Annotated in this window: 52 protein-coding genes and 1 pseudogene (2 of these 53 cut by a window edge); 23 read left to right on the top strand and 30 right to left on the bottom strand. The window is 67.0% G+C overall.

Going from position 1 to position 56,704, the window contains the following annotated elements; genetic code table 11:
• From ACFWU5_RS04595 to ACFWU5_RS04580, 4 genes are all read right to left on the bottom strand, one after another.
• On the bottom strand, positions 1-905 hold the 5' portion of the coding sequence (locus ACFWU5_RS04595) for an AMP-dependent synthetase/ligase (protein ID WP_379240079.1). It extends 892 nt beyond the left edge of the window; 905 of the gene's 1,797 nt are visible here — the first part of the coding sequence; its start codon is at positions 903-905; its stop codon lies beyond the left edge, outside the window.
• Between the two features lie 92 nt (positions 906-997).
• The gene (locus tag ACFWU5_RS04590) at positions 998-1,951 is read right to left on the bottom strand and encodes an alpha/beta hydrolase (protein WP_379266150.1); all 954 of its coding nucleotides are present in this window, start codon (positions 1,949-1,951) and stop codon (positions 998-1,000) included.
• Positions 1,952-1,967: 16 nt separating this feature from the next.
• Positions 1,968-2,801, bottom strand: a complete 834-nt coding sequence (locus ACFWU5_RS04585; protein WP_379266149.1) for an SDR family NAD(P)-dependent oxidoreductase — start codon at positions 2,799-2,801, stop codon at positions 1,968-1,970.
• Positions 2,798-4,342, bottom strand: coding sequence for a flavin-containing monooxygenase (locus ACFWU5_RS04580; RefSeq protein WP_379266148.1), 1,545 nt, complete (start codon positions 4,340-4,342; stop codon positions 2,798-2,800). The genes ACFWU5_RS04585 and ACFWU5_RS04580 overlap by 4 nt, the downstream gene beginning before the upstream one ends.
• Before the next feature lie 68 nt (positions 4,343-4,410).
• On the opposite strand from ACFWU5_RS04580, the gene ACFWU5_RS04575 reads away from it, so the two are divergent.
• The gene (locus ACFWU5_RS04575) at positions 4,411-5,037 is read left to right on the top strand and encodes a TetR/AcrR family transcriptional regulator (protein WP_379266147.1); all 627 of its coding nucleotides are present in this window, start codon (positions 4,411-4,413) and stop codon (positions 5,035-5,037) included.
• 3 nt (positions 5,038-5,040) lie between these two features.
• Here ACFWU5_RS04575 and ACFWU5_RS04570 read toward each other — a convergent pair whose 3' ends face one another.
• Positions 5,041-5,622, bottom strand: coding sequence for a helix-turn-helix domain-containing protein (locus ACFWU5_RS04570; protein WP_379266146.1), 582 nt, complete (start codon positions 5,620-5,622; stop codon positions 5,041-5,043).
• A gap of 82 nt (positions 5,623-5,704) precedes the next feature.
• Between ACFWU5_RS04570 and ACFWU5_RS04565 the strand changes: the two genes are divergently transcribed.
• Positions 5,705-6,802 (top strand): NAD(P)/FAD-dependent oxidoreductase, encoded by a 1,098-nt coding sequence (locus tag ACFWU5_RS04565; protein ID WP_379266145.1) that lies wholly within the window; start codon positions 5,705-5,707, stop codon positions 6,800-6,802.
• Between the two features lie 86 nt (positions 6,803-6,888).
• Here the strand turns inward: ACFWU5_RS04565 and ACFWU5_RS04560 are convergent, their stop codons facing one another.
• Positions 6,889-7,257 (bottom strand): ADP-ribosylation/crystallin J1, encoded by a 369-nt coding sequence (locus tag ACFWU5_RS04560; protein ID WP_379240087.1) that lies wholly within the window; start codon positions 7,255-7,257, stop codon positions 6,889-6,891.
• 200 nt (positions 7,258-7,457) lie between these two features.
• Here ACFWU5_RS04560 and ACFWU5_RS04555 point away from each other — a divergent pair, with 200 nt between their 5' ends.
• On the top strand, positions 7,458-7,835 hold the full coding sequence (locus ACFWU5_RS04555) for a hypothetical protein (protein ID WP_379266144.1): 378 nt from the start codon (positions 7,458-7,460) through the stop codon (positions 7,833-7,835).
• A gap of 7 nt (positions 7,836-7,842) precedes the next feature.
• Here ACFWU5_RS04555 and ACFWU5_RS04550 read toward each other — a convergent pair whose 3' ends face one another.
• The 8 genes from ACFWU5_RS04550 to ACFWU5_RS04515 form a co-directional block, all read right to left on the bottom strand.
• Positions 7,843-8,991 (bottom strand): hypothetical protein, encoded by a 1,149-nt coding sequence (locus ACFWU5_RS04550; RefSeq protein ID WP_379266143.1) that lies wholly within the window; start codon positions 8,989-8,991, stop codon positions 7,843-7,845.
• A 74-nt stretch (positions 8,992-9,065) separates the two neighbouring features.
• On the bottom strand, positions 9,066-9,329 hold the full coding sequence (locus tag ACFWU5_RS04545; protein WP_379240090.1) for a type II toxin-antitoxin system RelE/ParE family toxin: 264 nt from the start codon (positions 9,327-9,329) through the stop codon (positions 9,066-9,068).
• Positions 9,326-9,604, bottom strand: a complete 279-nt coding sequence (locus ACFWU5_RS04540) for a type II toxin-antitoxin system Phd/YefM family antitoxin (protein WP_379240091.1) — start codon at positions 9,602-9,604, stop codon at positions 9,326-9,328. The genes ACFWU5_RS04545 and ACFWU5_RS04540 overlap by 4 nt, the downstream gene beginning before the upstream one ends.
• A 113-nt stretch (positions 9,605-9,717) precedes the next feature.
• A complete protein-coding gene (locus ACFWU5_RS04535) occupies positions 9,718-13,488 on the bottom strand; it encodes a multifunctional oxoglutarate decarboxylase/oxoglutarate dehydrogenase thiamine pyrophosphate-binding subunit/dihydrolipoyllysine-residue succinyltransferase subunit (protein WP_379266142.1) in 3,771 nt (1,256 codons plus the stop codon).
• A gap of 104 nt (positions 13,489-13,592) precedes the next feature.
• The gene (locus ACFWU5_RS04530; RefSeq protein WP_379266141.1) at positions 13,593-17,198 is read right to left on the bottom strand and encodes an ABC transporter ATP-binding protein; all 3,606 of its coding nucleotides are present in this window, start codon (positions 17,196-17,198) and stop codon (positions 13,593-13,595) included.
• Positions 17,198-17,986, bottom strand: a complete 789-nt coding sequence (locus tag ACFWU5_RS04525; protein WP_379266140.1) for an ABC transporter permease — start codon at positions 17,984-17,986, stop codon at positions 17,198-17,200. The genes ACFWU5_RS04530 and ACFWU5_RS04525 overlap by 1 nt, the downstream gene beginning before the upstream one ends.
• Positions 17,983-18,930: an ATP-binding cassette domain-containing protein gene (locus tag ACFWU5_RS04520; RefSeq protein WP_379266139.1), complete on the bottom strand. Its 948-nt coding sequence runs from the start codon at positions 18,928-18,930 to the stop codon at positions 17,983-17,985. Before ACFWU5_RS04520 ends, ACFWU5_RS04525 begins: the two co-directional genes overlap by 4 nt.
• Positions 18,927-19,646: a hypothetical protein gene (locus ACFWU5_RS04515; protein WP_379266138.1), complete on the bottom strand. Its 720-nt coding sequence runs from the start codon at positions 19,644-19,646 to the stop codon at positions 18,927-18,929. The genes ACFWU5_RS04520 and ACFWU5_RS04515 overlap by 4 nt, the downstream gene beginning before the upstream one ends.
• Before the next feature lie 119 nt (positions 19,647-19,765).
• Here ACFWU5_RS04515 and ACFWU5_RS04510 point away from each other — a divergent pair, with 119 nt between their 5' ends.
• Both ACFWU5_RS04510 and ACFWU5_RS04505 read left to right on the top strand, forming a co-directional pair.
• The gene (locus tag ACFWU5_RS04510) at positions 19,766-20,560 is read left to right on the top strand and encodes an enoyl-CoA hydratase/isomerase family protein (protein WP_379266137.1); all 795 of its coding nucleotides are present in this window, start codon (positions 19,766-19,768) and stop codon (positions 20,558-20,560) included.
• A gap of 78 nt (positions 20,561-20,638) precedes the next feature.
• Positions 20,639-21,859, top strand: a complete 1,221-nt coding sequence (locus ACFWU5_RS04505; RefSeq protein ID WP_379266136.1) for a class I adenylate-forming enzyme family protein — start codon at positions 20,639-20,641, stop codon at positions 21,857-21,859.
• Between the two features lie 22 nt (positions 21,860-21,881).
• Here ACFWU5_RS04505 and ACFWU5_RS04500 read toward each other — a convergent pair whose 3' ends face one another.
• The gene (locus ACFWU5_RS04500) at positions 21,882-22,625 is read right to left on the bottom strand and encodes a tyrosine-protein phosphatase (RefSeq protein ID WP_379266135.1); all 744 of its coding nucleotides are present in this window, start codon (positions 22,623-22,625) and stop codon (positions 21,882-21,884) included.
• A gap of 315 nt (positions 22,626-22,940) precedes the next feature.
• Between ACFWU5_RS04500 and ACFWU5_RS04495 the strand changes: the two genes are divergently transcribed.
• Positions 22,941-23,477: a TetR family transcriptional regulator gene (locus ACFWU5_RS04495; RefSeq protein WP_379240101.1), complete on the top strand. Its 537-nt coding sequence runs from the start codon at positions 22,941-22,943 to the stop codon at positions 23,475-23,477.
• A 54-nt stretch (positions 23,478-23,531) separates the two neighbouring features.
• Positions 23,532-24,701 (top strand): amino acid deaminase/aldolase, encoded by a 1,170-nt coding sequence (locus ACFWU5_RS04490; RefSeq protein WP_379240946.1) that lies wholly within the window; start codon positions 23,532-23,534, stop codon positions 24,699-24,701.
• Between the two features lie 46 nt (positions 24,702-24,747).
• Here ACFWU5_RS04490 and ACFWU5_RS04485 read toward each other — a convergent pair whose 3' ends face one another.
• Both ACFWU5_RS04485 and ACFWU5_RS04480 read right to left on the bottom strand, forming a co-directional pair.
• Positions 24,748-25,368 carry a phosphoribosyltransferase gene (locus ACFWU5_RS04485; RefSeq protein WP_379240102.1) on the bottom strand — a complete coding sequence of 207 codons (621 nt, stop codon included), beginning with the start codon at positions 25,366-25,368 and terminating at the stop codon, positions 24,748-24,750.
• A gap of 11 nt (positions 25,369-25,379) precedes the next feature.
• Entirely contained in the window at positions 25,380-26,237 is an 858-nt protein-coding gene (locus ACFWU5_RS04480; protein ID WP_379240103.1) for a carbon-nitrogen hydrolase family protein, read from the bottom strand.
• 62 nt (positions 26,238-26,299) lie between these two features.
• On the opposite strand from ACFWU5_RS04480, the gene ACFWU5_RS04475 reads away from it, so the two are divergent.
• Both ACFWU5_RS04475 and ACFWU5_RS04470 read left to right on the top strand, forming a co-directional pair.
• Positions 26,300-28,102 carry a DEAD/DEAH box helicase gene (locus ACFWU5_RS04475; RefSeq protein WP_379240104.1) on the top strand — a complete coding sequence of 601 codons (1,803 nt, stop codon included), beginning with the start codon at positions 26,300-26,302 and terminating at the stop codon, positions 28,100-28,102.
• Between the two features lie 97 nt (positions 28,103-28,199).
• Positions 28,200-32,162, top strand: coding sequence for an AAA domain-containing protein (locus ACFWU5_RS04470; protein WP_379266134.1), 3,963 nt, complete (start codon positions 28,200-28,202; stop codon positions 32,160-32,162).
• A 444-nt stretch (positions 32,163-32,606) separates the two neighbouring features.
• On the opposite strand, the gene ACFWU5_RS04465 is transcribed toward ACFWU5_RS04470, so the two are convergent.
• The 4 genes from ACFWU5_RS04465 to ACFWU5_RS04450 are packed head-to-tail and all read right to left on the bottom strand — an operon-like array spanning position 32,607 to position 35,798.
• Positions 32,607-33,311, bottom strand: a complete 705-nt coding sequence (locus ACFWU5_RS04465) for an ESX secretion-associated protein EspG (RefSeq protein ID WP_379266133.1) — start codon at positions 33,309-33,311, stop codon at positions 32,607-32,609.
• Positions 33,308-34,789, bottom strand: a complete 1,482-nt coding sequence (locus tag ACFWU5_RS04460; protein WP_379266132.1) for a WXG100 family type VII secretion target — start codon at positions 34,787-34,789, stop codon at positions 33,308-33,310. Before ACFWU5_RS04460 ends, ACFWU5_RS04465 begins: the two co-directional genes overlap by 4 nt.
• A complete protein-coding gene (locus tag ACFWU5_RS04455; RefSeq protein ID WP_379266131.1) occupies positions 34,776-35,174 on the bottom strand; it encodes a hypothetical protein in 399 nt (132 codons plus the stop codon). Before ACFWU5_RS04455 ends, ACFWU5_RS04460 begins: the two co-directional genes overlap by 14 nt.
• 21 nt (positions 35,175-35,195) lie before the next feature.
• Positions 35,196-35,798 (bottom strand): alpha/beta hydrolase, encoded by a 603-nt coding sequence (locus ACFWU5_RS04450; protein ID WP_379266130.1) that lies wholly within the window; start codon positions 35,796-35,798, stop codon positions 35,196-35,198.
• 215 nt (positions 35,799-36,013) lie between these two features.
• Here ACFWU5_RS04450 and ACFWU5_RS04445 point away from each other — a divergent pair, with 215 nt between their 5' ends.
• A complete protein-coding gene (locus tag ACFWU5_RS04445) occupies positions 36,014-36,928 on the top strand; it encodes an SMP-30/gluconolactonase/LRE family protein (RefSeq protein WP_379266129.1) in 915 nt (304 codons plus the stop codon).
• A 168-nt stretch (positions 36,929-37,096) separates the two neighbouring features.
• Here ACFWU5_RS04445 and ACFWU5_RS04440 read toward each other — a convergent pair whose 3' ends face one another.
• Entirely contained in the window at positions 37,097-37,864 is a 768-nt protein-coding gene (locus ACFWU5_RS04440) for a hypothetical protein (RefSeq protein WP_379266128.1), read from the bottom strand.
• A 174-nt stretch (positions 37,865-38,038) separates the two neighbouring features.
• Here ACFWU5_RS04440 and ACFWU5_RS04435 point away from each other — a divergent pair, with 174 nt between their 5' ends.
• Both ACFWU5_RS04435 and ACFWU5_RS04430 read left to right on the top strand, forming a co-directional pair.
• Entirely contained in the window at positions 38,039-39,211 is a 1,173-nt protein-coding gene (locus tag ACFWU5_RS04435; RefSeq protein WP_379266127.1) for an acyl-CoA dehydrogenase family protein, read from the top strand.
• Between the two features lie 9 nt (positions 39,212-39,220).
• Positions 39,221-40,348, top strand: a complete 1,128-nt coding sequence (locus ACFWU5_RS04430) for an acyl-CoA dehydrogenase family protein (RefSeq protein ID WP_379266126.1) — start codon at positions 39,221-39,223, stop codon at positions 40,346-40,348.
• A gap of 48 nt (positions 40,349-40,396) precedes the next feature.
• Here ACFWU5_RS04430 and ACFWU5_RS04425 read toward each other — a convergent pair whose 3' ends face one another.
• On the bottom strand, positions 40,397-40,987 hold the full coding sequence (locus ACFWU5_RS04425) for a hypothetical protein (protein ID WP_379266125.1): 591 nt from the start codon (positions 40,985-40,987) through the stop codon (positions 40,397-40,399).
• A gap of 257 nt (positions 40,988-41,244) precedes the next feature.
• Here ACFWU5_RS04425 and ACFWU5_RS04420 point away from each other — a divergent pair, with 257 nt between their 5' ends.
• Positions 41,245-41,499 carry a hypothetical protein gene (locus tag ACFWU5_RS04420; protein ID WP_379240115.1) on the top strand — a complete coding sequence of 85 codons (255 nt, stop codon included), beginning with the start codon at positions 41,245-41,247 and terminating at the stop codon, positions 41,497-41,499.
• Between the two features lie 53 nt (positions 41,500-41,552).
• Positions 41,553-42,389, top strand: a complete 837-nt coding sequence (locus ACFWU5_RS04415; RefSeq protein WP_379266124.1) for a GNAT family N-acetyltransferase — start codon at positions 41,553-41,555, stop codon at positions 42,387-42,389.
• Positions 42,390-42,402: 13 nt separating this feature from the next.
• Here ACFWU5_RS04415 and ACFWU5_RS04410 read toward each other — a convergent pair whose 3' ends face one another.
• Both ACFWU5_RS04410 and ACFWU5_RS04405 read right to left on the bottom strand, forming a co-directional pair.
• Entirely contained in the window at positions 42,403-44,235 is a 1,833-nt protein-coding gene (locus ACFWU5_RS04410; RefSeq protein WP_379266123.1) for a protein kinase, read from the bottom strand.
• 121 nt (positions 44,236-44,356) lie between these two features.
• A complete protein-coding gene (locus ACFWU5_RS04405) occupies positions 44,357-45,532 on the bottom strand; it encodes a serine/threonine-protein kinase (protein WP_379240119.1) in 1,176 nt (391 codons plus the stop codon).
• Positions 45,533-45,649: 117 nt separating this feature from the next.
• Between ACFWU5_RS04405 and ACFWU5_RS04400 the strand changes: the two genes are divergently transcribed.
• The 5 genes from ACFWU5_RS04400 (at position 45,650) to ACFWU5_RS04380 (ending at position 49,802) form a co-directional block, all read left to right on the top strand.
• Positions 45,650-46,420 (top strand): deoxyribonuclease IV, encoded by a 771-nt coding sequence (locus ACFWU5_RS04400; RefSeq protein WP_379240120.1) that lies wholly within the window; start codon positions 45,650-45,652, stop codon positions 46,418-46,420.
• Between the two features lie 102 nt (positions 46,421-46,522).
• On the top strand, positions 46,523-47,452 hold the full coding sequence (locus ACFWU5_RS04395) for a TauD/TfdA dioxygenase family protein (RefSeq protein ID WP_379266121.1): 930 nt from the start codon (positions 46,523-46,525) through the stop codon (positions 47,450-47,452).
• Between the two features lie 51 nt (positions 47,453-47,503).
• Positions 47,504-48,724, top strand: a complete 1,221-nt coding sequence (locus tag ACFWU5_RS04390) for a CaiB/BaiF CoA transferase family protein (protein WP_379266120.1) — start codon at positions 47,504-47,506, stop codon at positions 48,722-48,724.
• Positions 48,721-48,891, top strand: coding sequence for a hypothetical protein (locus tag ACFWU5_RS04385; protein WP_378609018.1), 171 nt, complete (start codon positions 48,721-48,723; stop codon positions 48,889-48,891). The genes ACFWU5_RS04390 and ACFWU5_RS04385 overlap by 4 nt, the downstream gene beginning before the upstream one ends.
• Positions 48,888-49,802 (top strand): hydroxymethylglutaryl-CoA lyase, encoded by a 915-nt coding sequence (locus ACFWU5_RS04380; protein WP_379266119.1) that lies wholly within the window; start codon positions 48,888-48,890, stop codon positions 49,800-49,802. Before ACFWU5_RS04385 ends, ACFWU5_RS04380 begins: the two co-directional genes overlap by 4 nt.
• 5 nt (positions 49,803-49,807) lie before the next feature.
• On the opposite strand, the gene ACFWU5_RS04375 is transcribed toward ACFWU5_RS04380, so the two are convergent.
• Both ACFWU5_RS04375 and ACFWU5_RS04370 read right to left on the bottom strand, forming a co-directional pair.
• Positions 49,808-50,242, bottom strand: coding sequence for a PIN domain-containing protein (locus ACFWU5_RS04375; RefSeq protein WP_379266118.1), 435 nt, complete (start codon positions 50,240-50,242; stop codon positions 49,808-49,810).
• On the bottom strand, positions 50,239-50,475 hold the full coding sequence (locus tag ACFWU5_RS04370; protein ID WP_379266117.1) for a hypothetical protein: 237 nt from the start codon (positions 50,473-50,475) through the stop codon (positions 50,239-50,241). The genes ACFWU5_RS04375 and ACFWU5_RS04370 overlap by 4 nt, the downstream gene beginning before the upstream one ends.
• 166 nt (positions 50,476-50,641) lie before the next feature.
• Here ACFWU5_RS04370 and ACFWU5_RS04365 point away from each other — a divergent pair.
• Positions 50,642-51,014: pseudogene (locus tag ACFWU5_RS04365) on the top strand (hydroxymethylglutaryl-CoA lyase); the annotation flags it as partial.
• Here the strand turns inward: ACFWU5_RS04365 and fmdA are convergent.
• Together fmdA and ACFWU5_RS04355 are read right to left on the bottom strand one after the other, a co-directional pair.
• Positions 51,004-52,257, bottom strand: a complete 1,254-nt coding sequence (fmdA, locus tag ACFWU5_RS04360) for a formamidase (RefSeq protein ID WP_379266116.1) — start codon at positions 52,255-52,257, stop codon at positions 51,004-51,006. The pseudogene ACFWU5_RS04365 and the gene fmdA overlap by 11 nt on opposite strands.
• A gap of 18 nt (positions 52,258-52,275) precedes the next feature.
• Positions 52,276-52,554, bottom strand: coding sequence for an FmdB family zinc ribbon protein (locus ACFWU5_RS04355; protein WP_379266115.1), 279 nt, complete (start codon positions 52,552-52,554; stop codon positions 52,276-52,278).
• Positions 52,555-52,788: 234 nt separating this feature from the next.
• Here ACFWU5_RS04355 and ACFWU5_RS04350 point away from each other — a divergent pair, with 234 nt between their 5' ends.
• Positions 52,789-54,504: a purine-cytosine permease family protein gene (locus ACFWU5_RS04350; RefSeq protein WP_379266114.1), complete on the top strand. Its 1,716-nt coding sequence runs from the start codon at positions 52,789-52,791 to the stop codon at positions 54,502-54,504.
• Positions 54,505-54,554: 50 nt separating this feature from the next.
• On the opposite strand, the gene ACFWU5_RS04345 is transcribed toward ACFWU5_RS04350, so the two are convergent.
• Positions 54,555-55,634, bottom strand: a complete 1,080-nt coding sequence (locus tag ACFWU5_RS04345; protein ID WP_379266113.1) for a substrate-binding domain-containing protein — start codon at positions 55,632-55,634, stop codon at positions 54,555-54,557.
• A gap of 52 nt (positions 55,635-55,686) precedes the next feature.
• Between ACFWU5_RS04345 and ACFWU5_RS04340 the strand changes: the two genes are divergently transcribed.
• Together ACFWU5_RS04340 and ACFWU5_RS04335 are read left to right on the top strand one after the other, a co-directional pair.
• Complete coding sequence (locus ACFWU5_RS04340) at positions 55,687-56,139, top strand: MarR family winged helix-turn-helix transcriptional regulator (protein ID WP_379266112.1); 453 nt, start codon at positions 55,687-55,689, stop codon at positions 56,137-56,139.
• A 74-nt stretch (positions 56,140-56,213) separates the two neighbouring features.
• On the top strand, positions 56,214-56,704 hold the 5' portion of the coding sequence (locus ACFWU5_RS04335) for an ABC transporter ATP-binding protein (protein ID WP_379240124.1). Its footprint extends 286 nt past the window's final position; the window shows 491 of its 777 coding nt (coding positions 1-491); its start codon is at positions 56,214-56,216; its stop codon lies beyond the right edge, outside the window.

The raw sequence follows: 56,704 nt of genomic DNA, 5'->3' as shown, positions 1-56,704 counted from the left end.
GCGGCGTCGAAGATCTTGCCCTTGCCCGCGTCGTGCGCCTTCTGCTTGGCGGAGTTGAACACCTTCTCGAACACGCGCGGCACCGACAGGATGAAGTCGGGCTTGAAGTCGCCGAACTGCTCCACCAGGGTGGTCCAGTCCGAGCTGTGGCGGATGGTCACCTTGGAATCGAAGGCGATCAGCGCGACCGCGCGGGCGAACACGTGCGCCAGCGGCAGGAACAGCAGGGTCTTCTGACCCTCGGACACGAACGAGCTGAGTTCGATGCCACCCGAACGCGATTCGGCGTACAGGTTGGCGTGGGTCAGCTGCACGCCCTTGGGCTTGCCGGTGGTGCCCGAGGTGTAGATCAGGGTGGCGGGGGAGTTCGCGCCGACCTGCTTGCGACGCTCGTGCACGACGGAATCGTCGAGGTCCGCGCCACGCTCGGTCAGGGTGTCGATCGCACCCTTGTCGATCTGCAGGGTCTCGCCCAGCTTGGGCAGCGAGCCCGCGTCGATCTCGTCGATCGTGGCGCGGTGCTTGTCGTTCTCGACGACCAGGATCTTGGTCTCGGAATCCTGCAGGATCCACTTGGCCTGCTCGGCGGCCGAGGAATCGTAGATCGCGACAGTGACGCCACCGGCGGCCCAGATCGCGAAGTCCAGCAGCGTCCACTCGTAGCGAGTGGCCGCCATGATCGCGACCCGGTCGCCCAGCTCGACGCCCGAGGCGATCAGGCCCTTGGCGACGCCGGTCACCGCGGTCTCGAACTGCTTCGCCGTGACGTCGTTCCAGCCGCCGCTGCCGTTCGGGACGTTGAACAACACCGTGTTCGGCGTCTCCTGCCCGAAGCGGAAGACGTTGTCGGAATTGTTCGCGTCCTCCGGGATGGTGTAGGAAGCCGGAACTTCGAACTCTCGCATCTGTGCCCTTCCAGTGGGTTCTACTCGCCAGTAATCTACGACACGTTTGGCCGGGTCGCGATATCGCCGTCCAAAATGCCCGTCACCAGGCTTTATCGTAAATCGTCGATCGATACTGGCTGAATTGCTTCTCGCAGGAATTCTGCGAGTTCGCTCAGAGCCGTCGCAGCCTCGGTGACCAGCGCGGCCTGTAGTTGCGCGACGTGCCAGAGGCCGCGGGTTTCGGTGAAACGGACGTGCACGCCCGCGCCACGCAGGCTGGAGACCAAGGTCGAACACTGGTTGTGCAGCAGTTCGCTGACATCGACTTGCACATAGGTGGGCGGCAGGCCGATGAGGTTTCCCCGCAGCGGGGCATAGCCCGCTTCGGTGGTGGCGGCGTCGCCGAGGTAGTGAGCGGCGCACGCCTGCGACCACGTCCGGTTGATCACCAGATCGCGGTCCCTACTGGGTATTTCGGTGGGGTCGGACCAGGGTGCGATCAGGCCCAGAGCGGCGGGGGTGAGCTGGTGCCGTTCGATCAGTCGCTGCGCCAACGCCAGGGCCAGACCGCCGCCCGCGGAGTCGCCCGCGATGCAGATCTGCTCGGGCCGGTAGCCGACATTGCCGACCAGGTCCAAGAACGCGGCCTCGGCGTCGTCGAGACCGGCCGGGAACGGATGTTCCGGTGCCAGCCGGTAGTCCAGCGAGTACACCGCGCACGAGGTCTCCTGCGCGAGTCGAGCCACCATCGAACGGTGCGTGGCGATCGAACAGACCACGTAACCACCGCCGTGCAGGTACAAGATCGCGCCCGCTGCCCGCTCCGGCGGCACCGCGCGGGTACGCGAACCCGGAATAGCGGTGTCGGCAATGACGCGTTCAGCGGGGCGACCGCCCAGCTGCAGGTGCTGCACGACGGTGCCGTCGGGCAGCAGCTGCAGCCGGGAGAACGCATCGAGCAGCGCACGCTGCACCACGATCGGCACGCGCACGTTCAGCGTCACCCGATACAGCGGGTCGAGCACGGCACGGACGATCGGCAGCGGAATCTTGAACTCGCGCATGGTTTTTCCTGGTGTGTCAGTGGGGCATGAAGCGGCCGTTGATCACGGCCGAGATGCGGTTGTAGCCCGAGGCCAGGAAACGCACGCTCACGTCGAGTACCTTGGCCTCCCAGCCGATCAGCACGCGGGCGTGGCCCTTGCGCACACCCTCGGTGATGGTCTGCGCAGCCATCTCGGGGGAGTGAATGGCCAGGTACTTGTCGAACAGGGTGGCGGCGTTGGCGCCGTCCATGCCCTCGGCGTAGGTGGCGTTGCGGGCGACGGCGGTCTTGATGCCGCCGGGGTGCACGCAGGTGACCTTGACCGGCGCCTTGGCGACCTTCATCTCCTGGAACAGCGCCTCGGTGAAGCCGCGCACGGCGAACTTGGCCGAGTTGTAGGCCGCCTGGCCGGGCACGGTGACCAGGCCGAACAGGCTGGACACGTTGACCACGTGACCGTCGCCGGACTCGATCAGCATCGGCAGGAACGCCTTGGTGCCGTTGACGACACCCCAGAAGTCCACATCCATGATGCGTTCGATGTCTTTGAACTCGGTCTTGATCACGTCGCCGTGGTAGGCGATGCCCGCGTTGTTGTAGATCTGGTGCACGACACCGAAGTGCGCCTTCACCTGATCCGCGTACAGCAGAAACGCTTCGCGCTCAGCGACATTGAGCCGATCGGACTTGACCTGCGCGCCCAGCTTCTCGCACGAGGCCACGGTCTGGGCCAGGCCCTCGGCGTCGATATCGGACAGCGCGAGCTTGGCGCCACGGGCGGCCAGGTTCTCCGCCAGTGCCCGACCGATGCCGGAACCGGCTCCGGTGATCACGCAAACTTTGTTCGTGAAGTAAGCATCTTTGCTCACTGTGCTGCCACCACTTTCAGATCGGCGCCTGCGGCGTCCACGGTTGTCGTAGTGTAGGCCGCGGCATCGAAATGCCGTGTGAGCCTACGGAATTCGAAGGTGAAGTCCGGCCACAACGTGGTGTTGTTGCCGTGCTTGTCCAGGTACCAGCTAGCGCAGCCGCCGGTGTTCCAGACTGTCTTGCCCAGCTTTTCCTGCAGGTCGGCGTTGTAGGCCTGCTGCACGTCTTCACGCACCTCGACGGTGCGCAAACCCTTGGCGTCGATGGTGGCCAACGCATCGCTGACGTAGTTGATCTGCGATTCGATCATGTACACCATCGAGGTGTGGCCCAAACCGACGTTCGGGCCGACCAGGAAGAACATATTGGGGAAGTTCGCGATCGCCGCGCCCTTGTAGGCCTGCTGGCCGATCTGGTCGAACACCTCGGCCAGCGTGCGCCCGTCGCGCCCGACCATGGCGTTGTAGGTCGGGGAATCGGTCACGTGGAAGCCGGTGGCCACGATCAGCGCGTCGATCTCGCGCTCGGTGCCGTCCTTGGTCACGATGGACCCGGCCTTCACCTCGGCGATGCCGTCGGTGATCACGTCGACATTGTCGCGGTCCAGCGCCGGGTAGTACTCGTTGGAGATCAGCATGCGCTTGCAGCCGATCCGGTAGTTCGGGGTGACCTTCTTGCGCAGTTCGGGATCGCGGATCTCGAACTGCAGCTTGGCGCGCGACAGTCCCTCGAAGGCCTTCATCAGGATCGGGAAGCGGGTCAGGCCAACGACCTGGGTCTCCCGCGCGGCGTAGATGGCGGCGCGCGACAGACGCTGCACAGCCGGAATGTGCTTGAACGCCAACCGTTCCGGCAGCAGGTACGGGCGGTCCATGCGGGGCAGCAGCCACGGCGCGGTGCGCTGGTAGACGTCCAGGCTGGCGACTTTGCTCGCGATGGCGGGCACGATCTGGATCGACGAGGCGCCGGTGCCGATCACCGCGACGCGCTTGTCGGTCAGGTCGGCGTCGTGGTTCCAGCGGGCGGAGTGGAAGATCTCGCCCTCGAAGTCGTTGATGCCCTTGATGTCCGGCAGCGACGGCTCACACAGCGCACCGACCGCGGAGACCACGGTGTCGGCGGTGAACTCGCCCTGCGAGGTGCTGATATCCCACTGGGCGGTGTCGTTGTTCCAGCGGATGGACTGCACGTCGCAGTCGAAGATGTGGTGGTCGAGCACGTCGAAACGCTGCGCGACGCTCTTGATGTAGGCCTGGATCTCGCCCTGCTTGGAGAACGAGCGGGTCCAGTCCGGGTTCGGCGCGAACGAGTACGAGTACAGGTGCGAGGGCACGTCGCAGGCAGCACCGGGGTAGGTGTTGTCGCGCCAGGTGCCGCCGACATCGCTGCCGCGCTCGAGCACGAGGAAGTCGTCGCGACCCTGCTGACTCAGGCGAATGGCCAGGCCAAGGCCCGCGAACCCGCTGCCGACGATGATCGTCTTGGCGTGGCGGACGGCGCGGGGTTCTTCGACGACGTTGTCTGTAACCTTACGACTCATGTAATGCAGAATACGGTCTTATTGAGGCGGAGTCAACAGCTATTGAACTGTATTCAGTAGCGGCTAGGATGGCCTGTGTGACTACCAGGGAGACCAAGCGTGTGCGGCTCAGCCCGGAGGATCGTCGGCTGCAGCTGATCACTCTCGGCGCCGAAATGCTGGCCGACCGGCCGCTCGAGGACATCTCGGTGGACGACATCGCCAAGCTGGCCGGCATCTCGCGCGGGCTGCTGTTCCACTACTTCGCGTCCAAGCAGGAGTTCCACGAGGCGATCGCCCGGCACGTGAGCACCGAGTTCTACGTCGCGATCATGCCCAACCGGGAACTGTCGCTGTTCGACATGCTGCGCGACTCGATCGAACGGTTCGTCGACTACGCGTGCGAGAATTCCGCCTCCTACCGTTCGGCGCTGCGCGGACCCGCCGCCGCCACCGCCGGGCTGTCGGAATATGTGAACCAGACGCGCGCCGCCATCGCCGATCTCATCATCAGCGAACTGCCGCTGCCGCCGGTGGGCACGGAACTGGCCCGGCTGACCCTGGCCGTGCGCGGGTGGATCGCCTTCGTCGAGGAAACGATTCTCACCTGGATGGTCGAAAAGCCGATCAGCCGTGAGCAATTGGTGGATCTGCTGGTCGAGTCGTTGCCCGCGTTGGCGTTGAGTCCGGCGTTGATCGCTGCCTTGCAGGACTGATTCTCAGCTGGACTTCGGTCGGGCGCGCAGGTGGGCGCGTTCGCCCTGTTTGCCGAAAAGGCTGATGAACTCCACGGATTGCTCGTCGGCGGCGCCGAACCAGTGCGGGACATGGGTGCCGAATTCGGCGGCCTCGCCGGGGTTCATGATGAAGTCGTTGTCGCCCAGGATCAGGCGCAGGCGGCCGTTGAGGACGTACAACCACTCGTAACCCTCGTGGACCTGCGGGGTTTCGGGTCGGTTGCGCGCGCCCGGGGCGATGATCATCTTGAACGCCTGGATGCCGCCCGCGCGCTTGGTCAGCGGGAGCATGGTCATGCCGTGGCGGGTGATCGGGCGCAGGTGGATGCGCGGGTCGCCGGTGGGTGGGGCGTCGACGAGCTCGTCGAGGGTGACGCCGTGTGCCTTGGCGAGGGGGAGAAGCAGTTCGAGGGTGGGTTTGCGGTCGCCCGATTCCAGGCGCGACAGGGTGCTCACCGAGATGCCGGTTTCTTGTGAGAGGTCGGCGAGAGTGGTTCGGCGCTGTTTGCGCAGGGTGCGCAGGCGGGGGCCGACCGAGTCGAGGGTTTGGTCCAGGTCGTCCATGGTCTTCAGTTTGCCATGTCGGCAAAGAAGTTTGCCAGTATTGGATGCTCGGGGGCATGGTCGATTTCAGAAGGAGGTCGACATGAATGATTCTTACGAAGTGGTGGTGCTCGGCGGGGGAGCCGCCGGGTTGAACGCGGCGCTGATGTTGGCGCGGTCGCGGCGGTCGGTGCTGGTGATCGACGCCGGGTCGCCGCGTAATGCGCCTGCTCAGGGGGTGCACGGGTTGCTCGGCAGGGAGGGGATGTCGCCGTTGGAACTGCTCGAAGTGGGGCGGGCTGAGGTGCGGGGGTATGGCGGGCACGTGGTGTCGGGCGAGGTGGTCGCGGTCGATCGGGTCACTGAATCCACTTCGCGGGCAAGGGGATTCGATGGCAATTCCAGGGTTGCGGCGGGAGCGCGCGTCAACGGTGCGGATGTCGAGGTGACGCCGAATGGCCTCCGGGTCGACGGCGGGGGCGGTTCACTCGATGTCAGTGGGGCGGCGAACTCGGCGGACTTCCGGGTGACGCTGGCTGACGGGCGAACCGTGCGCGCCCGACGCATCCTGATCGCCACCGGCCTCGCCGACGTGCTCCCCGAGATCCCCGGACTGCGGGAACGCTGGGGCAACGAGGTGCTGCACTGCCCGTACTGCCACGGCTGGGAGGTCCGCGGTCAGCGCATCGCGGTGCTGTCGAGCGGGCCGATGTCAGTGCACCAAGCACTGCTGTTCACCCAACTCAGCGACGACATCGTCTTCCTGGCCCACACGACGTCGTTGACCCTCGAAGACACGGAAAAGCTTGCGGCCCACGGTATTCAGATCGTCGACGGTGAAGTCGTCGAAGTCCTAGCCGACGACCACCTGACCGGAATCCGACTATCCGACGGCACAATCATCGCCCGAGACGCCCTGGTGGTGGCCCCCCGTATGAACACCCGCGCCACCTTCCTGACAGACCTCGGCCTCACCCCCGAACCCCACCCCGCAGGCATCGGCGACCACATCCCCGCCGACCCCGTCGGCCGCACCACGACCCCCGGCGTCTGGATCGCAGGCAACGCCACCGACCCCACCGCCCAAGTCGGCGCCGCCGCAGCGGCCGGAGCGATGGCCGGTGCGCAAATCAACGCGGAGTTGGTCATGGTCGACACCGCCACCGCAGTCGCCGAACGCGCGGCCGGAACACGGGTCTGATCCGGGCCGGCATTTTCACGCACTTCGCGCCGATCCAGTCAGAAAACTGACTGCACGAAGGCGTATTGCGTGAAAATGCCGGTGGTTCAGGGCTGATCGGGCAAGGGTGCGTCCGCCGGGAACCTGCGGACGACCTCGATCTCGCCGACTATGTTGCGGTTGAACTCGTCGAGATCTTCTGCGGGGATCCAGTATTCGAGGATGTCGCGGCCCCCGGCTTGTTGCACGTCGTAGTTGTCGAGGTAGTCGGTTCGGACTTCGAAGCGGGTGACGTAGCCGGCGCCGGACGCGGGCACATTCCAATCGCGAGCTATCAGGACCGCGTAGGCCTCGTTGAGAACCGGGTAGAAGATCGGCTGGTCGGGCAGCCGCGGCGGCCACGCTCGCCACCCGGACTCGGCCACCAGTGCTAGCTCGGCGGGGCCGGTGGGGCGCCACAGGGTGGTTGATTGCATGCGGGCACCGTAGTCGGATTCCGTAGTCGGGGGCCAGCGGATTTCACGGGTGGCCGATGTGGGGCGGAGGGGTGGCGATCGAGCTCGAGGGGCGGGTCGGTGGATTTTTCGGCAAGATGGGCGCTGTTCGTGGTGGAAGTCGGGGCGTGCTGTTCGTGGGCGGGCTGGCTAGCTGTGTGGTGATCGAATCGGAGAATCCAGTGTCAGAACAGAGTTCGGTGTTGTCGATCGGCCTGCACCCCGGTGCTGTGGACTACACCAACTATCCCAACCTCGATGAAGTCACGCTGACCGCACGTATCGAGGCGGGCGAATCTGCCTTGCGGGCAGCGGGATTCGACTTCGTGTCCTGCTTGGTTCCCACCGACCCCGACGCGGCTGAGGCGAAGCTTCGTGAGTGTGCGGCGGGTGGTGTGTTCCGGGTTGCGATGATCGGGGCGGGGGTGCGGATGGCGGCCGAACACACGTTGCTGTTCGAGCGGTTGATCAATGTTGCCGCCGATATCGCGCCTGGAATTCGGTTCTGCTTCAACACTTCTCCGGAGACCACGATCGACGCGCTGCGTCGGTGGGTGTAGCGGGCGGCTACTTGTGACCGCTGCCGTGGTCGTGGGTGCAGGTGTCGGTGCGGCGGCCGTCGGCGGAGGCTTGGCCTGCGCCGTGGCCTTCCAGTGCCGCGAAGGGGCCGCATTCGTGGGGGGCGATCCAGACGTGGACCATCGGGTTTCCTGAGCCGGGGTTGACGGAGTTGGGTGGGCAGTTGCCCTGGTCGTCTAGTACGCCGGCGACGACGGGGCCGTTGTCGCCCATTTTCCAGCACAGGTTTTCGTGGACGTGCCATTGCATCAGCGAGCCGCCGAAATCGACGAGGGTGGGGTCGTCGATCTTCTTGCCGTTGGCGATGTACATGGCGGAGACCAGGGTGCGGTTGGGGCCGTCTACCCGGTAGACGAGTGATTCGGGGTGGGCGGGGTCGAGGAAGTTGTTGTCGCGGATGTAGCTCATGTTGATGTAGTGCTCGTAGCCGGTGGCGGAGTCGCCGATCGAGCGGAAGCCCAGTGCGGCAACGGAATTCACGTCGGCGAAGGCGGGTAGGCCGTCGAGGGTGCTGCGTACCAGGTTGGTGGCGCGGGCCTGTTGTTCGGCGGTGACGCCGGAGACGCCGGAGAGATCGATCGGTTTGGTGGGATCCCAGGGGCGGGGCCAGTTGGCAGCGTCGGCGTGCGCGTGATCGTCGCCTGCGGCATGTGCGTGATCGTCGGTGTCGCCATGACTGTGAACATGGCCGACGCCGTTGAGCATCGCCGCCAACGCGAGCACGCCAACGGCGGCCGCCGCGATCCCCGACCGCATCGGCGGCAGGGTCGCGGTCGGCCGAACGAGGCCGATCACCGCGGCAACAGCGGCCAGCGCGCCCAACCCTGCACAGACGGTGTCAGCCACTTGCGGTGCCTCGGCGGTCAACCCGGCGATCCACGGCACGTCGGCGAACCGCGTGAACGCCCACATCCCGGCCGCGAACGCATTCGCCGCCAGCATCGAGGTCACCACGATCTTGCGTTCGCTGAGCAACACCGCCAGCCCCGTCGCGCACTGGATCGCCGCGAGCACCACCATCAACCGCGCCAATGTCGCATGTTCGGTGTGCATTCCCGCCGCCATGAAGTGCACAGCGCCCGCCCCTACCGACGAGATCCCGCCCAGCAGCAGGAATCCGTTACGCCCGTTCGTCATGCCCGGACAGTACTTGGATTCGCTGAGGCACCGTTGCCGCCTGGATAAGAGAACTCTGTGACCCACATCTCGCGCTACTCGTAGATGTCGCGACGGTGCCCTGCGGTGACTACGAGGATGACAAGCTTGCCGTCGTCCACTTCGTAGACGAGTCGGTAGTTGCCGACTCGAAGGCGGAACCCTGGGCGTCCGGTCAGTGCCTTGACGTCCACGCCTTCGCGCCGGTAGGGGTCGTCTCCCAGTAGCGTCAATGCGGTCAGCAGTCGAATGGCGTCGTATTGCGGGATGGAGCGTAGGGCCCGGCGGGCGGCAGGAGTCCAGCAGAACTCGTATTTCACGCCGCGCCTTCGTGGCCGTTGGCGAGAATGTCGTCCATCATCTGGCCGAGCGTGATGTTGGCAGGCTCGCCGCCCTCCGCGAGTGCGGCATCGGCCATTCGGCCCAGTTGCTCGTCTTCCCATTCCTCGAGCTTCGCGAGCATGAACAGGGGAATCACTGCGGCGGCGGGCTCGCCGGCGCGAGTGATCACAGTGACGTGGCCGTCCTGGGCCGCAGCGCTCACGACCGCAGGCAATTGGGCGCGAGCGTCCCGAATGCTGAGCTGATCATCCATCATTCCAGTGTACACCGATATGTGTACGCCTGGCACGGTGCTTTGCCGATGAACAGCGAACGCCGGGTGGATCGTGATGATCCACCCGGCGTCCACCGTTGTGCGAGAAGAACTTACGTGGTCGGCTCGAAAGCCTCGCCGATGATCTCGGCCTGTTCCACGGCGTGCACCTTCGACGAACCCGAGGACGGGGCCGACATGGCGCGGCGCGAGATGCGACGCAGTCGGCCCAGGCGCTCGGGCAGTACCTCGGGCAGGTTGAGGCCGAAGAAGGGCCAGGCGCCCTGGTTGGCGGGTTCTTCCTGGACCCAGGCGATGTCGGTCGCGTTGGGGTACTTGGCCAGTGCCTCGTTGAGGCGGTACGTCGGGATCGGGTAGAGCTGTTCGATCCGGACGATGGCCACGTCTTCGCGCTTGTGCTTGGCCTTCTCCGCAGCGAGCTCGTAGTAGAGCTTGCCCGAGGTCAGCAGGATGCGCTTGACCTTGGCGGTGTCGCCGACGCCCGATTCGTAGGTGGGCTCGTCGAACACCGAACGGAACTTCGACTCGGTGAAGTCCTTCACGTCGGACACCACGGCCTTGTTGCGCAGCATCGACTTCGGAGTGAAGACGATCAGCGGACGACGGATCCCGTCCAGTGCGTGGCGGCGCAGCAGGTGGAAGTAGTTCGCCGGGGTGGACGGCACCGCCACGGTCATCGAACCCTCGGCGCACAGCTGCAGGAACCGCTCGATACGACCGGAGGTGTGGTCGGGACCCTGACCCTCGTGGCCGTGCGGCAGCAGCAGCACCACGTCGGAGAGCTGGCCCCACTTGGCCTCACCGGAGGAGATGAACTCGTCGATGATCGACTGCGCGCCGTTGACGAAATCACCGAACTGCGCTTCCCACAACACCAGCGCGTTGGGGTTGCCCAGCGAGTAGCCGTATTCGAAACCGACAGCGGCGTATTCGCTCAGCGCGGAGTCGTGCACCGCGAACCAACCCGGCTTGTCGGAGCCGATGTTGTGCAGCGGGGTGTACTCCTGCGCGTTGACCCGGTCGATGATCACCGAGTGGCGCTGGGTGAACGTGCCGCGACGCGAATCCTGACCGGTCAGGCGCACATCGTGGCCCTGGTCGATCAGCGAACCGAAGGCCAGCAGTTCGGCGAAGGCCCAGTCGACCTTGCCCTCGTAGGCCATCTCGCGACGCTTCTCCAGCACCGGCTTCACGCGCGGGTGCACGTTGAAACCGTCGGGAGTGTTCAGGAACGCGTCACCGATGCGCTGCAGCACCGATTTGTCGACCGCGGTGACCACGGTGGCGGGCACCTTCTGGTCGTCCTCGACGGACTCCGACGGCTCCGGAACGTACTTCTCCAGCTCGCGGACCTCGTTGAACACGCGCTCCAGCTGACCCTGGTAGTCGCGCAGCGCGTCCTCGGCCTCCTTCATGGAGATGTCGCCACGGCCGATCAGCGATTCGGTGTACGCCTTACGCACCGAACGCTTGGTGTCGATGATGTCGTACATCTCCGGCTGGGTCATCGAGGGATCGTCACCCTCGTTGTGCCCGCGGCGGCGGTAGCAGACCAGGTCGATGACCACGTCCTTGCGGAACTTCTGGCGGAAGTCGACCGCGAGACGCGCGACCCAGTCGCAAGCTTCGGGGTCGTCACCGTTGACATGGAAGATCGGCGCGCCGATGAACTTCGCGATGTCGGTGGAGTACTCGGTGGAGCGGCTGTTCTCGGGCGCGGTGGTGAAGCCGATCTGGTTGTTCACCACGATGTGGATGGTGCCGCCGACTCGGTAACCGCGCAGGCCACCCAGGTTCAGCGTCTCCGCGACCACACCCTGACCGGCGAACGCCGCGTCACCGTGCAGCATCAACGGCATGACGGAGAAACCGTCGGGGCCGTCGCCCTTGTTCAGCAGGTCCTGCTTGGCGCGCACCAGACCCTCGAGCACCGGGTCCACCGCCTCGAGGTGCGAGGGGTTGGCGGTGAGCGAGACCGCGATCTCGTTGTCGCCGAACATCTGCAGGTACTGGCCGTGCGCACCGAGGTGGTACTTCACGTCGCCGGAGCCGTGGGTGGCCGCCGGGTTCATGTTGCCTTCGAACTCGGTGAAGATCTTCGAGTACGGCTTGCCCACGATGTTGGCCAGCACGTTGAGGCGACCGCGGTGCGGCATGCCGATGATGACTTCGTCCATGGCGTACTCGGCGCACTGGTCGATGGTGGCGTCCATCATCGGGATGACGGCTTCGGCGCCTTCGAGCGAGAACCGCTTCTGGCCCACGTACTTGGTCTGCAGGAAGGTCTCGAACGCCTCGGCGGCATTGAGCCGGTTCAGGATGTACTTCTGTTGCGCGACAGTGGGTTTGACGTGCTTCTGCTCGACCCGATCCTGGATCCACTTCAGCTGATCGGTTTCCAGGATGTGGGTGTACTCCACGCCGACGTGGCGGCAGTACGCATCGCGCAGGATCGACAGCACGTCGCGCAGCTTCATCCGCTCCTGGCCGTGGAAACCGCCCACGTCGAAGGTGCGGTCCAGGTCCCACAGGGTGAGGCCGTGCTGGGTGACGTCGAGGTCGGGGTGGCTGCGGAACTTGTCCTTGACCAGACGCAGCGGATCGGTGTCGGCCATCAGGTGCCCGCGGTTGCGGTAGGCCGCGATCATCTCGAGCACGCGCGCGCTCTTGTCGACGCCGCGCGCGCTGATGTCCTTGCGCCAGCGGATCGGCTCGTACGGCACGCCGAGACCGTGGAAGATCTCGTCGTAGAACTCGTCGGAGATCAGCAGGTTGTGGATGGTGCGCAGGAAATCGCCGGACTCGCCACCCTGAATGATGCGGTGGTCGTAGGTCGAGGTCAGCGTCATCAGCTTGCCGACGCCGATATCGGCGATCCGCTCATCGCTCATGCCCTGGAACTCGGCCGGGAACTCCATCGCGCCGGCGCCGATGATCGCGCCCTGGCCCGGCATCAGCCGCGGCACCGAGTGCACGGTGCCGATGGTGCCGGGGTTGGTGAGCGAGATGGTGACACCGGCGAAGTCGGCGGCACCGAGCTTGCCCTCGCGAGCGCGACGCACCACGTCCTCATAGGCCGCGTGGAACTGACCGAAGCTCATGTCTTCGGTTTCCTTGATCGCGGCCACGACCAGCGAACGGTTGCCGTCCTTGCCCTGCAGGTCGATCGCCAGGCCCAGGTTGGTGTGGGCCGGGGTGACCGAGTTGGGTTTGCCGTCGATCTCGGCGAAGTGGCGGTTCATGTTCGGGAACGCCTTGATCGCCTGCACGATCGCGTACCCCAGCAGGTGGGTGAACGAGATCTTGCCGCCGCGCGTACGCGCGAGATGGTTGTTGATCACCAGGCGGTTGTCGATCATCAGCTTGGCCGGGATCGCACGCACCGACGTCGCGGTGGGGATCGTCAGCGAGGCCGACATGTTCTTGGCGATGGCGGCGGCGGGGCCGCGCAGCACCTTGTTCTCCGGGCCGGCGGCCGCGGCCTTGGGCGCGGTGGTGGCCGGTGCGTTCGACACCGGTGCAGGTGTGGTCTGCGGTGCGCGCACGGTCGTCGGCGCGGGTGCCGCCGGTGCCGGTGCGGGCTTCGGCGGTGCCGTGGCTACTGCCGCCTTGGGGGCGGGAGCTGCGGCTTTCGGTGCAAGTGCGGCCGCGGGAGGCGCGGCTGCTGCGGGAGCTGAGGCGGTGGCGGGCGCCTGGCTGTTACCGGATTCGGTGGCTTCCGGGGTGTAATCCGCGAGGAACTCGTGCCAACTCGCGTCGACCGAGGATGGGTCCTGTTTGAACTTCTGATACATCTCGTCGACTAGCCACTGGTTCTGTCCGAACTGGGAAGTTGAGCTGCTCACAGCTGGTGTTCGCCTCATTTCGTTCTTCGCGCTGCGACGTTTGTGACGTGCCCGGCAGGGGTATCAGCCATGTCTGCCGATGCGCCCGCACCGAGCATATGCCCCGCGGCTGACAGGCGTCGCTACCGGTCTTGGGTCGACACTATGCCCTTGGCCTCCATCCCCGCCGCCCAGAGTCGGCAGTAGTGCCCGTTACGGCCCAACAGTTCACTCGGAGGGCCGAATTCCACGATACGGCCGTTGTCGACCACAGCGACCAGATCGGCGCGCGCGGCGGTGGACAGCCGGTGCGCGACGACCACGGTGGTGCGGCCTCGGGCCAGCGATCGGCTCGCTACCAGCACCGACGCCTCGGTTTCGGGGTCGAGGGTGGAGGTGGCCTCGTCCAACAGCAGTAGGTCGGGGTCGACCAGTTCGGCCCGGGCCAGCGCGATCAATTGACGTTGTCCCGCCGATAATCCGCGGCCGCGTTCGCCGACCGGATGGGCCATTTTTCGGGGTAAACCGTTGATCATTTCCGCCGCACCGACGTTGTCGGCGGCCAGTTCGATGTCCACCGATGTGGCCGATGTTTGCCCGAATGCAATGTTGCTGGCCACGTCGCCGGTGAACAAGTGAACTTCTTGCGGCACTATTCCCAACCGCGTTCGGTAGTCGGTGAGCACAAATTTACGTAAATCGACACCGTCGACCAGGATCGCGCCCGCCGCCGGGTCGGGTGGCAGGTCGTACAGGCGGGCGAGCAGTTTCACGATGGTGGATTTGCCCGCGCCGGTCGGGCCGACCAGGGCCAGGGTCGCGCCCGCGGGGACCGAGAAGGACACGCCGTCCAGGGCCGGCGTGCTCGCGCCGGGGTACTGGAAGTGGACGTCGTCGAACACGATCTCGCCGCGCAGGCGGTCGACTCGGCGCGCGTCGGGCGGGTCGGCGGCGATCGAGGACTCGGTGCGCAGCAGGTCGCCGATGCGGCGCAGGCCGACTCTGGCCTGCTGGTAGCCGTCGAAGACCTGGGACAGATCTTGGATCGGGCTGAACAGCAGGCCGAGGTAGAGCACGAAGGCGACCAGTGTTCCGGTGGTCGTGCGGCCGTCGGCCACCGCGTTCGCGCCGAGGTAGACCACCAGGGCCAGCGCCAGGTCCGCCCACGCGAGGCCGAAGGAGAAGTAGCCCGCGATCGCGCGTTGGGCGCGGATGCGGGCGTCGCGGTAGCGGTGTGAGTATTCGGCGAAGCGGCGCGCGGCGGTGGGTTCGTTGCGGGCGGCTTGCACGGCGCGCAGGCCCGCGATGTTCTCCTGGAAGCCCGCGTTGACCGCGGAGACGCGTTCGCGCGAGACGGTGTACGCGGCCGAGGACACGCGTCGGAAGGCCAGGGTGGCCAGCACCATGGGCGCCACGGCGATGAGCACGACCACGGCAAGTCCGGTGTCGATGAAGAACAGGCCGATGGCGACGCCGATCAGGGTGATCAGGGCGACCAGGCCGGTGGCGACGCCGGTTTGCAGGAACGTCGACAGTGCGTCGACGTCGGTGGTCATTCTGGTCATGATGCGGCCGGACAGTTCGCGTTCGTAGAAGTCCAGGCCAAGGCGTTGCAGTTGGGCGTAGCTGCGCACGCGCAGGCCGAACAGCACGCGTTCGCCGCTGCGCGCGGTGAGTACGGTGACCGCGGCACCGACCGCCAATCCGGCCAGGACCAGGGCGATCCCGATCACGGCCGAGAGGACGAGTGCGTTGTCGTCGCCCGCGGTGACGCCGGTGTCGATGGCGTAGCGCACCAGCGGTGGGAAGGCGATGGCCAGCAGTGCGTCGACGGCGAGCAGCAGCACGACCACGCAGACCAGGCCGCGCACCGGGCGCAGCAGTGCGCGCAGGCCGAAGTCTGGTTGGGGTGCGCGCAGGTCACCGGGCAGGTCGGGCTCTTCGGTGGCGGGAGGTAAGGCGTCGACGGCGGCGCGCAGTTCCGGTGTTTCGCTGAGATCGTTCGACGCCGACGACATCGAATGCGGTTTTCCGACGTCGCCGCGAGGTGTGGTCATCGAGGTCGTTGTCGGCACGGTCGAACCGGTGGGCGCGGGCAGTCGGATGACCCGATCCGCTTGGGCCAGTGTGGATTCGCGGTGGGCCAGGATCAGGGTGGTGCGTCCGCCGGGGTCGGGCAGGCGGCGGAAGATCTCGGCCTCGGTCACGGCGTCGACCGCGGAGGTGGCATCGTCGAGGACCAGCACGCGGGGCCGGGTGAGCAGCACTCTGGCCAGGGCGATGCGCTGACGTTGGCCTCCCGACAGCGTCAGGCCGCGTTCGCCGATGACGGTGTCGTAGCCCTCGGGCAGTGCCTCGATGAACTCGTCCGCGGCGGCGGCCTTCGCGGCTTCGGCGATCTCGGCATCGGTGGCGTCGGGTCGGCCCAGGGCGATATTGGCGGCGATGGTGTCGGAGAACAGGAACGGATCGTCGAACACGACACCGACCGCGCCGCGCAGTTCGTCGGCGCGCAGGTCGGCCAGGTCGACGCGGGTGCCGTCGGTGCTCACGAGGGTGATCCGGCCCGAGTCGGGTGCGTAGAAACGGGGCAGCAGCAGCGAGAGAGTGGATTTTCCCGAGCCGGCCGGGCCGATCACCGCGACCGTTTCACCGGGTGCGACGGTGAGATCCAACTCCTGCAACACCGGTTGATCAGCATCGAAACCGAAACTCACAGAACCGAATTCGATCCCGAGCGGTCCGGCCGGCAGTGCGACGGGGTCCGCCGGATCCACCAGCACCGGCGCCGCGTCGATCACTCCGAAAACCCGATCGACCGCCGCTTTGGTGAGCTGGCCCATGATCACCACCGAGGTGATCGTGCGCGCCGACGACGTCATGGTGGCCAGGTACGCGGTGAACGCGAGGAAGGTCCCGATGCCGATCGCCCCGTGCGAGGCCAGCACGCCGCCGACGATGATCACCGCGACCAGCCCGGCCTGCGGCAGCGCCGACACCAGCGGCGCGAACCTGGCATTGATCCGCGCGGCCCGCATCCGTTCGGCGAACAGCAGTCGGCCGTGGTCCTCGAGGATGTCGACCATGCGGGCTTCCTGCCCGAACCCCTTCACCACGCGCACACCGGTCACGGTCTGCTCGACATGTTCGGCCAGATCGGCCGCGCGCTGTTGCGCCGACCAGGTCGCCGCGTAGAGCCGGGGCCGCATCCGCCACACGATCACCGCCATCGCGGGCGCCACCAGCAGCGCGGCCAACGCCAGCGGCGGGCTCAACCACACCATCACCACCGCCGACAGCACGAACTGCAGTACCGCGAGGCCCGACCACGGCACCATCGCCAGCAGCCCCTGCACCAGTTGTAGGTCGGTGATCGACCGTGACACCACCTGCCCGGTGCGGATCGCGTCCTGGCCCGCACCGTCGAGCCGTTGCAGCGCTGCCAACAGCGAAAGGCGAAGGCCGTGTTGCACTTCCAACGACAGCTTGCCCGCCCACAGCCTGCGCGCGAAGGTGACAACGAACCTGGTCACGGCCAGTACCGCCAGCAATGCGGCGGCGGTGCCGATCACCGAGGTATCGCCGACCTGCGCCGCGTCGACCGCGCGTTTGGTGGCCAGCGGTGCGGCGATCGACACGGCGGCACCGGCCAGCACCGAGACCGCGATGCCCGCGAGCAGCCGGGGGTGTTCCAGGCACAGGCGCCACAGCCTGCGAATCCACCCCGAAGAACCCGCGGCGGCAGGCATTACAGGTCTCGGTTGCGCAGATCCCACCAGCCCGCGGCGCCCACGGCCGCGGTCCACAGCAGCAGGATCACCAGTGCCGCCGGGGTCGGTGCGAAGACCTCGGCCTCGTCGAAGGAACCGGCGCTGACTCCGGCCACCGTCGCCGACACGGGCAGCAACGCGGCCATCCAGCCGGCCCCGAAACCCTTGGCCACCACCCACATCAACGGTTCAAGCACGAACGCCCAGCCCAGTAGCAACCACACCGCGCCGCTGAAAGTGCGTAACAGCAGCCCGATTCCGGCGCCGAGCACCGCCCAGCACATGGCCACCAGCAGCCCGGCGCCCAGCACCTCGAACAGCCGCCAGCCCAGCTCGAACTTCCCGCGCGCCGCGATCAACAGCACCCCGAGACTCACCAGTTCCGCGGCCAGCGCCAGCGCGAACGCGTAGGCCGCGACGGCCACGTACTTCGCGGTGACCAGGCGGTCGCGGTCGGGCGCGAACAGCACGGTCAGCGCCATGGTCTTGTGCCGGTACTCGCCACCGGTCGAGGCGATGCCCAGCAGCGCGGACACGACGAAGACCGCGAGCATCCCCACGTAGAGGCCGATGGTCGCGGCGCCGGTGGCGGGCTGGCCCTTCGGGTCGGCGGGGCCGGACATGGTCGCGGTGATCAGCGTCGCGACCAGCGCGATCGCGATCGGCGCGGCCAGCAGCAACCGGGTCTGCCGCAGGGCGACGACCTTGCGCGCCTCGGTGTCGATACCGGGAACCAGATCGGCGGGGATCACGGAGGTGGTGGTCATCGGGGCGTCCCATACGAGGTCGGTGCGGGGGCGTACGTGGGCGGATTCGGCGTCGCCACGGTCTGCCGGTGGCGGCGCGGCTTGGTCAGCGAGGCCAGCACCCGGTCGGGGTGGATGGGGTCGGCGGCGATATTGCCGATGCGGACCTGCGCGTCCGCGGCGATCGCGCGGATGGTTGCCTCGTCGGCTTCGGCGACGGCCAGGCGGCCGTCGGGTCGCATGACGGCGTCGGTGAAGCCGCGCGCGGCCAGTGCCGTGGCCAGCGCGATGGAGGGGGAGGAGGCGATCACGAGGCGGTCGGGATGGCCGCGGCGCAGTTTGGCCGGGGTGCCCTGCCACACGACCGTGCCCTCACTGAGCACCACGAGTTGATCGGCGCCGGCCACCACATCGGCCAGCGCGTCCGAACTCACCAGCACGGTGCCGCCGCGGTTCGCGTGGCGGCGCAGCAGGTCGTGCAGGGCGCCGCGTTCGATGCCGTTGGCGCCGGCGAACAGATCGTCGAGCACCAGCAGTGGGGGATCGGCCAGCAAGGCCATCGCCAGCGCCAACCGCGTCTGCTGACCCGGACTCAGTTGGGCGACAACAGTTTCGGAGGCGGCGGTCAGGCCGGTCTCGTCGAGCACGGCACCCACCCGACGGCGCGACACTCCCGCGACCGGCGCGTAACACCACAGCTGATCGCGCACCGTGCGCGCGGGATGCAGCCCCCGCGGACTCAGCATCGCCCCGATCGCGGCGGGACCTCGCGCGGGCACCTCGATGCGGCCTGTGGTCGGCTGCTGCAGCCCGGCCACCATCCGCAACACCGTGGACTTGCCCGCCCCCGCGGGCCCGACCAGCGCGGTCACCGAACCCTTCGGGACCGCGAAGTCGATGTCGTGGACCGCGCTGACCTGGGCGAACTGTTTGCCCACGCCACGCACGAGCACGGCGTCGCTCACTTCTTGTTCGCCTTGCTCGTGCCGATCGCGGGCAGCGGATCGGCGTCGATCACGTTGTGCAGCGGCGTCGGGAACATCGCGGGCGCGGGCCCGAAAGCCTTGTGCGCGTTCTCGATTGTCACCTTGCCCAGCGCCCGGTTACCCGCGCCACCGATGGCGGCACCGATCCCGGCGGGCAGCACCTTGCCCGCCATCAACGCCACCCGCTTGGTGATGAACCTCTTCATGAACTGTTGCAGCAGTTTGCTGTTGATCGCGCCGAGGCCGGGAACATTGACCGCCAGCGCACTCGCCCAATTCTTCGACTGGCTGCTCAGCCCCTTCTGCACGATCGCCATACCGGCGTCGCCGAGCACCACCGCGAGCACCAACGCGCGCCGGGCTTCCTTGTCCTCGGGCTCGATGCCGTGCACCGCGGCCTGAGCCAGCGTGAACAGGGCCGAAGCCTCCATGAAGAACACGGTTTCCGCGCTGACCGCCCCCAGCGCCGCGATGGTGCCGATACCGGGCACCGCCGCGGTGGCGCCGACCGCCGCGCCGCTACCGGTGACCGCGAGCAGGTACTGCTTCTCCAACCGGGTCACGATCTGGGCCGGAGTCTCCCCGGGATGACGCTCACGCAGGTACTCGACATAGCGACGCACCGCGGGTGCCTGCAGCTTGGACCCGGTGTCGAGCACATCGACCACGGCTTTTTCGATCGCGTTCTTGAACACGGCGTCGTCCTCCTCTTCGCCCCAACGAGTCGAACCTTAGGGCACTTCCGCGCCCCGCAGCTCATCATGCCAACGACCACCGACAGGCCACGGTTCCGCGCGGGTTCTACGCTGACCCGATGAGCGAAACCAAGCCCACCCGACTGTCGCGCGAGTTCACCGAAGGCGGTGCCGAGGTTGCCACGATCACCATCGATCACCCGCCGCTGAACCTGTTCGATCGCGAACTCATCGACGCGTTGATCGCCGATATCGCCGCGGTGAGCGCACAGCCCCCGCGCGCGCTGCTGATCAGGGCCGAGGGCAAGGTCGTGTCGGGTGGTGTCGACGTGAACATCTTCGACGGGCTCACCGTCGAGCAGGGCGCGCAGCTGTGGCGTGAGCTGTTCGAGCAGATCATCCATCCGCTGGAAGCGCTGCCGTGCCCGGTGGTGTTCGCCGCGCACGGGCTCACGCTGACCGCCGCGTTCGAGATGTCGCTTGCGTGCGACATCAGTCTGGCCGCGCCGAAGGCGAAGTTCGGGTTGGTGGAGACCGTGGTCGGGCTGACGCCGTCGATGGGCGGGCCGCAGCGACTGGCCGAGCGGGCCGGGTCGGGGCGGGCCCGCGAATTCGTGATGACCGGCGACCTCTACAGCGCCGCGACGATGGCCGAGTGGGGCGTGGTGAACGCGATCCACGACGACCTCGACACCGCCGCGCACGCACTGGTCACCCGCCTGGCCGACGGGCCCACCCGCGCCCACGCCGCGACCAAGCAGATCATCGAGGCATGGCGTTCCGGCGGTGTGGCACACGCGGATTCGGTGACCTCGGAAATCTCCGGCGAACTGTTCGGCACCGCGGACCTGCGCGGCGCGGTCCGCAGCTTCCTCGAGGTCGGCCCGGGCAAGGCGACCTATCGCGGCGAATGAGCGACGCCGAGTGCCTGACAGTGGTGTGATCCACGTCATATAGTTGCAGAGCGGCTGTATCGACGTACGGAGGTCCGGATGGGTCATGGCGAGCACGAACCCGGCGCCACTGTCATCGAGTTCCCCGCCACGGCCTCCCAGCTGCGGCGGGGCACCGACGGCGTGCTGCGCTACGGCGACCTGAGCCCGGCCCTGACCGAACTCCTCGACCTGCGCGTGCACTCGTTCTCGAACCGGGAAGCGATCGTGGAAGTCGGCGGCCCGCGCCTGACCTACCGCGAACTGTGGCACAGCGCCTCCCGGATCGCGGGCGGACTGCAGGACCACGGCATCGGGTACGGCGATCGCGTCGCGGTGCACATGCCGACCAGTGCGCGCTGGGTGCAGGCGTTTCTGGGCGCGCTGCTGTCGGGCGCGGTGCCGGTGCTGATTCCCGATGCGCTGCCCGCCGCGATCGCGCACCGCGTAATCGCCGACAGCAGAGCGGATTTCGTGCTCGGACCCGATGGCGCGTTACCCGACAGCACCGCCTACATCGATGACGGTGCGGCACTGGCCGACCCGGCCCTGCTCTGCTACACCGGTGCCCGGCAGGCGATGCCCGCCGGTGTCGAGCTGACCAACGAGAACCTGCTGTCCGCGGTGTCGTCGGTGGTCGGCGCGCTCGGACTGCCCGCCGACGGGTTGCGCAATCTGGTGCTGCTGCCGTTGGCGCACGCCAGTGGCTATGTCGACCAACTGCTGCCCACCTTCGCCGTCGGCGGCACGGTCGTGCTCGCGCCGGGGGCTCGCCGGATTGCCGACGTGCTGGTCAGCGAACGAATCGACACCATCTCGGCCACCCCGCGGATCTTCGCCGGGTTGGTCCCCGAACTCGGCGCGCGCCGTTCCGGCCTCGGCGTGCGGCGGATCAGCAAGGCCTGCCACCGCTCCGAACGTGCCGCTGCCGCCGCGCCCGAAGCCTTGGCCAACGCCCTGTGCGCGCTGTTCCCCGAAGCCAGACAGTGGTCGGTCTGGGGCGCCACCGAGACCAGCGGAATCGGCCTGATGGTCGATGACACCGAACTCCCCGACAGCGAATCGGCCCTCGGATTCGCCTTCGGCGGAACAGAATTGGCGCTGTCGGGTCCGCAGGCACCCGCCGGTCGCGGCGAATTGCTGTGTCGCGGACCCAATGTCAGCCGCCGCTACTGGAACGACCCCGACGCCTGCACCGCACGATTCAGCGGAAGCTGGTTCCACACCGGCGATTTCGTCAGCATCGACGCGAACGGGCTGGTTCGCAGTGACGCCGGGTGAGCGGACTGCGAACCGGTGACTGTCAGACCAGCCGCGTCCGCAGCACGTCACGCAGGTCGCCGGTGAGGCCCACAGTGGCGAAGTAGTTCTCGATATCGCCGTACTTCTCGGCGACGGTGGCGTCGGCGGTGCGCAGGTACTCCTCGCGGACACCGAGCAGGTCGTCCGACAGGGCTTCGCCGTTGCCGATCTTCGGTTCGAGCAGGATGCGCAACGGTTCCACCGCGGCGTTGCTGGCCAGGAAGTCGGCGTACACGTCCTCTTCGGTGACGCCGATCGCGCGCAGCACAGTGGCCACGGCCCAGCCGGTGCGGTCTTTGCCCGCCGCGCAGTGGACCAGCACGGCGCCGTCGCCGCGCACGATCGAGCCGGCCAGTTCGGCGATCGCGGTGTGCGCTTCGGGCAGCGTCGGAAATGCCCGGTAGACCTCGATCATGTGCTCGAAGGCCGACACCGTCTGCGCCTCGTGCGGCGGCGCTTCTTCCATGCGCGAATCGAACGGGGTGATGTGCAGGCGCACGTCGTCGGGCAGGGTGTCGTGGCCGATGTGGTCGATCTCGACGATTCCTCGCAAATCGTGCACATCGGTGACTCCCCATTCCCGCAGCGTGGCGTGGCCCTGGTCGTCGAGGCCGCTCAGTTGCGCCGAGCGCAGCAGCACGCCGGGGCGAACGGTGGTGCCGTCGGCGGTGCGCAGGCCGCCCACATCGCGGAAATTGAAGGTGCCGCTGAGAGCGAACTGGTCGGCAGAAGGCGAAAGAGTCACCCGATCAGGTTATCGGCGAGTCCGCCGCGGGTGCCACGGAGTTCGCGGATCGGCCATCGACTGTGCGATGTCCGTTACAAGCGGGGTCACTGTGCCGTCGCACACACCCCTCGAAGCCCGACAGCGCTCCCTTGTACAATTGACCAGATGCGCGGATATCGGCGCGGGGGTGTCGGATATCCAGGAATGCGGCAAATTGAGGCCGGACGGTCGGTTTTTCAAAAGGTCACATTCGGAGAACAAAACAAACTTTCAGTCTGAAAAGGATGGCTGAACCAGTTCGTGAATCCTGAAAATCTTCTAAGATCGAGCTCGGTGACCACCAAGCTCGCATCGCCGCGGGCAGCGAATTTTGTTGCCGAGGAGTCGTCGTTGAGCGCCAGCCGTGAACTTACCGAATTTTCGCTACGGCCTGCCGTATGTGATGCCGTCGAACAAGCCGCCGCCAGCTCGGATGCCACGGGCGTTCGGGCGCTGCGGATATTCCTCCATGCCGGCCTCAGCACCTACTGGCCGCTGGTGAAAGCCGCGCCGGAACGCCGCATAGCCGGTTACGAGGCCGCGCTGCGGACCTTACGTGAGCGCTGGACGCCCAACGGCGAGACCATCGGCGACCCGACCGCGGTCGCGATGTTCCGCGAAATGGACCAGGAGGCCACGGACTTCCTCGGCATGTGCGCGCGCCTGTCGGGCACGCAGTGGCTCGAGCCGGTCGACTCGGTGGCGGGTTACCTGGTCTCGGTGTTCCACGGCTCGGTGCTGCGCTGGCTCGCCGACGGCAACGACGAGACCATTCTCGTGGTCATCGACGACCTGGTGGGCTGCCTGACGTTGAAGGCTGTCGAAAGCTGACCGCAAGTGCTGGACGACTGACCAAATAGGTGGTTCAGTAGTCGAGTGACCCAGATGACCTCGCTGCACCAGCTGCACGCGGCGACCGCCGAACTCGACCCGCCGCTGGCCGCCGTCGACCTGACCGCCCTTGACCGCAACGCCGCCGACCTGGTGCGCCGCGCGAACGGCGTCGCGGTGCGCGTGGCCAGCAAATCGGTGCGCTGCCGCGCCGTGCTCGAGCGCGTGCTCGGCGACGGCCTCACCGCCAAAGAGGGCTTCGCCGGAATCATGGCGTACTCGTTGCGCGAGGCGATCTGGCTGGTGCGCCTCGGTGCGCGCGACGTGCTGCTTGGCTACCCGGTGCTCGACCGGGCGGCGCTGGCCGAACTTGCCGCCGCTCCCGCATTGCTGAGCGCGATCACGCTGATGATCGACGATGTCGCCCAACTCGAACTCACCCGCGACGCCCTGGGCACCGACACGGTTCACCCCCGCGTATGCCTCGATGTGGACGCCGCGCTGCGCGTGGGCCCGCTGCATCTGGGCGCGCGGCGTTCGCCGATTCGCACACCCGAGCAGGCTTCGGAGCTGGCCGCGGAGGCGTTGCGTCGCGGATTCGATGTAGTCGGCGTGATGACTTATGAGGCGCAGATCGCCGGTCTTCCCGACAGCAATCCGGCGGTGCGGGTGGTAAAACGCTTGTCCGCCATGGAGATCGGGCGCAGGCGTACTCGCGTGCTGGACGCGGTCCGCTCGGTGACCGGGCCGCTGGAGATCGTCAACAGCGGTGGCACCGGTTCGATCGAGGTCTCGATCAGCGACCCCGATGTCACCGAGGTGACCGCCGGTTCCGGCCTCTACGTGCCGACCCTGTTCGACCATTACCGCTCGTTCACTCCGCGCCCCGCGCTGTTTTTCGCGACCCCGGTCCTGCGCAAACCGTCGCCGACCATCGCGACGGTGTTCGCGGGCGGCTACATCGCTTCCGGTCCCGCCGGACCCAGCCGTGTTCCCGTTCCGGTCTGGCCCGAAGGCTTGAAGTTGCTGGGCTCCGAAGGTGCGGGCGAGGTGCAAACGCCCCTGGCCGGTGGCGCGGAACTGGAGATCGGCGACCGGGTCTGGTTCCGTCACGCCAAGGCGGGCGAGCTGTGCGAACGCTTCGCGGAAATCCATCTGGTCGATGAATCCGGTTCGCGCACAACGGTTCCGACCTATCGCGGCGAGGGGCAGTGCTTCGGCTGAGCGAAGCGCGGTGTCGATGACATGCGTGGCGGGCAAGGCTCGGTGATCAGCGCAGCAGCGCGATGACTTCCTCGTCCTCGAGTTGGTGAAAGTCGTTGTAGGCCATGCCGACTCCGCCCAGATCGGCAGGCTCCCACAGACACACCAGCTCATCGCACTCACCCTCGACCCGACGCGCCGCCTCGGGCGAGGACACCGGCATCGCCACCACCAGCCGAGCCGGCCGTTGCGCCCGCGCCACCCGACACGCGGCCACCACCGTCGCCCCGGTCGCCATCCCGTCGTCGACGATCACCACCGTGCGCCCGACCAGCGGAATCGGTTCGCCCACACGCAACACCGCCTGCCGGCGAGCCAGCTCAGCGAGCTCGGCCGCCTCCACTTCGTCGAACGCCTCCCGCGTCACCCCGCTGCGCTCGACAACATCACGATTCAATACCGAAATCCCGCCTTCGCCCAACGCTCCCATCGCCAATTCGGGCTGCCACGGCAACCCCACTTTGCGCACCAGCAGCACATCGAGCTCGCCGCCGATCACCGCGCTCACCGCCGCCGCCACCGGCACACCCCCGCGCGGCAACCCGAGCACCAGCGGCCGGGTGGCGCGCAAGTGTTCGAGGGCCGCGCCAAGGACACGGCCCGCCCCTGCTCGATCCGGGTAGACCATCTCCTCGAACGCTACTCCGATACGGACGTCTCGGAAATGCTGAAACGGCGCAGCGACAAGCTGGGATTTTTGGTCCGCACGCTGGCCAGATGCGCGGGATCGACTGTCTCGGTGAGCACTCCGGGTTCGTCGCCGAGTTCGGCCAGCACCGCGCCCGTGGGATCCACGATCATCGACGAACCCGCACCGTGCGGCGCGCACTGATCGGCCGCGGCCACATACATCGTGTTCTCGATCGCGCGCGCCCGCAGCAGCGTGGTCCACTGGTCGACTTTTCCCGGCCCCGGAATCCACTGCGCGGGCAGCACCAGCACGTGCGCGCCCGCCGCCGCGACACGCCGACACCCCTCCGGAAATCGCAGATCGAAACACGTCTGCAGGCCGAATACCACACCGTCGACAGCGAATGTGGCAGGCGCGACGAGTGGTCCGGCCGCCACCACATCCGATTCCAGATGTCCGAACGCGTCGTACAGATGCACCTTTCGATACACCGCCACGCGCGCGCCATCGGGGGAGTGCGCGACCAACGTATTGCTGATCCGCGTCGCGCCCGGCGTGGGCAACTCCACCACACCGGCCACCAGGAACACCCCGAATTCCGCTGCGAGCGCGGCGAGTCCGGTGGTGAACGGACCGTCCAGCGGCTGCGCGATCGCCACGACACGCGCGTCCAAACGGGTCACGGCAAACATCGAGTATTCGGGCGCGACCACCACGCGCGCGCCCGCTGCGGCCGCCGTCCGAACGTGTTCGCGCAGGGTCGAAAGGTTCGTGTCGGGGTCTGTTTCGGGGGCGAATTGGATCACCGCAATCCGCACCGCGACCGGCGATTGTGGCTGATGTGCTGACCCGTTGGACAGTTGCATAGGTCTCACCGTATTCACCTGGTGGTTGGGTCAGCTACCTCCAGGCAGTAAACTCGTGGTCAATGAACACAAATGAGGTCGACAGCGTTCCTGCCGACGACGACAGGCACGACACCGGCCCGACCTTCGCCGATCTCGGGATCGATGACCGCGTACTCGCGGCCATCGCCGATGTGGGCTACGAGTCGCCGTCCCCGATTCAGGCGGCGACGATTCCCCCACTGCTCTCCGGCGCTGACGTGGTCGGCCTCGCCCAGACGGGCACCGGCAAAACCGCCGCATTCGCGATCCCGATTCTGATGAATCTGGACACCGCGCAGAAGAAGCCCAGCGCGCTGGTGCTGGCGCCGACTCGCGAACTCGCGATCCAGGTCGCCGAGGCGTTCGGCAAGTACTCCTCGCACATCCCGGGTCTGCACGTGCTGCCGATCTACGGCGGGCAGAGCTACGGCGTGCAGCTGTCGGGTCTGCGTCGCGGCGCACACGTGGTGGTCGGTACCCCCGGTCGCGTCATCGACCACCTGGAGAAGGGCACGCTCGATCTTTCCGAGCTGCGCTACCTGGTGCTCGACGAGGCCGACGAGATGCTCAAGATGGGCTTCCAGGAAGACGTCGAACGCATCCTGCGCGACACCCCCAAGGACAAGCAGGTCGCCCTGTTCTCGGCCACCATGCCGGGCGCGATCCGCAAGATCTCCAAGCAGTACCTCAACGATCCGGTCGAGATCACGGTCAAGTCCACGACTCAGACCAGCTCGAACATCACCCAGCGCTACGTGCAGGTGTCGCATCAGCGCAAGCTCGATGCCCTCACGCGCGTGCTCGAGGTCGAGCCGTTCGAAGCGATGATCATCTTCGTGCGCACCAAGCAGGCCACCGAAGAGCTGGCCGAGAAGCTGCGCGCGCGTGGTTTCTCCGCCGCCGCGATCAACGGTGACATCGCGCAGAACCAGCGTGAGCGCACCATCGGACAGCTCAAGTCCGGCGGTATCGACATCCTGGTCGCCACCGATGTGGCCGCGCGTGGTCTGGACGTGGACCGCATCTCGCACGTGGTCAACTACGACATCCCGCACGACACCGAGTCGTACGTGCACCGCATCGGCCGCACCGGTCGCGCGGGCCGTTCGGGCGAGGCGCTGCTGTTCGTCGCCCCGCGTGAACGTCATCTGCTCAAGTCGATCGAGCGGGCCACCAAGAGCGCGCTCACCGAGATGCAGCTGCCCAGCGTCGACGATGTCAACGCCACGCGCGCGTCGAAGTTCGGTGACTCGATCACCGAGAACCTCGCCTCGGACAATGTGGCGCTGTTCCGCAAGCTGATCGAAGACTACGAAGCCGAGCACAACACCCCGCTGGCCGATATCGCCGCGGCCCTGGCCGTGGGCGGCTACGACGGCGACAACTTCTTCATGTCGCCCGAGCCCGAGCCCGCCCCGCGTCGCGAACGTGACCACGATCGCGACCGTGAGCGTGCCCCGCGCCGCTTCGACGACGAAGATCGCGGCCCGCGTCCGCCGTCGTTCAACCGGGAGAACGGCGAAGAACTCGCCACCTACCGGATCAGCGTCGGCAAGCGGCACCGCGTGGTGCCGGGTGCGATCGTGGGTGCCATCGCCAACGAGGGTGGCCTGCGTCGCAGCGACTTCGGGCACATCAGCATCCGGCCCGACTACAGCCTGGTCGAACTGCCCGCCAACCTGCCCAACGAAACGCTGGAAGCGTTGCGCCGCACCAGGATCAGCGGTGTGCTGATCCAGCTCACCCCCGATCAGGGTGCACCGTCGCAGCGGCTGAACGCGCGTGGTCCGCGCCGCGACCGGGAGGCGCGTCCGCGCACCGAACGGCGCAAGCCGCGCACGTAGAGGTCATGCACGCGCGGGTATTGTCCTGGCCGCTCGCGACGCTGGTTAAGGTGTTGGGCGTCGGGTGTGCGTGAACACAGGAGGACCGCGCTTGTTCGTGTCCGGTGATCGGGTTGTCGGTGCCGTCGGCGATCTCGCGCGCGCGGCGAACTGTGAGTTCGCGGTGCTGCGCGGCATCGACGCCGCTCTCGGCAACCTGCCCGGGGTTCCTGACACGACTGCCGCTTTGGTTCGTACGGCGCAGCCTTCGCCGGAACTGGTCGCTGCTTTTGGGCAGCGGCTGGTTCGGATCCCGTCGACCGAGGTGGTCGGCGGGGATGCGGGGGCTCGGATCGCTGCGTTGACTTTTGCCGCGGAGCGGACGGCGGAGGCGGTGCGGTCGGGGGCCGACGCTGTTTTCGGTGCGGTGTTCTTTGATGGTGGATTCGCTTGTGGTGCAGATCTTTTGGTTCGTGCTGCCGGTGATGGCGGGGTGCTGCGTTATGTAGTGCACAGTGCTGTGGGGGCGGGTGCGGTTGGTGTGGCTGCGGGGGGTGGTCGTGTCGCGTCTTCGGGATGGCCTTCGGGCGAGGGGGATTCGGCAGGGTTGAATGGTGTGCCGCAGGGGTCGCCTGGTGGTGGGGCTCTGAGCAGTGTGCCGCTGGGGGCGCTCGATGGTGCGGTGTCGTCGGCGGACGCGGAGTTCAGTAGTTTCGTCGGGTCCGATGCGGTGACCGCTGCCGATAGTCGGGTGCTTCGGCGCGAATTGGCTGCTGGGCGTACGCCGTTCGAACGGATCGCCGCTTCGGTGCAGGCGGTCAAGGTTGATTCGGCTCGTGAATTGCTGTGCGCTCGACTGGAATTGGCGGCGTGTGCGCAGGCGCTGGCTGATGCGGGGGTCGAGGTCGATCCCTGTGCGTACCTGTGGACCGATGACGGTGTGCGGCGGGAGCGCAGTGTCGAACTGGCGCCGGTGTATTCGGCGCGACGGGCCCGCGTCGAGCTGATCATCGAGGACAAGCTCGCGGAACTGCTCCCGGTCCAGTGGGGTGATCCGCGGTACCTGGCGTGCGGGCACTGCCCCAGTTGTCGTGCGGCCGCGTCCACTGCGCGAGACCTGTTGCTGGTAGCGGGAATTCGACCCACCCAACGTGCCCGTCTACGTGAGGCGGGCGTGCTCACCATCGACCGCCTCGCCACCACCAACACCCCGATCCCCGGCCTAGCCCCCCGCACCCTCACAGCCCTGCGTACACAGGCAGACCTACAACTGGTCCGCGAACGCACCGGCCACCCCGCCTTCACCCTGCGCGATCCCAACGTCTTGGGCGCGCTGCCCGCACCGCGCCCCGGCGACCTCGCGCTGATCATCGACGTCGACCGGCACGGCACCGTCACCGGCCTGGAACTCGCCGACGCCACCACGATCGTGTTCCGGCCGGTCGTGGCGGGCATCGAACAGTCGCCGCGCCTCGGCGATCGCCCCGCCGCGCCCATGGACACGAATGCCGTGGTCTTCGGGCCGGGCGGTGTGGAACCCGCGAACGCGGCGGGGTACCCGTGCGACGAACCCGCAGACGCGGGCGACAACAGGTTCGAGCGAAACGCGGGCGGTTATCTGGGCGCCGATCCGTCGGACACGGACAATATCGCGTTGGGTCGGAACGTGGCCGGCTTCCCGGGCGGCAATTCGTCGGATGCGAACAGTGTCGCGTTCGAGCGGAACGCGGGCGGTTACGCGGGTGCCGATCTGTCGGACCTGGACACCGTCGCGTTCGAACGTATCGTTGTCGATTCCGACTGGGCGGATAGCGGTCTGCGCTTCTCCGGTGCTGGTGCGGCTTTCGAGCGTGCGGGTGCTGCGCACGGTGGGGGTGTGCTCGAGGAACTGCTCGAGATCATCGCTGAACATCGGGCGGCGGATCCGAATGTGCGCGTGTACCACTACGGTTCGGGGGTTCGGACCGCGCTGTTGGATTGGGCTGGGCCGCTCGGGGCCGGGGCTGATCTGTTGGACGAGTTGCTGGCAGACGGGGCGTTGGTCGATCTCGCGCCGATCGTGCGTACTGCGCTGCTGATCGGCGAACAGTCTTACGACGCAACAGCCTTGGCGGCGCTGCTGCCGCGAACGCCGGGGCGTGCGGCCACTGTTCTCGGAATTCGCGACTGGTTGCTCGATCGGGCGGTCGACGCGGGGATCGCGGTGCCCGGCAACAGGTTCGCTGTCGCGGAATCCGATGTGCCGCCCTCGCTGCACCCGGGTCCGCTGGAAGCCGCGCTGAGCGAGTTCGCTGTTGACGCGCAAGGGGATTCGGCGCGTGCCGCCTCGTTGATGGCGTCGGTGCTGGGTTATCACCGGCGCGAACGTCAGCCTCGTTGGTGGGCGCACATCGACAGGCTCGGACTTCCCGTCGGCGAATGGGCCGACGCGCCCGGCGTTCTCGTCGGTGAGTGGGGCACCGTCGACACCAAATGGCATCGCACGCCGCAACTTCCGACGATGCGCCGCTACATCACCCTCACCGGTCGGCTCGGCACGGGCGCCACGCTGACTCCCGGCACGCAGATGGTCACCATCTACGACGGTGCCGCTGCGGCGGGCATGACCCAAACTCTCGGCCGCCGTGCCACCGCCACCGCGACCGTGCTCGGGTGTGCCGTCGACCCGAACTTCGACGACACCGTCCGACTCGAAGAACTGCTGCCCGCGGGCTGCCCGCCCTACGACGACCTGCCCGCCGCCATCGCCCCCGGTCCGCCCGAGGGTGAGGCGCAGATCGAGGCGGCGCTGGAAGTGTCCGCCCAGGATTTGCTGGTGAGTCTGCCGTCGGTGCCGGAGAACGCCGTCTACGACCTGCTGCTGCGCCGTGCACCTCGCCTGCGCGACGGGATGGCGCTGCCCGCGCCGCACGAAGACCTCGCCGCGGTGCTCGCCCATGCGGTCGGGGCGCTGGATGCTTCGTACCTGGCTGTGCACGGGCCGCCCGGGACCGGTAAGACCGGGATCACCGGGCGTGCGCTCGAACGGTTGGTCACTCGGCACAAGTGGCGGATCGGGGTGGTGGCGCAGTCTCATGCGGTGATCGAGCGGATCTTCGACGCGGTCGTGGAAGCCGGTTTGCTGCCCGAGCTGGTCGCGAAGAAGGATGTGGCGTCGGTGGGGCCGGAATGGTCGGCTATCGATGCCAGTCGGTATTCGCGGTTTCTCGACAATGCTGTCAACGGGTGTGTAATCGGCGGTACCACAGCGGATTTCGTCGATGATCGGTTGATTGCGCCTGGTGCTCTTGATCTTTTGGTGATCGCTGATGCGGGGGAGTGTTCGCTGGCCGACACTATCGCTGTCGCGGTGAGTGCTCGCAATGTGTTGCTGATCGGGGATCCGGTGCCTGCTCGGTCGCAGGCGAAACATCCGCAGCCGGTGCAGGTTTCGGCGTTGGAGTGGTTGTGTGAAGGTGCGGCTACTCTGCCTGCCGAGCGTGGGTACTTTCTCGATCGCACGTGGCGAATGCATCCGGCTATTTGTGCGCCGGTGTCGGGCAGTTGTTACGACGGGCGGTTGCGGGCGGATGAAACGATCACGCTGCAAAGGGATTTGGCGGGGATCGCGCCGGGGGTGAGTACGGTGCTGGTCGAGCATCGGGGGAGTGCGACCGAATCCGATGCGGAGGCTCGGGAAGTGGTGCGGCGGGTTCGGGCTTTGCTGGGGGAGACCTGGACATCCGATGGGCGGACGCACAAGTTGCATCCGCATGATGTGTTCGTTGTTGCGCCGTATGCGGCTCAGGTGGCGCGGATTCGGACTTTGTTGGCTCGGGCCAAGATTGAGGATGTTCTGGTGGGGACGCCGGATCGGTTTCGGGGGCGTGAGGCTGCTGTTGTTGTGTTGTCTATGACTACGTCTACGCCTGCGGATGCGCCGTTCGGGATGCGGCCCTTGTTGTCTCGGACTGTTATTCATGCGACTTTGTGTCGGGCTATGTGGAAGGTGATTGTTATTCGGTCGCCTTTGTTGACGGAGTATTTGCCGGAGACGGTGGAGGAGTTGGGGGATTTGGCGGGGTTTCTTCGGTTGGGGTAGGGGTTTGCCCGTTCGGGATAGCTTGAGGCTGTGTTTTTGGAGCGCTGGCGCGCTCGAGCGGGGCCCCGAGGGCCCCGATCTTCCCTCCCTCCGGGTACTCCTTCGTCGCACCCTCCGGTCAGTCCAGATCGGGGCGGGCCCCTTTGGGTAGGGACTGCCTGGTGATTTCCCGGACCGAAAAGGCGCTGTCTCTTGGGGTAGGGACTGTCTGGTGGTTACCCGGACCGAAAAGGCGCTGTCTCTTGGGGTAGGGACTTGTCTGGTGGTTACCCGGACCGAGAAGGTGGGGCCTCTGTGGGTAGGGACTTCCTGGTGACTACCCGGACCGAAAAGTTGGGGGCGACGTCGGCCGTGGCCGTGCACGCGGGTGGTGACGTGTCACGGTTGCTGGGCCAAGGCTCGGTATGGAGGCGGTGGCGGTTTGGGTACCTGCGCGGGCAGGTATCAGGCGCTGCGGAGTAGGCGGCGTAGCCATTCGACGGCGGCTTCGGGGGTGGCGGGGGTGATGTCTATGTGGCGGGCGGCGTGGACCAGGTAGCGGCCGTCGCCGGATAGGTCTATCCAGGACAGGACGCCTGCGGGGGTGGGGTCGGTGCCTGCGGCTACCAGGATTTGTCCTATGCCATCGCGGGGGCGTTGGAGGAGTTTGCGGATGCGGGCGGCGTCGGAGGGGCCTGCGATGGGGGCGGTTACCAGGTCTCGGCTGTCTTCGTTGACTCGGGTGGCGGGGGCGGTGATGCGGGGGAGTCGGCCTGGGGGTTGTGGGGGGAGTTTGGAGAAGACTTGGGCGGCTAGGCGTTTCGTGCTGCCTACCTGGACGTGGAGCTGGGCGCCGCGGTCGGGTGTGGTGCCGGGTTGTTGTACTGCGAGCACGGCTACGTCGCCGGTGACCGCGCCGAGGAGTCGCACCGGTTCAGGTGCGTGGCCGCACACTTCGAGGCGGATTTCGGGTTTGGCCAGTACTCGCAGGGCGGCGGACAGGTCGGCGTCCAGGGTGTGGGCACACCAGGCGTCCAGGGCGGGCTGTTGGGCTGCGCGCTCGACGCTGTCGCGGGCGGACGCGCGCACGGCCAGCGGGTAGGGGATCCGGTCGCCGTCGGTGCGTGCCCAGGCCAGTGCGAACTGGTCGGGGGTGAAATGCCAGTTCACTCCTGCTCGGTCCACTCACCGAGCACGGCGGGGCTGGTCGGCTCCATCTTCCCGATCAGCGCGTTCACCTCATCGGCGGGCTCGAGGAACGTCGGCTCCTCCTCGAGCAGGCGCAGGTACTCGTCGTCCTCGTCCTCGGGATCCTCCACCACCGGAGCAGGCCGTGGCCCGCTCGACGGCCGGGTCTGCTCCGCGGCAGCCATCGCCCCGCCCATCATCCCGCCGATCGCGCCCGCACCCATCCCGGCCGCGGCCTCCCCACCGGACACCGCAGGATCCCGCTCCTGCTGCCCTTGACTTCCCGCACCCGCGACCTCGCCCGCCGCAGCGCCGACCATCTCACCGGTATCAGCCGCATCGGCATCTGCCGCAGCGGTCGTCGGGGTTGTGCCGTGGGCGCCGAGTGTGGCCGCAGTTGTGTTCCCAGCGGCTCCAGCATCGGTGGTAGCCGTAGAGCTATTCGACGCGACGTCGGGGAATGCCGTCGCGTCGTCGGATGTGGGTGTACCGGCGGGGGCATTCGAGGCGGACGCAGGGCGGGTTCGATTCCCTGGAGACGCCGCGCCGGAGGTCGGCGGGATGGGCGCCGATGGGCTGTGTGGGTTGCTCGGCGCGAGGGTGGAGTTCGCCGGTGGGCTCGTGTTCGGTGCTGCGGCTGGTGTTCCGGTCGATGCGCTCGGCGACAGCGCCGGAGCGGTGGCGCTTCCGCCTGCCGGTTGGCTGCCAGGAGTTGTCGGCGCGGCAGTGCTGGTGAACCCGGCGGCCACGGTCGCACCGGCGACGGCCGGGCTGGCGACGACCGGGCCGGCGACAGTCGGGCTGGCGACAGTCGCGGACGGTGTCGCGGGTGTGAGAACGGTGGCCGACTGAGTTCCTGTCCCGGCGCTCGAAGTGGGGGTACCGGCGACGACAGTGCCTGTCCCCGTGTCGATTCCGGTGAAGGCAGGTACCCCCGAACCCGTGGGAAGGAACGCCCCGGCGTAGATCATTTCCATCGCCTGCACCGCGTCCAGACGAGCGTTCTCCGCCTCGCGCGCGATGGTCGCGTTGGCAGCAGCTTGCTCGGAGTCCAGCAGCGCCGCGGACGGGTCAGGTTGTGCGGCAACAGGTTCGGCAACAGCGGCGCGAATGGACTCCGCCGCATCACCGGCCCGGTGCAACCGCACGCCGACCGCGGTCAACACATCGGCGATGCGTCGCCCCGCCTGTTCTAACTCGCCCACGGCATCGGCGGCCTGCTGTGCCGCGGCCCCGCGCCACCCGTCGGCGATCGCGGCGCGGATCTCACCGTGCGCGATGTCGACGCCGTCGCCGAGGCTGGTCGCGGTGGTGAGGAAGGTCTGCGCCGCGGTCGACAGAGCGGCGGGGTCGAGTTGCCTTACAGCCTGGTGGATTTCAGCGTGGGAGAGGTTGTCGAAGACTTCGACGACGGGTGCGTAGTCGGCGTCGGTGCGGCCGGAAAGACTACGCATCGCCATCACCGGGAACCTCGATCGCGCCGACAGCGCCTGCCAGTTCCTGATCGGCCTCGCGGTAGCCGGCACCGGCGGCACGGAACACCGCGGCCAGGTCGCGTGCGGCGCCCGCGTAGCCCCGCAACTGGTCCAGCGCGTCGATCGCCTTGGTTTCGAAGCCGGTGCGCAGGGCCCCGCCCGATTCGAGGCCGCCGAATCCGGGGATCACCGCGGTCTGACTGAGCGTGGCCACCTGGGCGTCCACTTCGTCAGCCAGCCGTTCGTAACGCAGTGCGCACCGTTCGGGCGCGCCGTCGGCGACCAACAGCCCGTCGATCCACAGCCCACCCTCGTCGGCGGACTGACGCAGCGCCGCCGTGTTCGGCAGCCCCATGCGGTTCGGTTGCACCGGTTCCCCCTTCGTCGTTCATCACACCGCGGTGAGTACCCATTCCGCGATGTCGGACGCCACCCGGTCCCGCACAGGTTCGTGCAACAGGTCGTGTCCGGCGTCGGCGTACTCGCGCAAATCTACCGATCGGTGGCGCGCTGTCCATAGCCGGATTACATCGATGGGCGCGCGCCGATCGTCCACACCGTGTACCGCCAGCGTTCGCAGATGCGGGTTCGCGACGGTGTGCGCGGCCCGGCGCGGGGTGCCGCAGAGTACGAGTCCGGCCAGGTCGCAGGTCTTTTCGGCCGCGAGGTGCAGGGCCGTCACCGCGCCGAGGGAGTGCCCCATCAACACCGGTGCGTCGGTGTGATCGCCGCCGACGATGTCGAGAAATCTTCCGGCGTCGGCGGTCAGCTCGTCAAGGGTCCCCGGCGCGTCGGGGTCGCCCTCACTCAGCCCCTGCCCGGCGGTGTCCAAGGCCCACAGCTCGATCCGCGCGGACCGCAACGCCGCGGCGAAACGGTGATAGTGCCCGCTGTGCTGACCGGTCCCCGGCAACAGCGCCAGCCGCGCCGCCGGTTCCTCGACGGCCCACCGCCGACAGTGCAATCGTCCACGCTCACTGTCGAAATAAGGCACGCCCCGATTATGGCCGCCCGCTGCTCGCCGACCACCCCGCACCCGCTGACCACCCCATCAGGTTTGCGGACAGTTCGCTCAATTGTCGTGTGCGACAGCGTCAGTAGGTGTTACACGGTGATCGGAACCGCGGGCGGTGTGTGCTGCCCACGCGAGCCCCCCCAGCCGTTAGACTTCGCGCGTCGAACTGGGTCGAACAGAGTCGAGGATTGCAGATGTTGTCGTTTCGCCGTGGCGTCGTTCGGGTAGTGGTCGGTGCGGCTGTGGTGACCAGCGCCTCGTTCGGTACCGGCGCTGTCGCCGGGGCTGCGCCGCTGTCGTCGTGCGGGCAGGCGCGCCAGGAGGTGGCGATCCGGTCGAGTGTGCCGCTGCTGGACTGGTCGGAGAACTTCGGCGTCGATGCGCAAGGCGCCCTGTGGGTTTCGCGGCTCATGCGCGGCGAGGTGCAACGCTACGACCGCGACGGTCGACTGACCGCCACCGTCGCCGTGCCCTCGCCCGGCGCGGTCCGGCTGGGACCCGATGGCCTGCTCTACGTGGTCACGGGCAACTCGTGGCTGGCCGGTTCCGGCGGCATCGTCCGCTTCGACCCCGCGGCCGCGAACCCGACCCCCGCCGTGTTCGCGTCCGGATTCCCGCACCCGAACGGCGCGGCGTTCGACGCCGACGGCAACCTGTACGTGACCACCGGCAACGGCGTGCACCGGCTGCGCCGCGACGGCAGCGAGGACATGGACTGGTGGGCGAAGGTCCGCGTCGAAGGCGCTAACGGTGTTGCGGTGTCCGGTGATTCGGTGTTCGTCACCGCGAACTTCGCCGGCGAGAACGGTCCGGTGGGCCGCGTGCTGCGCCTGTCGCGCACCGACCCCGCCGATGCCACCACTGTCACCGATCTGACCTCGTTCGGTTCCCTGCCCGATTTCGTCGACGACCTGGTTATCCGTGGCGGCGCGCTCTACGTGACCACGCTGGCCGGACACCTCGTCCGCGTCAACCCGACCACGGGCGCCGCCTGCACCGTCGTGTCCACCCAGCCTTTGACCGCGGTGGTCGCCGATCCCGCCGACCCGTCGGCCCTGCTCGCGGGCTCGGAAGAGGGCACGGTCCTGCGCATCCGCCCGATCGGCTGATTTCCACCCCCGGGGAAAGCGCGGCGCGGCGATGAGACCGGCGTAATCGTACAAAACGACGAGAAATAATCAGAAAACTGATTTTTGATCGACGTTTTGGGTGATTACGCCAGTCGTCCGGTCGTACCGAGCCATCACGCGGCCCAACCGGACGTTCGTTGCGGTGGATCAGCCGCCGACCGCGGCCGGGGCGGCCGGAACAGGCACTGCGGCCTCGGGGGCCTTCGTCGTCGGTGTGCCCGAGCCGGAATCACTGGAACCGGGATTCACACCCTGCGACTCGGGAGCCGGTGCGGCCGCGGGAGTTTCGGGAGGCGCGACCGGCAGGTCGGGAACCACGAACGTGCCCACCGTCGGCGTCATCACGCAGCGCGCACTCGGATAGTCGATGGTCCCCCACATGGAGGCCACCACCGTGCCCGCGCCGCTGCGCACCGTCTTCGACAGCGACGGCAGGTTGAACTCGGTCTGGTCGTCGAGCGCGATGATGCCGCTCTGGCCGTTGTTCACGTTGACCCAGGCCACGCTCAGGCCCGAGGCCAGCGGAATGCCGCTGTGTCGCGGGCTCGCGCTGAAGCGGAGGTCGCCCGGCGTCAAGCTGGTCGGGGTGGTCGGGCCGGGACCTTCGACGGTCGCGGCGGCGATGATCGTGGTGATCGGGCCGTTGCTGCCGCAGCCGAAAGTCGGTGCCGCGTAAGCGAAGGGGGTGAACTGTGCGGAGATGTCGCGCAGGGCGTCGGCGCCGACCATGGTGGTGAAGCCGGTGACCGCGCCGACACCGGCCTTGGCCGAGACGTCCTCGCCGGCCAGGTGCACGAGGTGGCTGATGCCGTCGTCCAGGGGGGTCGCGACCGCGGTCGGGGCCAGCAGTGCCAGCGCGCCGATGCTCGCCGCGGTGACCGCCGCTGCCTTACCTGCGATGGAACTGCCGTTCACCCGTGACTCCTCGGTGGATGCTCGTCACCGGGTAGCCCGGCTCGTCTGGCAACGTACCAGGTCGGGCGGCGGGTCGCCGAGACAGCGAACCCGGTCGAGTGTGATGTAGTCGACATCGGGGATTACTCAGGGGTAGGTTTTGGTCGACTGCTTTCCAGAGACTGGGAGACCCGTATGAAGTTAGCCCTGTCCCCTGAAGAGGTCGCCTTCCGCGACGAGCTCCGGCATTTCTACACCACGCAGATCCCCGCGCAGATCCGTGACCGGGTCAAACACGGTCACGACCTGTCCCGCGAGGACTTCGTGACCGCGAACAAGATCCTCAACGACAACGGGCTGTGCGTGCCGAACTGGCCGGTGGCCTGGGGCGGCAAGGACTGGACGCCGATGCAGCGGCACATCTGGCTCGACGAGATGCAGCTGGCCTCGGTGCCCGAGCCGCTCACGTTCAACGCCTCGATGGTGGGCCCGGTGATCGCGCAGTTCGGTTCGGAGGAACTCAAGCAGCGCTTCCTGCCGCCCACCGCCGCGCTCGACATCTGGTGGTGCCAGGGCTTTTCCGAGCCCGACGCGGGTTCTGACCTCGCTTCCCTGCGCACCACGGCGGTGCGCGACGGTGACTCCTACATCGTGAACGGTCAGAAGATCTGGACCACGCTGGGCCAGTACGCCGACTGGATCTTCTGCCTGGTGCGCACCGACCCGAACGCACCGAAGAAGCAGGCCGGCATCTCCTTCCTGCTGTTCGACGTGAAGTCGCCCGGTGTCACGATGCGCCCGATCAAGCTGATCGACGGCAGCTTCGAGGTCAACGAGGTGTTCTTCGAGAACGTCCGGGTGCCCGCGGATCAGTTGGTCGGCGAGGAGAACCAGGGCTGGACCTACGCCAAGTACCTGCTGGGCAACGAGCGCACGTCGATCACCGGCGTCGGTAAGACCAAGGTCAAGCTGGGGCTGGCGAAGGAGTACGCGCGCGAGACCAGGACCGGGCACGGCACGCTGCTCGACGATCCGGTGTTCGCCGCGCGGGTGGCCGAGTTGGAGAACGAACTGCTCGCGCTGGAACTGACCCAGCTGCGGGTCGTATCCAATTCTGTTGAGGGCAAGCCGAATCCGGCGTCGTCGGTGTTGAAGTTGAAGGGTTCGGAGTTGCAGCAGGCCGCCACCGAACTGCTGCTGGACATCGCCGGTGCCGACGCGCTGCCGGTGGACGCCGACGACATCGCCTCACCGGGTTGGGCCCAGCACACCGGGCCCGGCTACCTGAACTACCGCAAGGTGACCATCTACGGAGGCTCGAGCGAGGTCCAACGCTCGATCATTTCCTCCACGATCCTCGGATTGTGAGGCGCTGACATGGAACTCGCACTGACCGACGAACAGACGATGCTGCGTGACACCGTGCGCGAACTGCTGCACCGGTTCTACGACGGCGAGGCGCTGACCAAGGTCGGCGACACCGACCCCGGCTGGAGCCGCACGGTCTGGAAACAGCTCGCCGACCTGGGCGTGCTCGGGCTGACGATCCCCGAGGAAGACGGCGGCGTCGGCGCGGGACCGGTCGAGGCGATGCTGGTGCAGGAGGAGTTGGGTCGCGCGCTGGCCAAGGAGCCGGTGCTGGACTCGGTGGTGATTCCGGCGGAATTGTTGCGGCTGGCCGGCAGCGCGGAGCAGCGGGCGCGGTTGTTGCCGGCGCTGGCGGAGGGCGTCACGTTGCTCGCCTTCGCGCATCGCGAGCCCGGTATGCGGTGGCCGTCCACGGAGATCACCACGTCCGCGGTGGCGCAGGGTGACAAGTACGCGCTGACCGGGGTGAAGAATCCGGTGCTGCGCGGCGATGTCGCCGACGAGCTGATCGTGAGCGCGGTGCTGCCCGGCGGTGGCACCGGACTGTTCCTGGTCGACCCGAATCAGGGTGGGGTGCAACGACGTTCGTACCGCACCTTCGACGGGCTGCGCGGCGCGCAGTTCGATCTCGACAACGCCACCGGCGAACTGCTCGGCGACCCCACCGACGCCGCGGAACACATCGCGCAGACGCTGGGGTACGCGCAGGCCGCGCTGTGTGCGGAATCGGTGGGGGCGATGGAGGTCGCGTTGGCATTGACCACCGAATATCTCAAGACCCGCAAGCAGTTCGGGGTCACGCTGTCGAAGTTTCAGGTGCTCACCCAGCGGGCGGCCGACTTATACGTCTCGCTGGAACTGGCCCGCAGCATGAGCCTGTACGCCACCGCGGCGCTGGCCGACGGCGGCAACGACCCGGTGGTGGCGTCACGGGCGCGGTTGCAGGTGGGTAAGTCCGCTGAGCACATCGGGCAGGAGGCGATTCAGATGCACGGTGGTATCGGTGTCACCGCGGAATATCCGGTGAGCCACTACGTCGCGCGGCTGACCGCGATCGGGCAGACCTTGGGCGGGGCGCTGGAACATCGGCGCGAGTTGGCCGATCGGATCGGCAGTTACGACCTGGTCGAGTTGTAGGTCTTCCGACGATGGTGCGTGCCCGGATGGGTGCGCACCATCGTTGTGTCATTCCTCGTAGGTGCGCGGGTTCTCGATGATCGTCGGCGTCTGCTCGGTGGTGGTCGGCTCGGCCGGGGGCGCGTGGTCGTAGGAGTGTGTGGGCTCCAACGCGTCGTCCTCGCCCACGATCGGCGGGGGCACGGTGCGGGTCGGGTAGGGCCGGGTGGTGAGCCGGGGGCGGGTGGTCGTCGGCTCGTCCTCGGTGGTGACCGGCGGGCGCGTGGTGGTCTCGGGTGGCTGGGATTGCGTCGTCGCCTCCGACGGCGGGGCCTGCGACGGTGGGGATTCGGGGGCCGGTTCGCCCTCGGGCGTCACCGACGGTGAGGTCTCGGTGGAGCTGAGGCTGAACGGTTTGCGCGGCGACATGTACGGCGCGACCCGCCAGGTGGGCGACGGCGGGATCTGGATCTGCACCGTCGTCGACGTCGGCTCGTCGGCCACCCGTGCGGGGGCGGCGGCCAGGTCCGCGCTCAACGGCGGCGCGGGCACGTACACGTCCTGCTGTCCGACGCCGCACGCACCGATGATGATCAGTCCGAGCGACACCGCGCCAACTGCGACCGCCGGACCTACGAACTTGGCCCTGCTGTTATCCATCGCCTGTTACTCCTCGTCGGCTTCGAGATCGCCTCACAGTAGTGCAGGTCGGGCAAAACGGCGCATTTTAAACATTGATAGTCCAGATATCGGATTGATCAAATCAGCGTGTCGTAGGGACGTGTCGCGCGCGTTCACCGTCACCGAGTCGTAGCGTGTGTGAGCAAAGTTACGCATGAGACGCCCGGAACGAAACCCCTGACGCGCAAGGTTTGCGCGACGCAAGTTATCTGATCGGCGTCATCGAGGAGAATCTCATGGGAGCACTCTCGACACCCCGGCTGGAAACCGCGGCGGCGAACCCCGATTCGGCCACGCCAGGCGACACCACGCTGGCTGTCGTCGCGCGGATCATGGGTTGGCTGTTCTTCGTCGGCGGACTCGTCGGCGCGGGCCTCGGCATCGCGGGCCTGCACGTGGAGATCACCGTCGCCGGGCTGATCCTGGCTTGCACGGCAGGACTGATCCTATTGAAGCTGCGCACCGACCGCGAAGCTCGCGAAACAACCTGAGACACCTCATAATTCGGATGCGCCCGCCGGTGTGAACGCTTACCGTCGGTACGGTGCGCATCGACATAACCGCTGACGCGGCCGGGTTCCTTGACCGCGCGCAGTCATTGCTTCGGCGTGATCCGTTGCGGCACACGGTGATCGCTACTGCCGCGACCAATCGGATCAACGGCCGGGCCGGTGATATGTCGACGCATTTCGTCAGCATCACCGACAGTGCGGGCGAGATCGTCGGGTTCGCGCAATGCACCGATGGTGCCGTCTACCTCGGCGAACTGCCCGCCGACATCCTGTCTTCCCTCATCGAAGCCTTTGCGGCGCAGCGCATCACGCTGCGCAGCGTCGAAGGTGACGCTGCCGATGCCGAGGCCTTCGCGGCGAACTGGTCGAAGATCAACGACGGTACCTACCGTGAGACGTTCTCGGCCCGTCTGTTCCGCCTCGGTGACCTACTCGTGCCCGACGCCGCAGGCATACCGCGCCTTGCCACCGTCGACGATGTGTCCCTGTGCCGCACGATGATCGAGGAGTTCAGCGCGGAGAGCGGCGCGCCGCATCGACTCGACGAGAAGGCGGTGCGCAGGCGCATCGAGGCGGGCGCGCTGTGGCTGTGGGACCGCGACGGAACGCCGGTCACGTTGGTCGCGCGGCACCCGGTAGTGATGGGTTGGGCCAGGATCGGCCCGGTCTACACGCCGCCGCGGCACCGGGGCAACGGGTATGCCAGCGCGCTGACCGCCACGGTCGCGGGGCGGATTCGTGACGAGGGTGCGGGTGCCTGCCTGTTCACCGACCTGGCCAATCCGACTTCGAACAAGATCTACCAGCGCATCGGCTTCGAGCAGGTGCGCGATTTCGTCAATTACGGGCTGACCAGCGGCCTCAGTTGAGTGGGGCAGTGTCTCAGTTGAGTGGGGCTGTGCGCCACCAGCGCAGCATCTCGTCGGCGTCGGTGTGGCTGTTGGTGAACATCAGGAATTGGGCGCGGTCAGGGTCGCCGGTGAAGACGGTGATCATCTTGGCGCCGTTGTCGGTGTACGTGTAGTTGGTGGACGGGACGCCGCCGTTGGAATCGGTGGACTTGGTGTTGGTCGGCAGGTTGTCGACCACCGATTGCACCGCGGCGGCGGAGTCGTAGGCGTAGAACCGGTAGAAGGGGTCGAGGTCGGAGCCGCTGCCGCCGCCGTAGCAGCGCCACTGCCACGCCCAGCCACCGAAATCGGGGTCGCCCTCGCTGGGGGACGGGGTGTAGGTGTTGTCGGTTTCCCAGCAGGTGGCGCTGTTGTAGCCGGTGTCGCCGTCGATCGAGGCGGGCACCATTCGACCGAATTCGGCGATGATCGCCTCGGCGTCGGGGGTGACGTGTTTGGCTGCCGCGGTGGTGGTCGTGGTGGTGGTTGTCCCGCCGGCGTTGTCGCCGCTGGCCGCGATGCCGATGCCGATGAGCAGCGCGATCACCAGGATCACCGCGACGACGATGCCGATGATCAGGCCGGTATTGGACTTCGACGGGGGGCGTTGGCCCTGTGGACGCTGGGCGAAATTGTTGGTGGGTGGTCGCGGTGGTGCGGGGTATTGCGGGCGCGACTGCTGGGTGTACGGGTTCTGGGCGCCACCGGGTCGCGGTCCCTGGCCGGTCATCGGCGATTGCCCGGGCATCGCATTGCCGGTCTGGGCGGTGCCGGTGTGGGCGGTACCCATGGGACCGGCGGTCATCGGACCATGCGCGGCGCCCAGGTGGCCGCCGGTCATCGGCGGCTGCGCGATCGCGCCACCGGTCATCGGATGCTGCTGTCCCACAACGGGATAGGGCGAACCGGTCTGACCGCCCGTGGTCGGCCGTCCTGCAATCGGCAGTGCCCCACCGGTATTGGGTCGCGCGATCGGCATGGCAGGCGCGCTCGGACTGTTCAACGCGGCGATCGCGGCTTCGGCGAAATCCGTGCACGAGTCGAACCGGTCATCGGGCCGCTTGGCCATCGCCTTGGCCAGCACGCTGTCCAGCGCGTACGAAAGTCCTTGCCGCACAGTGCTCAACGCGGGCGGGGGCTGCTGCAGGTGCCCCTGGATCACCGCGGCCGGATTGGTCGCCGCGAACGGTCCAGAGCCGGTGAACAGCCAAAACAGTGAGCACGCAAGGGAATACTGATCCGAACGATGGTCAAGCGATGCGCCGGTGAGCTGTTCGGGCGAGGCGTAGGCCAGGGTCGCGGTGAAGGTGCCGGTCTGGGTGAGATGACCGGTGTCGTCACGCAATCGGGCGATGCCGAAGTCGGTGAGGTACACCCGTTCACCACGTCCCGCGCCTGAACGGGCGAGCAGGATGTTGGCCGGTTTCACGTCGCGGTGCAGCACGCCCATGCCGTGCGCGTAGTCCAGCGCGTCGGCGGTTTCCTTCACGATCTGCAGCGCACGCGCGGGCGGCAAGGTCCGCGGGTCCACCGAGGCGGCGTCGACACCGTCGATGAACTGCATGGAGATCCACAGCTGTTCGTCGTCGTGGCCGCGGTCGTACACGGTGACGATATTCGGATGATCAAGGCGCGAAACAAGATCCGCCTCGCGCTCGAACCGCGCGCGCACCTCGGCATCGAAGAACATCTCGCGATTGAGCAGCTTCAGCGCCGTCATCCGCGGCAGCCGTGGATGTTTGGCTAGATACACCGAACCCATGCCACCGCGGCCGAGCTGCCGTTCGATGACGTAGCCGGCGAAGACATCTCCGTTGGCCAGCATGTCTGCTCCACTTCCCGCCGCCCGCCGGGACCCACCAGCGCACGCGCAAAATCAACGAAACCTTATCAGCCCGCGGCTGTATGGCGGGTGGTCCGCCGCTCGAGCTGACGGACCGCGACGGTCACGGTGGCCTGCGGTGTTGGGGCGGCACGATGTAGCCGGGATGGTTGCGGCCACCCGGGAGATCGATGGTGCCGGGGCGGGGTGCGCCGCGTCGCGGGGGGATCGCGGCACCGCCGGTCGAGGGCCGCGGCGGGGGAGTGCTCGTCGGGTGCGGCTGTGGCGGCGTGCTCGTCGGCGGGTGCGCGGTGTGCGGCTGCGGTGGCGTGGGCGGTGGCGCGTTGCGATACGGCTGCGCCGGGGTGTGCGGGCGCGGATAGGCCGGCCCCTGCGGATACGGATCGCGCGCCCGCAGGACCACGCCCGCGGCGGTGTATTGCTGCTGGTGGTGCCACGGTCCCGGCACCGCGAACAGCGCCGCCTTGGCCGCCTGCGCGAACTCCGCGCAGCTGGCGAACCGCGCGTGCGCCTGTTTGGCGGTGGCCCTGGCCAGCACCGCGTCCAGCGTCGCGGGCAGGTCGGGGCGCAGGCTGCGCAGCGGCGGGATCGGCCTGCTCAGGTGCGCCTGGATCACCGCGCCCGGGCTGGTCGCGGGGAACGGCACCGAGCCGGTCAACATCCAGAACAGGGTGCAGGCCAGCGAGTACTGGTCTGCGCGATGATCCAGCGGTGCGCCCGCCAGGTGTTCGGGCGCGGCATAGGCCAGGGTGGCGGTGATCGTGTCACCCGAGGACAGGGTGGTCTCGCTGTCGCGCACCGCGGCGATGCCGAAGTCGGTGAGCACCACGCGTTCCGGGCGGCCGATCGGCGGTTTCGCGAGCAGGATGTTGGCCGGTTTCACGTCGCGGTGCAGTACCCCGCTCGCGTGCGCGAAGTCCAACGCGGTGGCGGTCTCGGCGGCGATCTGCACCGCACGGCCCGGAGTCAGCACGTTCACATCGGCGGTCGCGACATCGGTGCCCGCCACGAACTGCATGGAGATCCACAGCTGGTCGTCGTCGGTGCCACGGTCGTAGACATTGACGATATTGGGGTGCTCGAGCTGGGCGACCAGGTCGGCTTCGCGTTCGAACCGGCGGCGGATCTCCTCGTCGGCGGACAGTTCGCGGCTGAGCAGTTTCAGCGCGGTCAACCGGGGCAGACGCGGATGACGGGCCAGATAGACCACACCCATCCCACCCTGACCCAGCACACGCCGGATCGTGTACCCGGCGAACACCTCGCCTTTGCGCAACACGCGAAGTCACCCCCTCCAGGGCAGAGCACCCGTTGGAATTCTACCGATGTATCTCCCGAAGCCACCGCTGTGCAACATCGGCCGAACTTGTCGGTGCCCGAGTTTAAGGTGGGATCTATGCGCATTGGAGCACACGTTCGCGACGAGAGCGATCCGATCGGCTTCGGCGAGAAGCTAGGCGCCGAGGTCGTCCAGATGTTCGTGGTCGATCCACAGAGCTGGGACAAACCCCAGCCGCATCCCAAGGCTGCCGAGATCTCAGCCAGTCCGATCGATGTGGTGGTGCACTCGTCGTACCAGATCAACGTGGCCAGTCTGAACAACCGGCTGCGGATGCCGTCGCGCAACGCGGTGGCCCAGCAGGCGAAAGCCGCTGCGGAGCTGGGTGCCTTCGGGCTGGTCGTGCACGGTGGGCATGTGCGCTCCGATGCCGAGCTCGATACCGGAATCGACAACTGGCGCAAGCTGTTCGAACGTCAGCAGGACAAGGGCGGGTTCGCGGTGCCGATCCTGATCGAGAACACCGCCGGTGGAAATCACGCGATGGCACGGCATTTCGACTCGATCGCGCGATTGTGGGACGCGGTAGGCGATTACGGTGCCGGCTTCTGCCTCGACACCTGTCACGCGTGGGCCGGTGGCGAGGAACTGGTCGGGGTGGTCGAGCGGATCAAGGCGATCACCGGGCGAATCGACCTGGTGCACCTGAACTCCTCGCGCGACGAATTCGATTCCGGCGCCGACCGACACGCGAACTTCGCCGACGGGACCATCGATCCGCAACTGCTGGCCGAGGTCTGCCGCACCGCCGGGGCACCGGTCATCTTGGAGACACCGGCCGATGGCGTCGCCGAGGATTTAGCCTACCTGCGGGAGAACCTGCGCTGAGGTTTGCGATCACGCGGAGGCAAAGCCTGTCCGTCGAACGGGATTCACGGTGTGCTCGAGGTACATCACAACCGATCGAGAACGACAGTGAAGGTGATCCCCATGACGGTCGACCACGCGACTCCCGCCACCGTGACGGTGACCAAACTCGGTGCGCACATCGGCGCGCAGATCGACGGTGTTCGACTGGGCGGTGACCTGGACGCGGCGGCCGTCGCGACGATCCGTCGGGCACTGCACGAACACAAGGTGATCTTCTTCCGCGGGCAGAACCACCTCACCGAGGACGGGCAGCACGAGTTCGCGCAGCTGCTGGGGACACCCACCACGCCACACCCGACGGTGAAGTCGGCGGGTGTGAAGAGCCTGGCCATCGACTCCGAGCGGGGTCGTGCCAACTCGTGGCACACCGACGTGACGTTCGTGGATCGAGTGCCCAAGGCGTCGATCCTGCGTGCGGAGTACCTGCCTACCTACGGCGGCTCGACCACATGGGCTTCCACGGTCGCGGCCTACAACTCGCTGCCCGCGCCGCTGAAGGCGCTGGCCGAGAGCCTGCGCGCGGTGCACACCAACCTGTACGACTACGCGGGCGCGGTCGACAAGGTCCGTCCGGCACAGGTGGAGTACTCGTCGGAATTCCAGTCCGATGTGTACGAGACCGAACATCCCGTGGTGCGGGTGCATCCCGAGACCGGTGAGCGTGCGCTGCTGCTGGGTCACTTCGTGAAGCAGTTCGTGGGCGTGACCTCGCGGGAGTCGGATCAGCTGTTCCGGTTGCTGCAGGATCGGGTGATCAAACTGGAGCACACCACCCGCTGGAACTGGGCCGAAGGCGATGTCGCGATCTGGGACAACCGTGCCACTCAGCACTACGCCATCGACGATTACGACGACCAGCCGCGTCGACTCACCCGGATCACCCTCGCCGGTGACATCCCGGTCGGCGTCGACGGCGCGACCAGCACCGTGCTGAAGGGCAACGCCGAGGACTACTCGATCGTCGAGGAAGTGGAACTGCTCGCGAGCTGACAGTTCGACGGCGCACGACCCCGCCACCCCGTGACACGCTAGAGTCGCGGGGTGGCGGACAAGTGTATTCGGCCGTTGGATGGTGTTCGCGTCCTGGAACTCGGCAATTATGTTGCCGCTCCCACCGCCGGACGGATTCTCGGGGACTTCGGCGCCGAGGTGATCAAGGTGGAACGCCCCGGAACGGGCGATGAGCTGCGGAATTGGCGGTTGTACGGGGGCGATACCTCGATGCTGTATCGCACTGTCAATCGCAACAAGAAGTCGATCGTGCTGGATCTGCGCACCGCGGCGGGGCGTGCGGTGGTGCTGGATCTGGTGAAGCAGTGCGATGTGCTGTTGGAGAACTTTCGGCCGGGAATGCTCGAGAAGTGGGGTCTCGGGCCGGACGTGCTCGAGGAAGTGAACCCGACGCTGGTGATCACGCGGATCTCCGCGTACGGGCAGACCGGGCCGATGGCGGCGCGGCCGGGGTTCGCGGCAGTCGCGGAAGCCGTGGGTGGGCTGCGGGAGCTGGTGGGCGATCCTGACCGGCCACCGGTGCGCACCGGGGTGTCGATCGGTGACTCGATCGCGGGGATCTACGCGGCGTTCGGGACCGTGATGGCGTTGTTCCAGCGCGAACGCGTCGAGGGGCCGGTGCCGCAGATGGAGCGGATCATCGACGTGGCGCTCAACGAGTCGATCCTGTCGGTGATGGAATCGCTGATCCCCGACCACCTCGCCTACGGCATCAACCGGGAGCGCGTTGGAGGTCGGATGGAAGGCATCGCACCGTCGAACGCCTACCCGACCAGCGACGGTTACTCCATCATCATCGGCGGCAACGGTGACGCCATCTTCCAGCGATACATGCAGGTCATCGGCCGTCCCGACCTGGCTCAGGACCCGGAACTGGCGGACAACAACGGTCGGTGGCGCAATCGCGAACGCCTCGATGCGTCGATCGCGGAGTGGTCGATCCTGCACACCCGCGAGGAGGCGCTGAAGCTGCTCGACGACGCCGCCATCCCGTGCGGTCCCATTTACACCGCCGCCGACATCGTGGCCGACGAGCAGTACCGCGCACGCAATATGATCCAGATGTTCCCCGTCGACGTGGGTGAGGCCGAACCCAAACAGGTGGGGTTCGGCGGCATCGTTCCGGTGATCGGCGGGCAGTCGCTGCCGATCCGCAACGTCGGCCCCGACCTGGGCGAGCACACCAGGGAAGTGCTCGCAGGGCTGCTGGGGATGACCGAAGATCAGATCGACGCGCTGGAGGCACTGTGACGAGGCGAGTACACGGCAGGCGTCGTCCGCCGGTGCGTAACAAGTGGGAGCCGCGCGGGCCGGGTCATGTGCGTCCGACGGTGCATCCGACCCCGGCCAGTGTGGGCGACAAACCGTGCGGCGGCGTGATGTGCGTGCCCGCGCGCGAACCCGAGCAGCGGCGGTGACCGCACCGCTGCTGCGTGATGTGACGTTGCGCGACGGTTTGCAGCTCACCGGCAAGGTGCTGCCCGTCGACCAGAAGATCGACGTGGTGCGCAGGTTGTTGGCCGCGGGTGTGCCCGCGCTCGAGATCGGGTCGATGGCGCGGCCGGATCTTGTTGCGCCGATGGCCAATTCGCTCGAGTTGATCGCCGCGCTCACCCCTGATGAGCTGGCGAAATGCTGGGTGTGGGTGGCCACGCCGCGGCACATCGAGAAGGCCGCCGAGGCCGGTGCGCGCAACTTCCAGTACTGCTTCTCCGTCTCCGACGCGCACAACAAAGCCAATATCGGCCGCGATACCGAAACGTCGGTAGCCGCGATGCCCGACGCGATCCGACTGGCCCGCGAAGCAGGCGGCGAAATCCAACTCTGCCTCGCCACCACCTTCACCTGCCCGTTAGACGGCCCCGTCGACCCGGCCCGAGTACTGGCCATCGCCAACGACCCCCGCACCCTCGGCGCCACCGACATCGTCCTGGCCGACACCCTCGGCCAGGCATACCCCGGCCAGGTCACCGCCCTGGTCACCGCCGTCCGCGACACCACCCCACCGCGCCGCATCGTGTTCCACGGCCACGACACCTGGGGCATGGGCGTGGCCAACACCCTCGCCGCCGTCGCCGCGGGCGCCACCATGGTCGACGGCGCACTGGGCGGCCTCGGCGGCTGCCCGTTCGCCCCCGGCGCCAGCGGAAACACCGCCACCGAGGACATCCTCTTCGCCACCCGCCCCGACTGGTTCACCCCCGCCGTACTAGCCGATCTGGTCGGCCTCACCGAGGGCCTACTCACGGATCTCGGCGAACCCAACCGCTCCCGCACCGCGACCGGCGCCCGCTCGAAAGCCAGTGCGTTCGACTGGGTGGTCGGCTAGCCGGTTCAGTCCAGGTCGTCAGGCAGTAACCGGAAGTACTGATGTTCGCGAGGTAGTGGCGCAATCGCGCGAAAGTCGCGGCGGTCCAACGTCAAAATGGTGTCGGTCAGGTACTCCGCCGCGAGGCAGACGTTGAATGCGTCCGCCATGTCCAGGTCCAAGTCGCGGTAGTTCTCCTTGACTGCGCGTGCGGTTTTCACCTGCGCGGATACGTCCGGAATCGTGAACCGTACTCGCTCGACCTGATCGAAGAGGAAGGTCAGGATCTGGCCGCGAGCCGACGATCCGAAGCGTGCCTTCGCCAGATGGTCGACTTCGGCGAGCACCAAAGGGGAGATGACGACCAGGCTCGCGTCGTTGAGTACCCCGCGGCAAGCGGCAGAGTCGGTGCCCTGTGCGAACGCCTCGATGATCCCGGAAGTGTCACCGATAACGATCACGTGCGCTGGGTTCCGGCTACGACGGCATTGGTTACTTCATCGGTGACCGGCTCATCAACGTCGTCGAACGTGGGAAATTCGAGCTCGTCGCGCCACACGCGGGTGCTCAGCGCGGCGAGGTGTATTCCCCGACGAATGAGCTCGGCTTCTGGAATGCCGAGCTTGGCCGCGGCCTCTTTGATCAGCGTCAGGTCGGCTGTATCGGCGTACACGTTGGTCCGCTTCAAAGACATGTACTAACGGTAACATATGTACCTGCATGTGTGTATGGCTGTGTCGTACACAGGTGGGCACTTGGCGCGCGCAGTCGCTAAGAGGTCAGTAAGACCTGGGGTATCAGGGGGTATCCCGGATGGCGCGGTTTACGGTGGCCAGCCAGCCAGCCAGCCCGAGTCCTGGGCCATCGCCAACGACCCCCGCACCCTCGGCGCCACCGACATCGTCGTGGCCGACACCCTCGGCCAGGTATACCCCGGCCAAGTAACCGCCCCGGTCTCCGCAGTCCGCGACACCACTCCGCCGCGCCGTATCGTGTTCCACGGCCACGACACGTGGGGCATGGGCGTAGACAACACGCTCGTCGCCGTCGCCGCGGGAGCCACCATGGTCGACGGCGCGCTCGGCGGCCTAGGTCTGGTTCACCCCCGCAACCCTGGCCGAGCTTGTGACGCCCGCCGAGAACCTCCTCACAGACCTCGGCGAGCCCAACCGTTCCCGCGCCGCCGAAGGCGCCCGCTCGAAAGCAGCCGTCTTCGACTGGGTCATCGAGTAGCGCGCGGCGCCCCCATTCCTGGGTCGATCCGAACCGGGCCCGCGGCGGTCGGCACAATCGGGAAGTCGAAGATCGCGGTCGGCAGATACACCGTCGCGCACGAGTTCGGAATGTCGACGACGCCGGAGAACCTTCCTTCGATCGGGGCCGCGCCGAGCAGCAGATACGCCTGCTCGGGGCTGTAGCCGAACTTGGTCAGGTAGTCGATGGCGTGCAAGCAGGCGCGTTCGAACGACAACTGCGAATCCAGGTAGCGCTGTTCACCCTTCAATGTCACCGAAGTGCCGGAGAAGGCCAGGAACTCGGTGTAGTTCGGGCCCTCATTGCCGGGCATGAAGATCGCGTTCTCTGATACGCCGTAGAGCTCCATCCCGTTCTTGATCAGGTCGACGCGCAGGTCGATGAACCCGCCCATCTCGATCGCGCCGCAGAAGGTGATCTCGCCGTCGCCCTGGGAGAAGTGCAGGTCACCGACCGACAGCTTCGCGCCGTCGACGAACACCGGATAGAACACCCGACTGCCTCTGGTGAGGTTCTTGATGTCCTGGTTGCCGCCGTTCTCCCGCGGCGGCGCAGTGCGGGCGGCCTCGCCGGCGGCCAGGTCGAAGGCGGCACCGGTCAGCGATCCGAGGATGGCGTCCTGAGGTTCGGGCGGCAGGGCGAGCGGGGGCACCCGGTGCGGGTCGGTGGCGATCAGTGCACCTTCACGGGCGTTCCACTTCGACAACAGCGCGGCCGACGGCGCGGTCCCCATCAGGCCGGGGTGCATGATGCCGGTGAACTTCACGCCGGGGACGTGGCGCGAGGTAGTGGTGTGGCCGCTGAAATCCCAGATTGCCTTGTAAGCGTCGGGGAAGTGTTCGGTGAGGAAGCCGCCGCCGTTGTCGGTGGCGAAAATGCCGGTGTAGCCCCAACCTTGGCCGGCGAGGGGACCCGAGTCCTCCTGCGGGATCGGGCCGATGTCGAGGATGTCGACGATCAGCAGGTCACCGGGCTGGGCGCCCTCCACCGCGAAGGGGCCCGACAGGCAGTGCACGGTGCTCAGCGGCGCGTTGAGGACGTCCTCGGCCGAGTCGTCGTTGACGATCGCGCCGTCGAACCATTCGCGCACGTGCACCCGGAACTCGTCGCCCGGTTTCACGGTCACCGGGGCGGGGATGTCGGGATGCCAGCGGTTGTGGCCCACGTGGGTCTGGTCGGTGAACTTCTTGGCCGAGTCGAGCGGAAAGAGCAGTTCGGGCATGTCGGAAGTCCTTCGGTTTCAGGGGCGGGGGAGGGTGCGGTGCAGGGGGTTTCGGGTCACCGGCGCCTTGCTCCGGCCGGCGGGCGCGCCGACGACGGCCGGCTCGTCGGCGGTGCGGGTGGTCGCCTCGATCAGCCGGGCCGCGGCGGAGCCGGTACCGAGCAACCCCGCGACGGCGAACCCGCGCTTGCTCGGTGCCGCGCAGTCGGGGCAGTCGGTGACCTGGGGGATCGCGCTCATCGGGAAGCTCTGATCGAAGCCGCCGCAGTCGCCGCAGCGGAACCGGTAGAGGGGCACTGAAGAATCACCTCATTTACTTTCACTTGAACATGTTGCGTATGGGTTCGATGGAAGGCGGTGTCGATCTCGACCGCCTTTCCGCAGTGTGACGTTCGTATTACCGTACCGAGGGCTCGTATCGCGGACATTAATTTTCAAATGAATTATCGCCGCTTGAAAATATTGCGCCTAGCGTCTGCCTTGCTCGGCCCTTCAGCCCCGCCGCAGCGAGACAAGCTAGGAGAACCACCGATGAGTACTGCACAACCCTCCACCGGGAGCAGGTGGTCGCGCTTCCAGGCGTGGGCCGCCAAGGACAACATCGAGGACTACTCACTGCGCTACGCGCCGAAGTCCTTTCGTCGCTGGAGCCCGATGGCGTGCTCGGTCACCGCACTCGGCGGCATCGCCTACCTCGCCGACTACTCCATCGGCGCCTCGATCGCGGTGACCCACGGTGCGTCGAGCGCGGTGGTGGCGATCCTGGTCGCGGCGGTGACCATCTTCCTCACCGGCATCCCGATCTCGTACTACGCCGCCAAGTACAACCTGGACATGGATCTGCTGACCCGCGGCGCCGGCTTCGGCTACTTCGGCTCGACCCTCACCAGCCTGATCTACGCCAGCTTCTGCTTCATATTCTTCGCGCTCGAGGGCGCGATCATGGCGCAGGCGATGCTGGTGGCGTTTCACATGCCACTGTGGCTGGGCTATCTCGTCGGCTCGATCGTCATCATTCCGCTGGTCCTCTACGGCATGGCGGCGCTGGCCAAGTTCCAGGTGTGGACCCAGCCGCTGTGGTTGATCCTGTTCGCCGCGCCCCTGGTGATGATCGCCGCCGCCGACCCGACCGGGTTCGACGGCTTCCTGTCCTGGGCGGGCAACGACGGCAGCACGAAGGTGAGCGCGATCGCGGTCGGCGCGGGAGCTGGTGTGGCGCTGTCGCTCATCGCGCAGATCGGTGAACAGGTCGACTACCTGCGCTTCATGCCGGAGAAATCGGAAACTTCGCCACTGCGCTGGTGGGCTGCGGTACTGGCGGCAGGCCCCGGCTGGGTCATTCTCGGCGCGGCCAAGCAGATCTGTGGCGCGTTCCTCGCGTTCTACGTCGCAGGTCAGGTCGGATTCACCAGGGCCACCGAGCCGATCGAACAATTCCTCGGCGCGTACGGCTCGGTCATCCACAACCATGCGGTCGCGTTGACCATCGCCACGGTGATGGTGCTGCTCTCGCAGATCAAGATCAACGTCACCAACGCCTATTCGGGTTCGCTGTCGTGGTCGAACTTCTTCTCCCGGGTGCTGCACATGCACCCCGGCCGCGTCGTGTGGCTCGGCCTGCACATCGTGATCGCGACAACGTTGATGCTGGCCGACATGTTCACGGTGCTCAACACGATTCTCGGCTTCTACTCCAATGTCGCCATCGCCTGGATCGGCGCCATCGGGGCCGACATGGTGATCAACAAGGGCATTCTGAAGATCAGCCCGTCCTACATCGAATTCAAACGGGCGTACCTGTACCCGATCAACCCGGTCGGGTTCGTGTCCATGTTGGCCGGTTCGGCGCTGTCGATCACCGCCTACTTCGGCGCGTTCGGTCCGCTGTTGGCAGCGTGGTCGCCCTATCTCGCGCTGGCGGTCGCGATGGTGCTCACGCCGATCATCGCGATCGTCACCAAGGGTAAGTACTACCTGGCGCGACCCAATCCGCTGCGTGAGGAGATCGAGAAGGAACCGCTGTGGGCGGGCCAGACCCTCCAGGATGTGGTTGACGGGAAGAGCTACGAGCTGCCGGATATGGTGCACGACTGCCCGTTCCACGGCGGTCCGATCTCTTCGCTCACTTGCACATTGACCAAGGGCTGCCACGAGATGTGCCAGTCGCCGTCCTACGTCGACGGTGTCGGTGCGGTGGAACTCGGTTTGCCGGTGCCGAAGCCGCGCGCATCGGTCGAAGTCGGGTGAGGTCAGTGTCCCGACCGGTCAGCACCGCCCGGTCGGGACACTGCCGTCGTTCAGGAATTCAGTTCGGTGAGCACACTGAACTGCAGTGCGTCGGCGTCGGCCAGGTAGACCGGCTGGGTCGTATGCGACCCACGGACCATCACCTCGCCGCGCGGCCCGCAATAACTGACCCGACCAGCGTTGCGTTCGATCGCGCGCAGGTCCAGGCTGCGGGCCGACTCGGCCAGCGACGCGAACAACAGCACTCCTTCGTAACAGGATTCGCCGATGTTGTTCAACGCGGGCGCGAAGGTGCCGAAGCGGCTGCTGTACCTACTGCCGAAATCCATCGCGGCCGTGGAGACGACGCCCTCGAAATAGCCAGAGGCAGTGAGCAATCCGTGCGAGGAATTCGCGCCACCTGCATACAGCACGTCCTCGCCGATCATCATCGACAGCCGCAGCTTGTCGTGATCGAGGCCGGCCCGGGCGAAAGCCTGGTTGAATGCGGCGCAGTCGGCACCGACCATGAACAGCAGCACGCCCTGAGCGGTAGAGGTACGAATCAGGTCGAGCGCGGCTCCGAATCGGCGGCCGCCCAGCGGTACGTAGGTTTCGCCGACAATCGTGATATCGGTGTCCGCAGCGAATTCACGAGTGGCCCTCGCGGTTTCGCGGGGCCAAACGTAGTCGTTGCCGACCACGCACCACCGGCTGATGCCGAGTTCGCTTCGAAGCCACCGCAAGGCGGGGAACAGCTGTTGGTCGGGGGTCTCGCCGACCATGTAGACGCCGTCGGAATCCTCGCCGCCCTCGTAGAAGGTGGTGTAGACGTAGGGCACCCGGCCTGCGGTCTGTGGGGTGATCGCCTTGCGCGCATTGGACAGATGCCAGCCGATGACACCGTCGATCTGACCGCGTTCGATCATCCGGTCGATGCGCATGGCCAGCTCAGGCAGCGAGGCACCGGCGTCGACGGGATGCAAACGCACCGGCCGATCGAGGATGCCGCCCACGCGGTTGATGTCCTCGGCGGCCAGCGTCGCGCAGGCTTCCGAGGACGGACCGAACATGCCTGCCGGTCCGCTCAGCGGGATCACCAGCGCGATGTCGACCGTGTCGCGGGTGGGGCGAATCACCAGAATCACCACCGTATATTTTCATTTGAATATGCACCATACGGCGTTGTATATAGTTGCTGTTGTGGACGATAGCACTGGACCGGCAGCCCTCGCAGAGTTGGCGCGTTCGCTGCGCCAAGTCTCACAGGAGCTGGATCGCACTCTGGCCACCTGTCTGGGGGAGCCCTCGGTCGCCCGCTGGCACGTGCTCGGCGCGGTCGCCGATGGTGCGGGGCGGTCCATGTCACAGCTGGCCGAGGCGAGTCTGCTCACCGGCGCGAGCCTGACCAGGCTGATCGACGCCATGATCAACGACAATCTGGTACTGCGCAAAGTCGACGATCACGACCGGCGCCGGGTGCTGGTGTTTCCGACACGGCGCGGGATGCTCACCCACGAGGTGATGACGCGCGCAGTCGAACAGAGCGGGCTCGCGGTTCCGGCACCCGAACACGATCGGCTAGTCGTGGCGCTGGCCGACATCCTCGACCGGGTACGGCTGGCGGACTCGGCGCCGCTGAGCAGCGTGGGCTAAGAGGTCAGTAAGACCTGGGGTATCAGGGGGATCCCGGATGGCGCGGTTTACGGTGGCCAGCCAGACTGGACAGCATGACTTCGCACGCCATGGGGACCGAGGCCGTCGACGCGGCGGCCGCCACCGATATCGCGGCCGCCGCATTAGATCTGGTCAAGCTGTACGGATCGGGAGATACACAGGTCAAGGCCCTGGACGGGGTGTCGGCGGACTTCGCCAAGGGGGAGTTCACCGCGATCATGGGGCCGTCGGGGTCGGGTAAGTCGACGCTGATGCACTGCCTGGCCGGCCTGGACAGTGCCAGCTCGGGCACGGTCAGCATCGGTGACACCGCGCTCACGGGGCTGTCCGACAAGCAGATGACGGCGCTGCGGCGGGATCGGATCGGGTTCGTGTTCCAGGCGTTCAACCTGGTTCCCACGCTCACCGCGCTCGAGAACATCACCCTGCCGCTGGATATCGCGGGCCGCAAACCCGACCAGGAGTGGCTCGACACCGTCGTGAAGCGGCTGGGTCTGGGCGACCGGCTCTCGCATCGGCCCAGCGAACTGTCCGGTGGGCAGCA

It is taken from the genome of Nocardia sp. NPDC058640 (assembly GCF_042716995.1).
Taxonomy (GTDB): domain Bacteria; phylum Actinomycetota; class Actinomycetes; order Mycobacteriales; family Mycobacteriaceae; genus Nocardia.
The sequence above is the reverse complement of the archived record's forward strand: the minus strand, read 5'-3'. Positions and strand labels throughout refer to the sequence as shown.

Bases quoted from the DNA above. Each gene is read 5' to 3' on its own strand.
- fmdA (WP_379266116.1), bottom strand. From the start codon at position 52,257: ATGCCCGAACTGCTCTTTCCGCTCGACTCGGCCAAGAAGTTCACCGAC.
- ACFWU5_RS04560 (WP_379240087.1), bottom strand. From the start codon at position 7,257: ATGCAATCAACCACCCTGTGGCGCCCCACCGGCCCCGCCGAGCTAGCA.
- ACFWU5_RS04485 (WP_379240102.1), bottom strand. From the start codon at position 25,368: ATGGTCTACCCGGATCGAGCAGGGGCGGGCCGTGTCCTTGGCGCGGCC.
- ACFWU5_RS04525 (WP_379266140.1), bottom strand. From the start codon at position 17,986: ATGACCACCACCTCCGTGATCCCCGCCGATCTGGTTCCCGGTATCGAC.
- ACFWU5_RS04505 (WP_379266136.1), top strand. From the start codon at position 20,639: ATGGGTCATGGCGAGCACGAACCCGGCGCCACTGTCATCGAGTTCCCC.
- ACFWU5_RS04400 (WP_379240120.1), top strand. From the start codon at position 45,650: ATGCGCATTGGAGCACACGTTCGCGACGAGAGCGATCCGATCGGCTTC.
- ACFWU5_RS04590 (WP_379266150.1), bottom strand. From the start codon at position 1,951: ATGCGCGAGTTCAAGATTCCGCTGCCGATCGTCCGTGCCGTGCTCGAC.
- ACFWU5_RS04550 (WP_379266143.1), bottom strand. From the start codon at position 8,991: ATGACGAACGGGCGTAACGGATTCCTGCTGCTGGGCGGGATCTCGTCG.
- ACFWU5_RS04460 (WP_379266132.1), bottom strand. From the start codon at position 34,789: ATGGCGATGCGTAGTCTTTCCGGCCGCACCGACGCCGACTACGCACCC.
- ACFWU5_RS04535 (WP_379266142.1), bottom strand. From the start codon at position 13,488: ATGAGGCGAACACCAGCTGTGAGCAGCTCAACTTCCCAGTTCGGACAG.
- ACFWU5_RS04480 (WP_379240103.1), bottom strand. From the start codon at position 26,237: ATGCAACTGTCCAACGGGTCAGCACATCAGCCACAATCGCCGGTCGCG.
- ACFWU5_RS04410 (WP_379266123.1), bottom strand. From the start codon at position 44,235: ATGCTGGCCAACGGAGATGTCTTCGCCGGCTACGTCATCGAACGGCAG.
- ACFWU5_RS04580 (WP_379266148.1), bottom strand. From the start codon at position 4,342: ATGAGTCGTAAGGTTACAGACAACGTCGTCGAAGAACCCCGCGCCGTC.
- ACFWU5_RS04510 (WP_379266137.1), top strand. From the start codon at position 19,766: ATGAGCGAAACCAAGCCCACCCGACTGTCGCGCGAGTTCACCGAAGGC.
- ACFWU5_RS04350 (WP_379266114.1), top strand. From the start codon at position 52,789: ATGAGTACTGCACAACCCTCCACCGGGAGCAGGTGGTCGCGCTTCCAG.
- ACFWU5_RS04370 (WP_379266117.1), bottom strand. From the start codon at position 50,475: ATGTCTTTGAAGCGGACCAACGTGTACGCCGATACAGCCGACCTGACG.
- ACFWU5_RS04435 (WP_379266127.1), top strand. From the start codon at position 38,039: ATGAAGTTAGCCCTGTCCCCTGAAGAGGTCGCCTTCCGCGACGAGCTC.
- ACFWU5_RS04530 (WP_379266141.1), bottom strand. From the start codon at position 17,198: ATGCCTGCCGCCGCGGGTTCTTCGGGGTGGATTCGCAGGCTGTGGCGC.
- ACFWU5_RS04420 (WP_379240115.1), top strand. From the start codon at position 41,245: ATGGGAGCACTCTCGACACCCCGGCTGGAAACCGCGGCGGCGAACCCC.
- ACFWU5_RS04540 (WP_379240091.1), bottom strand. From the start codon at position 9,604: ATGGATGATCAGCTCAGCATTCGGGACGCTCGCGCCCAATTGCCTGCG.
- ACFWU5_RS04575 (WP_379266147.1), top strand. From the start codon at position 4,411: ATGGCCTGTGTGACTACCAGGGAGACCAAGCGTGTGCGGCTCAGCCCG.
- ACFWU5_RS04490 (WP_379240946.1), top strand. From the start codon at position 23,532: ATGACCTCGCTGCACCAGCTGCACGCGGCGACCGCCGAACTCGACCCG.
- ACFWU5_RS04565 (WP_379266145.1), top strand. From the start codon at position 5,705: ATGAATGATTCTTACGAAGTGGTGGTGCTCGGCGGGGGAGCCGCCGGG.
- ACFWU5_RS04395 (WP_379266121.1), top strand. From the start codon at position 46,523: ATGACGGTCGACCACGCGACTCCCGCCACCGTGACGGTGACCAAACTC.
- ACFWU5_RS04475 (WP_379240104.1), top strand. From the start codon at position 26,300: ATGAACACAAATGAGGTCGACAGCGTTCCTGCCGACGACGACAGGCAC.
- ACFWU5_RS04445 (WP_379266129.1), top strand. From the start codon at position 36,014: ATGTTGTCGTTTCGCCGTGGCGTCGTTCGGGTAGTGGTCGGTGCGGCT.
- ACFWU5_RS04570 (WP_379266146.1), bottom strand. From the start codon at position 5,622: ATGGACGACCTGGACCAAACCCTCGACTCGGTCGGCCCCCGCCTGCGC.
- ACFWU5_RS04430 (WP_379266126.1), top strand. From the start codon at position 39,221: ATGGAACTCGCACTGACCGACGAACAGACGATGCTGCGTGACACCGTG.
- ACFWU5_RS04425 (WP_379266125.1), bottom strand. From the start codon at position 40,987: ATGGATAACAGCAGGGCCAAGTTCGTAGGTCCGGCGGTCGCAGTTGGC.